53 protein-coding genes (1 of these 53 cut by a window edge) are annotated in these 56,295 nt (G+C 60.6%); 19 read left to right on the top strand and 34 right to left on the bottom strand.

Annotated features, from left to right (window positions below):
- Positions 1-290: the 3' portion of a Cd(II)/Pb(II)-responsive transcriptional regulator gene (gene cadR, locus C4J88_RS25750; RefSeq protein ID WP_124368727.1), read on the top strand. The gene continues 151 nt to the left of window position 1, outside the view; 290 of the gene's 441 nt are visible here — the last part of the coding sequence; its start codon lies off the left edge, out of view; its stop codon occupies positions 288-290.
- A 133-nt stretch (positions 291-423) separates the two neighbouring features.
- On the opposite strand, the gene C4J88_RS25755 is transcribed toward cadR, so the two are convergent.
- Both C4J88_RS25755 and lgt read right to left on the bottom strand, forming a co-directional pair.
- Entirely contained in the window at positions 424-1,257 is an 834-nt protein-coding gene (locus C4J88_RS25755) for a thymidylate synthase (RefSeq protein ID WP_124364845.1), read from the bottom strand.
- A 51-nt stretch (positions 1,258-1,308) separates the two neighbouring features.
- Positions 1,309-2,121, bottom strand: coding sequence for a prolipoprotein diacylglyceryl transferase (lgt, locus tag C4J88_RS25760; RefSeq protein ID WP_122542012.1), 813 nt, complete (start codon positions 2,119-2,121; stop codon positions 1,309-1,311).
- A 218-nt stretch (positions 2,122-2,339) separates the two neighbouring features.
- Here lgt and C4J88_RS25765 point away from each other — a divergent pair, with 218 nt between their 5' ends.
- On the top strand, positions 2,340-3,086 hold the full coding sequence (locus C4J88_RS25765) for an NRDE family protein (RefSeq protein WP_124408447.1): 747 nt from the start codon (positions 2,340-2,342) through the stop codon (positions 3,084-3,086).
- Between the two features lie 90 nt (positions 3,087-3,176).
- Here C4J88_RS25765 and ptsP read toward each other — a convergent pair whose 3' ends face one another.
- Positions 3,177-5,456, bottom strand: a complete 2,280-nt coding sequence (ptsP, locus tag C4J88_RS25770) for a phosphoenolpyruvate--protein phosphotransferase (protein WP_124364847.1) — start codon at positions 5,454-5,456, stop codon at positions 3,177-3,179.
- 22 nt (positions 5,457-5,478) lie between these two features.
- On the bottom strand, positions 5,479-5,958 hold the full coding sequence (locus tag C4J88_RS25775; protein WP_003176750.1) for an RNA pyrophosphohydrolase: 480 nt from the start codon (positions 5,956-5,958) through the stop codon (positions 5,479-5,481).
- Positions 5,959-6,101: 143 nt separating this feature from the next.
- Here C4J88_RS25775 and C4J88_RS25780 point away from each other — a divergent pair, with 143 nt between their 5' ends.
- Positions 6,102-6,758, top strand: coding sequence for an HAD family phosphatase (locus C4J88_RS25780; RefSeq protein ID WP_124408448.1), 657 nt, complete (start codon positions 6,102-6,104; stop codon positions 6,756-6,758).
- Between the two features lie 95 nt (positions 6,759-6,853).
- Here the strand turns inward: C4J88_RS25780 and C4J88_RS25785 are convergent, their stop codons facing one another.
- From C4J88_RS25785 to ilvA, 4 genes are read right to left on the bottom strand one after another with little or no spacing between them, the layout of a single operon-like run.
- Entirely contained in the window at positions 6,854-7,321 is a 468-nt protein-coding gene (locus C4J88_RS25785) for a DUF2269 domain-containing protein (RefSeq protein ID WP_124364849.1), read from the bottom strand.
- Complete coding sequence (locus C4J88_RS25790; RefSeq protein ID WP_124408449.1) at positions 7,318-8,583, bottom strand: SDR family oxidoreductase; 1,266 nt, start codon at positions 8,581-8,583, stop codon at positions 7,318-7,320. Before C4J88_RS25790 ends, C4J88_RS25785 begins: the two co-directional genes overlap by 4 nt.
- Before the next feature lie 10 nt (positions 8,584-8,593).
- Positions 8,594-9,007 (bottom strand): DUF2269 family protein, encoded by a 414-nt coding sequence (locus C4J88_RS25795; RefSeq protein WP_124408450.1) that lies wholly within the window; start codon positions 9,005-9,007, stop codon positions 8,594-8,596.
- Positions 9,008-9,047: 40 nt separating this feature from the next.
- A complete protein-coding gene (gene ilvA, locus C4J88_RS25800) occupies positions 9,048-10,562 on the bottom strand; it encodes a threonine ammonia-lyase, biosynthetic (RefSeq protein ID WP_124364852.1) in 1,515 nt (504 codons plus the stop codon).
- Positions 10,563-10,700: 138 nt separating this feature from the next.
- Between ilvA and rpiA the strand changes: the two genes are divergently transcribed.
- Together rpiA and C4J88_RS25810 are read left to right on the top strand one after the other, a co-directional pair.
- Positions 10,701-11,375: a ribose-5-phosphate isomerase RpiA gene (gene rpiA, locus C4J88_RS25805; protein ID WP_124408451.1), complete on the top strand. Its 675-nt coding sequence runs from the start codon at positions 10,701-10,703 to the stop codon at positions 11,373-11,375.
- Between the two features lie 333 nt (positions 11,376-11,708).
- Positions 11,709-13,655 (top strand): autotransporter domain-containing protein, encoded by a 1,947-nt coding sequence (locus C4J88_RS25810; RefSeq protein ID WP_124408452.1) that lies wholly within the window; start codon positions 11,709-11,711, stop codon positions 13,653-13,655.
- On the opposite strand, the gene C4J88_RS25815 is transcribed toward C4J88_RS25810, so the two are convergent.
- From C4J88_RS25815 to C4J88_RS25830, 4 genes are all read right to left on the bottom strand, one after another.
- On the bottom strand, positions 13,656-14,564 hold the full coding sequence (locus C4J88_RS25815; protein ID WP_124364855.1) for an SdiA-regulated domain-containing protein: 909 nt from the start codon (positions 14,562-14,564) through the stop codon (positions 13,656-13,658).
- Between the two features lie 119 nt (positions 14,565-14,683).
- Positions 14,684-15,610 (bottom strand): SdiA-regulated domain-containing protein, encoded by a 927-nt coding sequence (locus tag C4J88_RS25820; RefSeq protein WP_124408453.1) that lies wholly within the window; start codon positions 15,608-15,610, stop codon positions 14,684-14,686.
- A gap of 178 nt (positions 15,611-15,788) precedes the next feature.
- Positions 15,789-16,454, bottom strand: coding sequence for a fumarylacetoacetate hydrolase family protein (locus C4J88_RS25825; RefSeq protein ID WP_124408454.1), 666 nt, complete (start codon positions 16,452-16,454; stop codon positions 15,789-15,791).
- Between the two features lie 23 nt (positions 16,455-16,477).
- Positions 16,478-17,872 (bottom strand): FAD-binding oxidoreductase, encoded by a 1,395-nt coding sequence (locus tag C4J88_RS25830; protein WP_124372207.1) that lies wholly within the window; start codon positions 17,870-17,872, stop codon positions 16,478-16,480.
- Between the two features lie 205 nt (positions 17,873-18,077).
- Here C4J88_RS25830 and serA point away from each other — a divergent pair, with 205 nt between their 5' ends.
- Positions 18,078-19,307, top strand: coding sequence for a phosphoglycerate dehydrogenase (gene serA, locus C4J88_RS25840; RefSeq protein ID WP_034116292.1), 1,230 nt, complete (start codon positions 18,078-18,080; stop codon positions 19,305-19,307).
- A gap of 67 nt (positions 19,308-19,374) precedes the next feature.
- Here the strand turns inward: serA and C4J88_RS25845 are convergent, their stop codons facing one another.
- Positions 19,375-19,815 (bottom strand): DUF4399 domain-containing protein, encoded by a 441-nt coding sequence (locus tag C4J88_RS25845; RefSeq protein WP_124364859.1) that lies wholly within the window; start codon positions 19,813-19,815, stop codon positions 19,375-19,377.
- A gap of 133 nt (positions 19,816-19,948) precedes the next feature.
- Between C4J88_RS25845 and C4J88_RS25850 the strand changes: the two genes are divergently transcribed.
- The gene (locus C4J88_RS25850) at positions 19,949-20,428 is read left to right on the top strand and encodes a transporter substrate-binding domain-containing protein (RefSeq protein ID WP_124368739.1); all 480 of its coding nucleotides are present in this window, start codon (positions 19,949-19,951) and stop codon (positions 20,426-20,428) included.
- 122 nt (positions 20,429-20,550) lie between these two features.
- Here C4J88_RS25850 and C4J88_RS25855 read toward each other — a convergent pair whose 3' ends face one another.
- The gene (locus C4J88_RS25855) at positions 20,551-21,183 is read right to left on the bottom strand and encodes a 2OG-Fe(II) oxygenase (RefSeq protein ID WP_124408684.1); all 633 of its coding nucleotides are present in this window, start codon (positions 21,181-21,183) and stop codon (positions 20,551-20,553) included.
- Between the two features lie 131 nt (positions 21,184-21,314).
- Here C4J88_RS25855 and C4J88_RS25860 point away from each other — a divergent pair, with 131 nt between their 5' ends.
- Positions 21,315-22,067, top strand: a complete 753-nt coding sequence (locus tag C4J88_RS25860; protein ID WP_124368740.1) for a DUF2059 domain-containing protein — start codon at positions 21,315-21,317, stop codon at positions 22,065-22,067.
- A 107-nt stretch (positions 22,068-22,174) separates the two neighbouring features.
- Here the strand turns inward: C4J88_RS25860 and C4J88_RS25865 are convergent, their stop codons facing one another.
- The gene (locus tag C4J88_RS25865; RefSeq protein ID WP_124408685.1) at positions 22,175-23,116 is read right to left on the bottom strand and encodes an alpha/beta hydrolase; all 942 of its coding nucleotides are present in this window, start codon (positions 23,114-23,116) and stop codon (positions 22,175-22,177) included.
- Positions 23,117-23,215: 99 nt separating this feature from the next.
- On the opposite strand from C4J88_RS25865, the gene C4J88_RS25870 reads away from it, so the two are divergent.
- Together C4J88_RS25870 and C4J88_RS25875 are read left to right on the top strand one after the other, a co-directional pair.
- Positions 23,216-23,791: a DUF6436 domain-containing protein gene (locus C4J88_RS25870; protein WP_124408455.1), complete on the top strand. Its 576-nt coding sequence runs from the start codon at positions 23,216-23,218 to the stop codon at positions 23,789-23,791.
- A 28-nt stretch (positions 23,792-23,819) separates the two neighbouring features.
- Positions 23,820-26,174, top strand: coding sequence for a penicillin acylase family protein (locus C4J88_RS25875; RefSeq protein ID WP_124408456.1), 2,355 nt, complete (start codon positions 23,820-23,822; stop codon positions 26,172-26,174).
- A 1-nt stretch (position 26,175) separates the two neighbouring features.
- On the opposite strand, the gene C4J88_RS25880 is transcribed toward C4J88_RS25875, so the two are convergent.
- Positions 26,176-27,141: a GlxA family transcriptional regulator gene (locus C4J88_RS25880; RefSeq protein WP_124408457.1), complete on the bottom strand. Its 966-nt coding sequence runs from the start codon at positions 27,139-27,141 to the stop codon at positions 26,176-26,178.
- 210 nt (positions 27,142-27,351) lie between these two features.
- Between C4J88_RS25880 and C4J88_RS25890 the strand changes: the two genes are divergently transcribed.
- A complete protein-coding gene (locus C4J88_RS25890) occupies positions 27,352-27,990 on the top strand; it encodes an HD domain-containing protein (RefSeq protein ID WP_124408458.1) in 639 nt (212 codons plus the stop codon).
- Between the two features lie 198 nt (positions 27,991-28,188).
- On the opposite strand, the gene C4J88_RS25895 is transcribed toward C4J88_RS25890, so the two are convergent.
- The 7 genes from C4J88_RS25895 to C4J88_RS25930 all read right to left on the bottom strand — a co-directional run bounded on the left by C4J88_RS25895 (position 28,189) and on the right by C4J88_RS25930 (position 36,577).
- The gene (locus C4J88_RS25895) at positions 28,189-29,073 is read right to left on the bottom strand and encodes an ABC transporter permease subunit (RefSeq protein WP_124364867.1); all 885 of its coding nucleotides are present in this window, start codon (positions 29,071-29,073) and stop codon (positions 28,189-28,191) included.
- A complete protein-coding gene (locus C4J88_RS25900; RefSeq protein WP_057014223.1) occupies positions 29,070-29,990 on the bottom strand; it encodes an ABC transporter permease subunit in 921 nt (306 codons plus the stop codon). Before C4J88_RS25900 ends, C4J88_RS25895 begins: the two co-directional genes overlap by 4 nt.
- Positions 29,987-31,129, bottom strand: coding sequence for an ABC transporter ATP-binding protein (locus tag C4J88_RS25905; RefSeq protein WP_003176776.1), 1,143 nt, complete (start codon positions 31,127-31,129; stop codon positions 29,987-29,989). The genes C4J88_RS25900 and C4J88_RS25905 overlap by 4 nt, the downstream gene beginning before the upstream one ends.
- Before the next feature lie 65 nt (positions 31,130-31,194).
- Positions 31,195-32,289, bottom strand: a complete 1,095-nt coding sequence (locus tag C4J88_RS25910; RefSeq protein ID WP_124408459.1) for a polyamine ABC transporter substrate-binding protein — start codon at positions 32,287-32,289, stop codon at positions 31,195-31,197.
- Between the two features lie 219 nt (positions 32,290-32,508).
- On the bottom strand, positions 32,509-33,603 hold the full coding sequence (locus C4J88_RS25920; RefSeq protein ID WP_124408686.1) for a polyamine ABC transporter substrate-binding protein: 1,095 nt from the start codon (positions 33,601-33,603) through the stop codon (positions 32,509-32,511).
- Positions 33,604-33,795: 192 nt separating this feature from the next.
- On the bottom strand, positions 33,796-35,160 hold the full coding sequence (locus C4J88_RS25925) for an aspartate aminotransferase family protein (protein WP_124368746.1): 1,365 nt from the start codon (positions 35,158-35,160) through the stop codon (positions 33,796-33,798).
- A 58-nt stretch (positions 35,161-35,218) separates the two neighbouring features.
- The gene (locus C4J88_RS25930) at positions 35,219-36,577 is read right to left on the bottom strand and encodes a glutamine synthetase family protein (protein ID WP_124364870.1); all 1,359 of its coding nucleotides are present in this window, start codon (positions 36,575-36,577) and stop codon (positions 35,219-35,221) included.
- Between the two features lie 610 nt (positions 36,578-37,187).
- Here C4J88_RS25930 and C4J88_RS25935 point away from each other — a divergent pair.
- Positions 37,188-38,564, top strand: a complete 1,377-nt coding sequence (locus C4J88_RS25935) for a glutamine synthetase family protein (RefSeq protein ID WP_124364871.1) — start codon at positions 37,188-37,190, stop codon at positions 38,562-38,564.
- A gap of 231 nt (positions 38,565-38,795) precedes the next feature.
- Positions 38,796-39,425 (top strand): TetR/AcrR family transcriptional regulator, encoded by a 630-nt coding sequence (locus C4J88_RS25940; RefSeq protein ID WP_124368747.1) that lies wholly within the window; start codon positions 38,796-38,798, stop codon positions 39,423-39,425.
- A gap of 129 nt (positions 39,426-39,554) precedes the next feature.
- On the opposite strand, the gene C4J88_RS25945 is transcribed toward C4J88_RS25940, so the two are convergent.
- From C4J88_RS25945 to argE, 10 genes are all read right to left on the bottom strand, one after another.
- The gene (locus tag C4J88_RS25945) at positions 39,555-39,770 is read right to left on the bottom strand and encodes a molybdopterin-binding protein (protein WP_003176783.1); all 216 of its coding nucleotides are present in this window, start codon (positions 39,768-39,770) and stop codon (positions 39,555-39,557) included.
- An 18-nt stretch (positions 39,771-39,788) separates the two neighbouring features.
- A complete protein-coding gene (ssuB, locus tag C4J88_RS25950; RefSeq protein ID WP_124368748.1) occupies positions 39,789-40,595 on the bottom strand; it encodes an aliphatic sulfonates ABC transporter ATP-binding protein in 807 nt (268 codons plus the stop codon).
- Complete coding sequence (ssuC, locus tag C4J88_RS25955; RefSeq protein WP_124364874.1) at positions 40,592-41,380, bottom strand: aliphatic sulfonate ABC transporter permease SsuC; 789 nt, start codon at positions 41,378-41,380, stop codon at positions 40,592-40,594. Before ssuC ends, ssuB begins: the two co-directional genes overlap by 4 nt.
- Before the next feature lie 9 nt (positions 41,381-41,389).
- A complete protein-coding gene (ssuD, locus tag C4J88_RS25960) occupies positions 41,390-42,538 on the bottom strand; it encodes an FMNH2-dependent alkanesulfonate monooxygenase (protein WP_124364875.1) in 1,149 nt (382 codons plus the stop codon).
- Between the two features lie 25 nt (positions 42,539-42,563).
- A complete protein-coding gene (locus C4J88_RS25965) occupies positions 42,564-43,532 on the bottom strand; it encodes a sulfonate ABC transporter substrate-binding protein (RefSeq protein ID WP_124364876.1) in 969 nt (322 codons plus the stop codon).
- 93 nt (positions 43,533-43,625) lie between these two features.
- Complete coding sequence (gene ssuE / locus C4J88_RS25970; protein WP_124364877.1) at positions 43,626-44,219, bottom strand: NADPH-dependent FMN reductase; 594 nt, start codon at positions 44,217-44,219, stop codon at positions 43,626-43,628.
- Positions 44,220-44,526: 307 nt separating this feature from the next.
- Entirely contained in the window at positions 44,527-45,165 is a 639-nt protein-coding gene (locus C4J88_RS25975) for a peroxiredoxin (RefSeq protein ID WP_015886425.1), read from the bottom strand.
- Positions 45,166-45,436: 271 nt separating this feature from the next.
- Positions 45,437-46,810, bottom strand: coding sequence for an OprD family porin (locus C4J88_RS25980; protein ID WP_124368749.1), 1,374 nt, complete (start codon positions 46,808-46,810; stop codon positions 45,437-45,439).
- Between the two features lie 642 nt (positions 46,811-47,452).
- Positions 47,453-48,751 carry an amino-acid N-acetyltransferase gene (gene argA / locus C4J88_RS25985; RefSeq protein ID WP_124368750.1) on the bottom strand — a complete coding sequence of 433 codons (1,299 nt, stop codon included), beginning with the start codon at positions 48,749-48,751 and terminating at the stop codon, positions 47,453-47,455.
- Positions 48,752-48,887: 136 nt separating this feature from the next.
- Complete coding sequence (gene argE, locus C4J88_RS25990) at positions 48,888-50,036, bottom strand: acetylornithine deacetylase (RefSeq protein ID WP_124405604.1); 1,149 nt, start codon at positions 50,034-50,036, stop codon at positions 48,888-48,890.
- A gap of 157 nt (positions 50,037-50,193) precedes the next feature.
- On the opposite strand from argE, the gene C4J88_RS25995 reads away from it, so the two are divergent.
- Entirely contained in the window at positions 50,194-51,561 is a 1,368-nt protein-coding gene (locus tag C4J88_RS25995) for an inorganic triphosphatase (RefSeq protein ID WP_124408460.1), read from the top strand.
- Between the two features lie 117 nt (positions 51,562-51,678).
- Here the strand turns inward: C4J88_RS25995 and C4J88_RS26000 are convergent, their stop codons facing one another.
- Positions 51,679-52,149 (bottom strand): Lrp/AsnC family transcriptional regulator, encoded by a 471-nt coding sequence (locus C4J88_RS26000; RefSeq protein ID WP_124364881.1) that lies wholly within the window; start codon positions 52,147-52,149, stop codon positions 51,679-51,681.
- Between the two features lie 127 nt (positions 52,150-52,276).
- Between C4J88_RS26000 and C4J88_RS26005 the strand changes: the two genes are divergently transcribed.
- The 5 genes from C4J88_RS26005 to C4J88_RS26025 all read left to right on the top strand — a co-directional run bounded on the left by C4J88_RS26005 (position 52,277) and on the right by C4J88_RS26025 (position 56,220).
- Positions 52,277-52,615 (top strand): hypothetical protein, encoded by a 339-nt coding sequence (locus C4J88_RS26005; protein ID WP_124408461.1) that lies wholly within the window; start codon positions 52,277-52,279, stop codon positions 52,613-52,615.
- An 81-nt stretch (positions 52,616-52,696) separates the two neighbouring features.
- On the top strand, positions 52,697-54,382 hold the full coding sequence (locus C4J88_RS26010; protein ID WP_124408462.1) for a GspE/PulE family protein: 1,686 nt from the start codon (positions 52,697-52,699) through the stop codon (positions 54,380-54,382).
- A gap of 77 nt (positions 54,383-54,459) precedes the next feature.
- On the top strand, positions 54,460-55,380 hold the full coding sequence (locus C4J88_RS26015; RefSeq protein WP_124364884.1) for an SPFH domain-containing protein: 921 nt from the start codon (positions 54,460-54,462) through the stop codon (positions 55,378-55,380).
- Between the two features lie 10 nt (positions 55,381-55,390).
- Positions 55,391-55,837: an NfeD family protein gene (locus tag C4J88_RS26020; protein ID WP_124408463.1), complete on the top strand. Its 447-nt coding sequence runs from the start codon at positions 55,391-55,393 to the stop codon at positions 55,835-55,837.
- A gap of 68 nt (positions 55,838-55,905) precedes the next feature.
- On the top strand, positions 55,906-56,220 hold the full coding sequence (locus C4J88_RS26025) for a DUF2388 domain-containing protein (RefSeq protein ID WP_124364886.1): 315 nt from the start codon (positions 55,906-55,908) through the stop codon (positions 56,218-56,220).
- The last annotated feature ends 75 nt before the right edge of the window (positions 56,221-56,295 follow it).

Genomic DNA, 56,295 nt, shown 5'->3' on the forward strand with positions numbered 1-56,295 from the left:
GCAACTGCCGCAGCCTCGACATGACCCTGGAAGAAATCCGCAGCCTGCTCAGCCTGCGTGACAGCCCACAGGATCAATGCGAAAGCGTGAATGCGTTGATCGACGAACATATCCACCATGTGAAAGCGCGGATCGATGGGCTGCTGGCGTTGCAGGAGCAATTGCTGGACTTGCGCCAGCGCTGTGGCGGCGGGGCGCAGTGCGGGATCTTGCAGCGTTTGGAGGTCAGCGGCAGCGTGCAGGCCAGCGAGGCCGAGCCGTCGCATGTGGGCAGAAGCCACGGGCACTGAGCCTGGGGAGAAACCCAATCAACCTGTGGGAGGGAGCTTGCTCCCGATGGCGGTCTGTCAGTAATCAATGCTCTGACTGTTACACCGCTATCGGGAGCAAGCCCCCTCCCACAGGTTGGACCGGCGTAGCCTGTTAGATCGCGACGTCAGCCTTGATGCTTGGGTCGGCGTCGTAGCCGACGATTTCAAAGTCTTCGAACTTGTAGTCGTATATCGACGCAGGTTTACGCTTGATCACCAGTTCCGGCAGCTTCTTCGGCGTGCGCGCGAGCTGGGTCTGGATCTGCTCCATGTGGTTGCTGTACGCGTGGGTGTCGCCGGTGGTGACGATGATCTCGTGGGGGATCAGGTCGCACTGCTGGGCCAGCATGTGGGTCAACAACGCCAGGGCGGCAGTGTTATAGGGCAGGCCGAGGAATACATCGGAGCTGCGGATGTATAACTGCATCGACAGATGGCCGTCGTGCACGAACGCCTGGTACAGCAGGTGGCACGGTGGCAAGGCCTGCTTGCCATTGCGCGCGTTTTCCTGAGGGCTCTTGGTTTCGTCCGGCAGGTATTCGACGTTCCAGCCGTGGAACAGGATGCGGCGGCTGTTGGGGTTGGTCTTCAACGTCTCGACCATGTAGTCGATCTGGTTGATCTTGCCGCCGTCCTTGGTGGGCCAGGCGGTCCACTGTTCGCCGTACACCGGGCCCAGGTCGCCGTCTTCGGTGGCCCATTCATCCCAGATGCGCACGCCGTTTTCGTTGAGCCACTTGATGTTGGTGTTGCCGCTCAACATCCAGATCAGTTCGTTGGCGATACTTTTGAAATGCAGCTTCTTGGTGGTCAGCAGCGGGAAGCCGTCGGCCAGGTTATGCCGATACTGACGGGCGAACACGGCCTTGGTGCCGGTGCCGGTACGATCGCCCTTGGTCAGGCCATTGGTCACGACGTCGTGCAGGAGTTCGAGGTATTGCTTCATGTGGGTACCCGTATCGTTGAAGCCGAGGCGCACACGCCTCGGCGTTCGAATTTAAAGCGCGGTGCTCTTGATGCCTTGTGGGCGGTTGTAAGCCCACCACAGCAGGCCGAGGCCGACCAGGATCATCGGAATGCTGAGCACCTGCCCCATGGTCAACCAGCCCCACGCCAGGTAGCCCAACTGCGCATCCGGTACGCGCACGAACTCGACGATGAAGCGGAAGATCCCGTAGAACAGCGCGAACATCCCCGACACGGCCATGGTTGGGCGTGGCTTGCGCGAGAAGATGTACAGGATGAGGAACAATGCCACACCTTCCAGGGCGAACTGGTACAGCTGCGACGGATGGCGCGGCAGTTGCGCCGGGTCGCTGAACGGCGGGAACACCATGGCCCACGGCACATCGGTCGGCTTGCCCCACAGCTCGGCGTTGATGAAGTTACCGATACGCCCAGCGCCCAGGCCAATCGGCACCAGCGGCGCGACGAAGTCCATCAGCTGGAAAAACGACTTGCCGTTGCGCCGGCCAAACCACCAGGCGGCGATCATCACGCCGATAAACCCGCCGTGGAACGCCATGCCGCCCTTCCACACCTCAAAGATCAGCGTCGGATTGGCGATGTAGGCCGACAGATCGTAGAACAACACATACCCGAGTCGCCCACCGACAATGACCCCCATCGACAACCAGAACACCATGTCGGAGAGTTTCTCCTTGGTCCAGGTCGGGTCGAAACGGTTCAGGCGCCGGGACGCCAGCAGCCAGGCACCGCCGATGCCGATCAGGTACATCAACCCATACCAATGGATTTTCAGCGGACCGATGGCCAGGGCCACCGGGTCGATCTGCGGGTAAGGCAGCATTGCGACTCCTCGTTAAAACATATAGTCATGACGCACCGGACCATGCCGATGCGCGATTAAGCCTGCGTTACAGCTGCGAGATCAAATTAAGAAGTTCACATACACACCAAACAGCCCGGCATGTTAACGGATGGAAGGTGCGCGGCCCAACTTCGTTACGATGGAACGCCTGCGGTTCTGTGAGTAGAGTGAAGAAAAAACACACAAGGGATCGCCCGATGTGCCTGATTGTTTTTGCCTGGCGGCCGGGCCATGCCCAGCCGCTGATCGTCGCGGCCAACCGTGATGAATTCTACGCCCGGCCCAGCCTGCCGCTGGCTCAATGGCCGGATGCACCACAGGTCTACGCCGGCCGCGATCAGGAAGCGGGCGGCACTTGGCTGGGGGTGAACGCCGACGGGCGTTTTGCCGCGCTCACCAATATCCGCGACCCGCACCAGCCGCCGTCACGCAAGTCCCGGGGTGAGCTGGTGGCGCGCTTTCTCAGTGGTTCGCTGCCGATTGACGAGTATTTGGCGGATGTTAACGGACGTTCGATTGAATACGCCGGGTTTAATCTATTAGTGGGCACGCGGGATGAGCTTTGGCACTACAACGCCAACGAGACCGAGCCGACGCGGTTGAAGGCGGGCGTGTACGGTTTATCCAATGCCGGTTTGGATACGCCCTGGCCGAAGCTGCTCAAGGCCAAGGCGGCACTCGCTGAAATCCTCGACGATCCGCAGCCGGACGCGTTGCTGAGGATCTTGAGTGACCCGCAGACCGCACCGTTTGCTGAACTGCCGGATACCGGTGTGGGCCTGGCGACGGAGAGTCTGTTGTCGAGTGTGTTTATCGCCAGCCCCAGCTACGGGACGCGGGCGAGCACGGCGTTGATCGTGAATGCCGACGGCACGCGGCGGATGGTGGAGCGCAGTTTCGGGCCGCAGGGTGGCAGACTGGGCGAGGTAGACATCAACCTGTAGGAGCGAGCTTGCTCGCGAAAAACCTGAGAACGCCGCGGGAATTCAGGCTCCCCGCGTTATCGTTGACGTTCTTCGCGAGCAAGCTCGCTCCTACAGGGTTTTTGCAGAAGCCGGGTTGATCATCCGCGTCAGCCCCAGGTTCTTCAGCGCCAATTGCAGCGAGCTGTGGATAACTTGCGGGTTGTCGATGGTCATCAACTCGGCGAGCAAATCCTTGGCCATGCTCAATTCAACCTGGCGCAGCATCCACTTCACTTTGGGCAAGTTGGTGGCGTTCATCGACAGGCTGTCAAAGCCCATCGCCATCAACAGCACCGCCGCTGCCGGGTCGCCCGCCATTTCACCGCAGATACTCACCGGTTTGCCTTCGGCATGGGCGTCGCGCACCACATGCTGCAGCGCTTGCAGCACGGCCGGGTGCAGGTAGTCGTACAGGTCGGCTACCCGCGGGTTGTTGCGGTCCACGGCGAGCAGGTATTGGGTCAGGTCGTTGGAGCCTACCGACAGGAAGTCCACCTGCCGTGCCAGCTCCTTGGCCTGGTACACCGCCGCCGGGATTTCGATCATCACGCCAATCGGCGGCATCGGCACGTCGGCGCCTTCGTCGCGCACTTCGCCCCACGCACGGTGGATCAGGTGCAGGGCTTCTTCCAGCTCGTGGGTGCCGGAGATCATCGGCAGCAGGATGCGCAGGTTATTCAGGCCTTCGCTGGCCTTGAGCATGGCGCGGGTCTGCACCAGGAAAATCTCAGGGTGGTCGAGAGTGACGCGAATCCCGCGCCAGCCGAGGAAGGGGTTGTCTTCCTTGATCGGGAAATACGACAGTGACTTGTCGCCGCCGATATCCAGGCTGCGCATGGTCACCGGCAACGGGTGGAAGGCCTGCAGTTGCTCGCGATAAATCGCCAGCTGCTCCTTCTCACTCGGAAAACGCTGGTTGATCATGAACGGCACTTCGGTGCGGTACAGCCCCACCCCTTCAGCGCCGCGCTGTTGCGCCCGGGCCACATCGGCCAGCAGGCCGGTGTTCACCAGCAGCGGCACGCGATGGCCGTCGAGGGTCACGCACGGCAACTCGCGCAACGAGTCGAGGCCCAGCGCCAGTTGTTTCTCTTCCTCGACCACTTCGGCGTATTGCTTGCGCAGCAGTTCGCTGGGGTTGGTAAAGACTTCGCCGCGATGGCCATCGACGATCATGTCGATGCCATCCACCTTGGAATACGGCAGGTCCACCAGGCCCATCACCGTCGGAATGCCCATGGCGCGAGCCAGGATCGCAACGTGGGAGTTACCCGAGCCCAATACCGAGACCAGGCCGACCAATTTGCCCTCAGGCACTTCGCCGAGCATGGTGGCGGTCAGCTCTTCGCTGATCAGAATGGTGTTGTCGGGGTAGACCAGATTGGTGGTGCGGTCTTCCTGCAGGTAGGCCAGCAGACGGCGACCGAGGTCGCGCACATCCGAGGCACGCTCGCGCAGGTAGGCGTCGTCCATCAATTCGAAACGGTTGACGTGATCGGTGACCACCTGGCGCAGCGCGCCCTGGGCCCACTGGCCGGTCTTGATCACGGTCTTGACTTCATTACCCAGGGACGCGTCGTCGAGCATCATCTGGTACACGTCGAACAGCGCACGCTCTTCCGGGCGCAACTGGGTGGCCAGCTTGGTCGACAGGTTGCGCATGTCGGCGCGCACGCCTTCCAGGGCGGTCTTGAACAGTTTGATTTCAGCGTCGATGTCGTGAACGGTCTTGTCCGGTACCACATCGAGGTCGGCCGGTGGCAGCATGACCACCGCCGTACCGACGGCGGCGCCCGGCGAACCCGGCACGCCGACGAACTTGGCCTCCTGGATGCCCTTGCCCTGGCGACCCAGGCCGCGAATCGAGCCCGTAGCTTCGGCGTGGGCGATAACCCCGGCCAGCTGCGCGCTCATGGTCACCAGGAAGGCTTCTTCACCTTCGTCGAACTGGCGGCGTTCTTTCTGTTGGATGACCAGCACGCCCACGACGCGGCGGTGGTGAATGATCGGCGCGCCGAGGAATGAGGCGTAGCGCTCTTCGCCGGTTTCGGCAAAATAGCGATAACGCGGGTGATCGGCCGCGTTTTCAAGGTTCAGGGGTTCTTCACGCGTCCCCACCAGGCCCACCAGACCTTCATTGGGCGCCATGCTGACTTTGCCGATGGAGCGCTTGTTCAAGCCCTCGGTGGCCATCAGCACAAAACGGTTGGTCTCGGGGTCCAGCAGGTAAACCGAGCAGACCTGGCTGCCCATGGCTTCCTTGACGCGCAACACAATAATCCCCAACGCCGCCTTGAGATCCTTGGCGGAGTTAACTTCCTGGACGATCTTGCGCAGCGTATTGAGCATGGCTCGGGGTCGAACTCCGTCGTCAGTCGCGCGCTAAAAGGCGCGGGGCAAGCTCTTTGAGAGCGCGACGATAAACCTCGCGCTTGAATGTCACCACCTGGCCCAGCGGATACCAATAACTGACCCAGCGCCAGCCATCGAACTCCGGTTTACCGGTCAAATCCATCCGCACCCGCTGCTCATTGGAGATCAGGCGCAGGAGAAACCATTTCTGCTTCTGGCCGATACACAGCGGTTGGCTGTGGGTACGCACCAGGCGTTGCGGCAAACGATAGCGCAACCAGCCCCGGGTGCAGGCCAGAATCTGCACATCTTCGCGCTCAAGGCCGACTTCTTCGTTCAACTCACGGTACAAGGCGTCTTCAGGGGTTTCGTCGGGGTTGATCCCACCTTGAGGAAACTGCCAGGCATCTTGGTTGATTCGGCGAGCCCATAGCACCTGTCCGGCATCATTCGTAAGAATAATCCCGACATTAGGACGGAAACCATCGGGGTCGATCACGGCAACAACCTCGCAAACGCATGTCGCCGCATTGTTCCACAAAGGTTCATCCAGCGGCAACGAGGCTTCTTACCTTATGTGCACTCTTGTGAAAAGACCGTATTCTGGACGCCTTTTTACAGACTTTTCAGCGAGTAACCGCAATGCGCCTAGCTTTATTCGACTTGGACAACACGCTCCTGGGCGGTGACAGCGATCACGCCTGGGGTGATTACCTGTGTGAACGCAGGATTCTCGACCCGGTAGCTTACAAGGCGCGTAACGACGCGTTCTATCAGGACTACCTGGCCGGCAAGCTGGACAACGCCGCTTACCTGAACTTCTGCCTGGAAATCCTCGGCCGCACCGAGATGGCTCAGTTGGACGAATGGCACAACGACTACATGCGCGACTGCATCGAGCCGATCATGCTGCCCAAGGCCATGGAACTGCTGGCCAGGCACCGCGCCGCTGGCGACATGCTGGTGATCATCACCGCCACCAACCGTTTCGTCACTGCGCCGATTGCCGCACGGCTGGGGGTTGAAACCCTGATCGCCACCGAGTGCGAGATGGAAAATGGCCGCTACACCGGGCGCAGCACCGATGTGCCGTGCTTTCGTGAAGGCAAGGTGACGCGCTTGAACCGTTGGCTGGAAGAGACCGGGTATAGCCTGGAAGACAGCTACTTCTATAGCGACTCGATGAATGATTTGCCGCTGCTGGAGCAGGTGACTCATCCGGTGGCGGTGGATCCTGATCCGAATTTGCGGGCCGAGGCTGAGAAGCGTGGCTGGCCGGTGATCACCCTGCGCAGCTGATACAGCTATCGGGGGCAAGCCCCCTCCCACACTTGGAATGCATTTCAAATGTGGGAGGGGGCTTGCTCCCGATGCAGGCGACACGGGCCCAAGCCTTACATAGGCTTGGCCACCATCAGGTAGAAAATCGCCATGAACGCCAGGAATGCAGGCCAACCCAGGCCAAACCACCAGCGCATATAGGTTGCGGCCTTGAGTGGCATCGTCGTACCTTCGCGCAACGCCTGTTCCGCCATCTGGTGCACACGAATCTGCAACCACACCACTGGCAGCCAGCAGATCCCCGCCAACACATACAAACCGAACGTCCACTGCAACCAACTCTGCTGCAACGACCAACCCGCCAGATGCATCAAGCCGATCCCACTCAATGGCTGGAACACTGCCGTGGTCGCGGTAAACGCCCAGTCGGCAAAGACCAGGTGCTTGAATGTTACGGCGATCACTTCCACTTTGCCGCTGCGCCAGGCGCGCAACGCGTAGTAGGCCGAGCCCGCGCCCAGCCCGAACAGGATGGTGGACGAAAGGATATGCAGGGTTTTGAGCAGCAGGTAAGCACTCATCGGCGACACTCATTCACAGTAGGTTCAGTCCAAAAAAGCCATAACGTAGCCACCATCAGCACCAGGTTCTTGGCGACGGCGGCGTAGGGGTCGAACCAGTAGTGGGGCAAAACGAAGCTGATGACTACGGTGTATCCGGCCATCAACAACAGTTGCAATAGCAGGGTGTGGCGCCGCCAGCGCCTGATCAGCAGCCCGATGCCCAACAGACCATCGCACAGCGACCCGCCGATCACCGCCAGCATCGCCCAAACACCGTGCACGCCTGCCTGCGCCATGATGCGCAAGCCCCACTCGTACCCCGGCCCCAGGCACACCGCTGCGGTGCCCAGCCAGATCAGCACCAGCACCGCCAGCATCAAGGGACGGACCGTAAGCTGGCTGCTCACGGCCGCTGTCGGCCAGCCCTGCAAACGCGACGACAGCGGTGCCGCCGAATAACCGCAGACCGAAGCCAGCACCTCGGGGTCGGCCACGTTGTCCTGTTGTGCCAGAGTAATGCTTTGTCTGTTCAGCGCACGCCAACCCAGGCAGTCGCCCACCCGACCGCTCAACCCTAGCAGCGGCGCCTGGACGTATCGGCCCGGCGCCCAGCCTTGTACGGCGCGCAAGTGATCAATGACCTGGCTCAGCCGCATCGGTTCAGGCCCTACCAATGGCAACACCATCGCTTCAACTGGCCACCGACGCAGCAATGCCAGTACGGCCCCGACGACGTCAGCGATATGCACCGGTTGCAGATGGGCCTTGAGGTCCAGCAACGGGATCAGCGGCCACGGCGAAAGCGCGGCGAGCCAGGCACTGCTGGCGCCGCCCTCACCCACCACCAATGAGGGTCGCAATATCACCGCTTCAATCCCGAGGCCAAGCAGATAGTCGTCAGCCGCGCCTTTGCTGGCGAGAAACGGCACATCGGACTGCGCTGAAGCGCCCAGGGCGGAAACCTGCAGCACTCGCACGCCGCGCTGCGCCGCCAGATCGAACAACGCGCAAGTGCCCCGGTCCTGCACCCGGCTCAGCTCGGCCGCATCCACGCTCAGCAGACCGGCTGCATTGATCAGTAAATCAACGGATTCGGGAAAGTCGAAACCTTCGGGGTCGACGGCCAGCAGGTTCAGATCCAGCGGGCGCCACTCCACGCCCGGCCAATTCTGGCTTCGAGGCTCGCGACAAGTAGCGACCACTTGATGCCCCGCCTGCTGCAGAGCCAGCAACAGGTGGCGCCCGACAAACCCGGTGGCGCCTACCAGAAGAATGTTCATGAAGCTCCTTTCAAACCGGCTTGGCCCCCATGAGCCCGGCAATCGCCACAAACCCCACCAGGCTGACCACCGCCAGCACCAAGGTAAAATTCAGGCTACCGCCCTCGCCTTTACGCAGCCGATTGAGCCGTGCCACCAGCCAGAACCAGGCCAGTGCCGCCACGGTATACAGAATGCTGGAACCCAGGATCCAGGTTTGCCCCAGCGGCCAGCCGACCAAGTGCACCATCCACCAGCCGGTGAGCGGCATGCTCACCAAACAAATGCCCATCAGCAGCCAGACGAACGCCCACGGGCGTTGCACGATCATCGCCGGGCCGGCGCTGCGCTTGCGCCAGGCCAGCCCTGCCAGGCCCAGGCCGCTGAGCAGCAGCAACACGGTGGCGGCGATGTGAATAACCTTGAGGGTGGTCAGCGTTTCCATAGTCTCGATTCCTTGAAGGCCGCTCAGTCAGCGTAGTCGCTCAACCGAGGAACAACTGGTAGGCCGGGTTTTCGCTTTCATCCCAATACGGGTAGCCGATCTCGGCCAGGGCGGCCGGGACCAGGTGGCGCTCGTCCGCCGGTACTTGCAGGCCGGCGACCACCCGGCCGTCAGCCGCGCCGTGGTTGCGGTAGTGGAACATCGAGATATTCCAGCGCCCGCCCAGTTTGTTAAGAAAGTTGAACAACGCCCCCGGCCGCTCCGGAAATTCAAAACGAAACACCAGCTCGTCACTGACCTTGGCCGCATGCCCGCCGACCATATGGCGGATGTGCAATTTGGCCAATTCGTTTTCGGTGAGGTCCAGCACCGGGAAACCCTGGTCGGTAAGGCTGGCGATCAATGCGCTGCGCGGGTCGTTTTCCGGGTGGGTCTGCACGCCGACGAAGATGTGCGCCTCGCTGCCGGTGTGATAGCGGTAGTTGAATTCGGTGATCTGGCGCTTGCCCACCGCCTCGCAGAATGCCTTGAAGCTGCCCGGCTTCTCGGGAATGGTCACGGCGATGATGGCTTCGCGGCCTTCACCCAGCTCGGCCCGTTCGGCCACATGGCGCAGGCGGTCGAAGTTGACGTTGGCGCCGGAGTCGATGGCGACGAAAGTTTGGCCGCTGACGCCACGGGTCTCGACATACTTCTTGATCCCGGCCACGCCCAATGCGCCTGCCGGCTCGGTGATCGAGCGCGTGTCGTCGTAGATATCCTTGATTGCCGCACAGATTTCATCGGTGCTGACGGTGATCACTTCATCCACATAGTCTTTGCAGATGTCGAAGGTGTGCTGGCCAATCTGCGCCACCGCCACGCCATCGGCGAAGAGGCCGACGGTCGGCAGCACAACGCGCTCACCCGCCGCCATCGCCGCTTGCAGGCAGTTGGAGTCGTCCGGCTCGACGCCGATGATCTTGATGTCCGGGCGCAGGTATTTCACATACGCCGCAATCCCGGCGATCAGCCCGCCGCCGCCCACCGGCACGAAGATCGCGTCCAATGGCCCTGGGTGCTGGCGCAGGATCTCCATCGCCACGGTGCCCTGCCCGGCAATGGTGTGCGGATCATCATAGGGGTGAATGTAGACGTAGCCTTTTTCATCGACCAGCTTCAGCGAATAGGCCAGGGCTTCCGGGAAAGAATCACCGTGCAGCACCACCTTGCCGCCACGCGAGCGCACGCCTTCGACCTTGATTTCCGGGGTGGTCTTGGGCATCACGATCGTGGCCTTGACCCCCAGCACCTTGGCCGCCAGGGCCAGGCCCTGGGCATGGTTGCCCGCCGAGGCGGTGACCACGCCGCGTGCGCGCTCCTCTGCGCTGAGCTGGCACAGCTTGTTGTAGGCGCCGCGAATCTTGAACGAGAACACCGGCTGCAAGTCTTCGCGCTTGAGCCAAATCTGGTTGCCCAGCCGCTCGGAAAGCTGGCGGGCAGTCTGCAGGGGTGTTTCTACGGCAACGTCGTAAACGCGCGAGGTGAGGATCTTTTTGACGTAGTGTTCAAGCATCGGCAGGCATCTACTTCAGGGGTTGGGCAGGGCCAGGGAGTCTAACCCGGCTTTTGGCCGGGAGACCACACGAATCCCAAGGTTTGTTGGGGTATACTCGCCGCCCTCGATCACTCCCCCGCCCGTTCCGGAGCCCGCATGACCCAGGATCAACTCAAACAGGCAGTGGCCCAGGCCGCTGTCGATTTAATCCTTCCCAAACTCGACGACAAGAGCATCGTCGGTGTCGGCACCGGCTCCACCGCCAACTGCTTTATCGATGCGCTGGCCCAGCATAAAGGTGCGTTCGATGGCGCAGTGGCCAGCTCCGAAGCGACCGCCGCGCGCCTCAAAGGCCATGGCATTCCGGTGTACGAACTCAACACCGTGAGCGACCTGGAGTTCTACATCGACGGCGCGGACGAAAGCGACGAGCACCTGAACCTGATCAAAGGCGGCGGCGCAGCCCTGACCCGCGAGAAGATCGTCGCGGCCGTGGCCAAGACCTTCATCTGCATTGCCGACGCCAGCAAGCTGGTGCCGGTGCTCGGTGCATTCCCGCTGCCGGTGGAAGTCATCCCGATGGCCCGCAGCCACGTAGCCCGCGAGCTGGTGAAACTGGGCGGCGACCCGGTGTACCGCGAAGGCGTGTTGACCGATAACGGCAACATCATCCTCGATGTGTTCAACATGCAGATCACTAATCCGGTGGAACTGGAGACGCAGATCAACGCCATCGTTGGCGTGGTCACCAATGGCCTGTTCGCTGCGCGCCCGGCGGATGTGCTGCTGTTGGGTACCCCGGAAGGCGTGAAAACCCTCAAAGCTAAATAACACCGCAGTTCAAATGTGGGAGGGGGCTTGCTCCCGATGGCAGTGTGTCAGTCAGAATATCTGGTACTGATACACCGCTATCGGGAGCAAGCCCCCTCCCACATTTGATAGCGATCCGGTCTGGATTTCTGTAACACAAACGCTACTTTTCGCAGCACTCCTCTCCAAAACCGTGCGCTCTGTCACGCCCCGTCTGGTATCCAATCCGTTACAAATTACAAACAAGCGACCCACGCGTTTAACAATGCGCCAATTCGCCGCCGCCCATGGAATGAGGCGCGCATTGTGCAAAGCGTCTGCGCTTGAACCTCTCATCACCTCAAGGAAGACCCTGTGATAAAGCCCCTAGCCTTCGCTCTCAGCGTCGCCGGCACCCTGCTGTCGACGCACCTTCAGGCCTATGATTATGGCCAGCACGCCACCACCACCCTGGAAAAACTGATCAACGACTACCCCGGGCGTTATCGCGGCACGGCCAATTTCGCCGGGGCGGCCGATTGGATGCAGAGCCAGATGGGCACGGGCTACAGCATCAGTCGCCAGGACTTCACCTGGAACAACGGCAGCCGCGCCTCGCAAAACGTGGTGGCCTACGCCGCCGGCACTAAACCGCAGTACGTGGTGATCGGCGCGCACTTCGATACCTACTTCGGTCGCCCTACCCTGCAAGGCCTGGACGACAACGGCTCCGGCGCCAGCGTGCTCACCGAGGTGGCGAAGAACCTGGGCGGGCTGCAACTGGAAAATGGCTTGCAGGTGGTGGGCTTCGGCGCGGAAGAAGAAGGCTTGCGAGGGTCCAAGGCCTTCGTTGAGTCCCTGAGCGCAAGCCAACGCGCCAACATGCTCGCGATGATCAACCTCGACAGCCTGATCACCGGCGACATGATGTATGCCCACGCCGGCCAGAACAGCGCGGCCAACCCCAGCCTGGCGGCGTTGCGCGAACACACCTTCCAGATCGCCAGGGAACTGAATATCCCCCTGCTCACCAACCCCGGCCTGGACCCGCAATACCCCAAGGGCACCGGCTGCTGCAGCGATGGCGAACCGTTCGAACCGCTGAATATCCCGATCCTGTATGTCGAGGCGACCAATTGGGAGCTGGGCGACCTGGATGGCTACACCCAGACCGACAATCCGAAAATCCCCGGCGGCTCGACCTGGCACGACCCGAACGAAGACAATAAAGCCGTGCTCACCGATGCCTTCGGCCAGGCGCGCATCGATCAGCGCCTGCGCGATTATTCGCGCCTGCTCAGCCGCCTGGTGCTGGAACTGACCAATGCCGACTTGATGGCCTCGACCGCCTCGGGCGGCGCCGTCGCACGCAATATGCAGGACAACCTGCAGCGTCAACATCAGGCCGCCGTGCGCTTGCACGAGCGCCGCTGGCTGACCTTGCAGTCGGCCAGTCGCGAAGTGGGCAGCTTCGATGGCGAGATCGGTGTGGACGGCCAATACAACCCGGACAGCGGTTTCGACCGCGCGCCCAACCCAGAGGCCCGGCAGTTGGGCGTGCATGCGCTGGGCGACTACCAGCTGAGCTCAGCCTTGAACATCGGCGCCAGCCTGAGCTACCGCAACGGCCGCGACACGCTGGAGCACCGCGGCAAACTCGATAGCGACACCTGGCAGGCCGCCGTCTACGCCCTGCTTAACGACGGCGGGCCGAGCTGGCTGGCCGGTGACCTGAGCGCCGGCCATACGCGCTTCGATTCCAAACGCAACCTGCTGATCCAGGCCAGCGGCGGGCCGGTGCTGCTCAACCAGCACCTGACCGGCAAGACCGACGCGCTGTCCCTCGGCGCACGGGTGCTGGGCGGCTATGACTTCGATTTCGGTGCCCTCCAGAGCGGACCCTTTGCCGGGCTCGATTACAGCCACTACCGCATCGATCAGTTCCACGAGAAGCAGAACCTGCGCACCGCGCTGGACTACGAAGAGCAGTCGTTCGATTCCCTGGAAGCCAGCCTGGGCTGGCGCGTGCGCGGTGCTGTCGCTCTGCCTTACGGCTTGAGCCTGATGCCTTACGGCAACATCGCGTGGGTCAAGGAATTGGCCGATGGGCGTCTCGACGACCTGCAACTGACCGCCCGCGCCGATGGCCAGGCCCGCACCGCGAAACTGGGGTCAGTCGATAAACGTTTTGGCCGTGCGCAGATCGGCAGCCAATTGGCGATCACCCCGCAATTGGGGGTGTACGCCGAAGTGAACAGTCGACTCGGCCATGCCGAGGGCAGCCAGACCGGCTACTCGCTGGGTGTGCAGTGGATGTTCTGATCAGGGCTTCTTGAACACATAGAACAGGTTTGGCTCACTGACGAGGTACAGCGTGCCCTCGTCATCCATGGCGATCCCTTCGGCCTGCGGCACGCGCTTTTTCAGGCCATGGCGCCCGTTGAGCAGTGACAGACTGCTTAACGGGCGACCATCGATATCCAGTTCCAGCACCAGGAACGACTCATCGGAAAGCGCCAGTAAATGGCCGCTGCGCTCGTCGTATTGCAGGCTCGACAGGTCGCGCACAAACAACCCGGCATCACGCTTGGGATTGTTGATCACATGCACCGAGTAGGTTTTTTCCGCTTTGAAATGGGGAAAGCCGTGGACCTCATAGATCACCATCGGGTCGCGTTCCTTGGCGACAAACAGGCGCTTGCCCACCGAGTCATAGGCCAGGCCTTCGAAACCCTTGTTGCTGCCAATGTGCACGCCAAGGGTCATCTGCTCCGCATCGGCGGCATCGAGAAATTGCGTGTCATCGTCCACATGCACTTTGATCAGGCGCTGCTGGCGCTCGTCACTGATCACGTAAATATTGTCGCTGATGAACTCCACTGCCTCGGCATCGCCAAACCCGACCAGGGGAATACGCCGCAGGATCTTGCCTTGCAGGGACAGCTCGACCAACTCGGCGTTTTTATTGGTGACGGTAAACAGGCTTTTGCGCACCGGGTCGTAGGTGAGGGCCGACACATCGTCGTCGAGCCCTTCGATCACCTGGCCTTCCAGGGAGACGCGGTAATCGGCCAGGCCGATGCCGCGTTCATCCGCTGGCTGGTGCCACACCTGCCAGTTGAACCAGGCACGCTCGAACAGACGGAATTGCTGCGCAACGATCGCGGCAGCGACCAGCGCAATCAACAGCAGGATTAAAAGAGCAGGTTTGGGGCGGGCAAATCGACGCATCGTGGCGGGCTCAGAGAAAACTGGCGAATAGATATCAAGGTCGCCTGAATTTAAACTTAAACGCAACGGGCTGTCTGGTGAATGCCGCTTTTTAGGACGTGTCCGACGTAAGACGTAGGTTATTTCTGTTTTTCAAACCGATAGAACAGGTTTGGCTCGCTGACGATATACAGCGTACCGCTCTCGTCCATGGTTACGCCTTCGGCACGCGGGATGGTGTCCTTGAGGCCGTTGAAACCGCCCAGCAGGGTCATGAAGCTGACTTGCTCGCCGGTTTCATCCAGCTCCAGCAGCAGGTGGGAGTCGGCGGACAGCACCAGCAAGTGCCCGGTACGCGGGTCGACGGCCAGGGCGGACAGGTTGCGCACATCCAGCTCAGTACTCGCCCGTTTCTGCTTGTCGCCTGTCAGGCTCTGGCTGCCGTCGCTCTTCCAGGTAAACAGTGCCGGTGGGCGCTCTTCGCCCAGCACCAACTGCTGGTTGCGCGGGTCCCAGGTGATTGCTTCAAAGGCTTTGTTCTGGTCCTTGGACGGGCCCAGGTCATAACTGGGGAAATCGGCCTTGTTCAACGCCGTGGTGCCGGCGTCAACCTTGACGATGGTCAGGCTGTGCTCGCGCTCATCGACCACGGCCATCAAGCCATTCTCCATCACCGTCAGGCCTTCCGGATTGTTCCAGCCGTTGAGGGGCATCTTGCGCAGTACGTCGCCTTGCAGGCTCAGCTCCACCAGGAACGGGTTCTTACCCATCACGGAGAACAGGGTTTTGGTGCTTGGGTTGTAGGACAGGTCCGAGGCCTCGTCCTTCTCCATACCGGGCAGCAACTTGGCGTCGATGACCGCGTGATAGTCCGGCAGCCACACGCTTTCCCGGCGTTCGGCCGGGCTTTCAAAACCTTCCAGCACCCACAACACACCGCGATCATCCCAGTGCATGGCCCAGGCGATGCCATACAGGATCGCGCCGGCCAGAAACACCCAGGAATACCAGCGCATGGTCAAGCGAGAGCGAAGCGTAGGTTTGGAGGTGGGCAGAGGCACGGCCATTGAGGGCTTTTTCCGGAAGTCAGCTGTAGGGAATAGAGCAAGAAGCTGGATTATGCGGATGGCGTGTGAAAAAAATGCAAAACCCATGTGGGAGGGGGCTTGCTCCCGATTACGGTGTGTCAGTGCCAAATGTACTGACTGACACACCGCTATCGGGGGCAAGCCCCCTCACATTTTTTCAGCGCACGACGCTCTCGAAGCGGTTGACGCCCGACAGCTCCAGCACCAGCTTGTCGCCGACATTCAGCGGCCCTACGCCAGCCGGGGTGCCAGTCAGGATTACATCACCCGCCTGCAGGGAGAAGCAGCCGGCCATGTGCTGGATCATCGGCACGATCGGGTTGAGCATCTGCGCGCTGTTGCCGTTCTGGCGGACTTCGCCGTTGATGGTCAGGCGAATGCCGATATCGGTCACGTCCGCGAACGTGCTGCCGACCACAAAAGGCGCAATCACCGCCGCGCCGTCGAACGACTTGGCGATTTCCCACGGCAGGCCCTTGGCTTTGAGCTCGGCCTGTTTGTCGCGCAGGGTCAGGTCCAGGGCCGGGGCGAAGCCGGAGATGGCGTCCAGCACTTCTTCGCGGCTTGGCGCGTTCGACAACGGCTTGCCGATCAACACGGCGATTTCCGCTTCGTAATGCACCGAACCGCGCTCGGTAGGAATAGTGAAACCGCCTTCCAGCGGCACCACGCAACTGCCCGGCTTGATGAACAGCAACGGCTCGGTCGGCACCGGGTTGTCCAGTTCCTTGGCATGTTCGGCGTAGTTACGTCCGATACACACCACTTTGCCTACCGGAAAGTGGATGTTGGTGCCGTCGATATACTTGTGCTGGTAGCTCATGGAGCGACTCCTTAAAAAGCGTCCTAAACAGCGAAGATCTTGCCTGGGTTCATGATCCCGTTCGGGTCGAACACCGCTTTCACGGCCTTCATGTATTCGATTTCAACCGGTGAGCGGCTGTAAGTCAGGTAATCGCGCTTGGTCATGCCCACGCCGTGTTCGGCGGAGATCGAGCCGTTGTATTTGGCGACGGTCTCGAACACCCATTTGTTCACGGTGGCGCACTTGGCGAAGAATTCGTCCTTGCTCAGGGTTTCTGGCTTGAGGATGTTCAGGTGCAAGTTACCGTCGCCAATATGGCCGAACCAGACGATTTCGAAATCCGGGTAGTGCTCGCCGACGATAGCGTCAATTTCTTTCAAGAAGGCCGGCACTTTGGAAACGGTGACCGAAATATCGTTTTTGTACGGCGTCCAGTGGGAAATCGTCTCGGAAATGTATTCGCGCAGCTTCCACAGATTATGCAGCTGGGTCTCGCTCTGGCTCATCACGCCGTCCAGCACCCAGCCTTGCTCGACGCAATGCTCGAAGGTTTCCAGGGCGTGATTGGCGACTTCCTCGGTGGTGGCTTCGAATTCCAGCAGCGCGTAGAACGGGCAATCGGTTTCGAACGGCGCTGGCACGTCGCCACGCCCGAGGACTTTGGCCAGGGCCTTGTCGGAGAAAAATTCGAAAGCGGTCAGGTCCAGCTTGCTCTGGAAGGCGTGCAGCACCGGCATGATCGAGTCGAAGTCGGTGGTGCCGAGCACCATGGCGGTCAGGTTTTTCGGCGCACGGTCCAGGCGCATGGTGGCTTCCACCACAAAACCCAGGGTCCCTTCGGCGCCGATGAACAGCTGGCGCATGTCGTAGCCGGTGGCGTTCTTGATCAAGTCACGGTTCAGTTCCAGCACATCGCCTTTGCCGGTGACGACTTTCATCCCTGCCACCCAGTTACGGGTCATGCCGTAGCGAATCACCTTGATCCCGCCGGCATTGGTGCCAATATTGCCGCCAATCTGACTGGAGCCGGACGATGCGAAATCCACCGGGTAGTACAAGCCATTTTCTTCGGCGACGTTCTGCAATTGCTTGGTGACCACGCCCGGCTGGCACACCGCAGTGCGGTCGGTAAGGTTCACGTCGAGAATCTGGTTCATATAGTCGAATGACACCACCACTTCGCCATTGGCCGCCACCGCAGCCGCCGACAGGCCAGTGCGCCCACCGGATGGCACCAGCGCCACCTTGTGGGTATTGGCCCAACGGACGATGGCCTGCACCTGCTCGGTGGTCTTGGGAAAGACGATGGCGCACGGCGCGGGCGCGAAATGCTTGGTCCAATCCTTGCCGTAAGCCTCCAGGGAGTCGGCGTCGGTCAGCACTTTGCCGGGCTCAACCAGGGTCTTCAGCTCATCAATCAGGGCAGGATGGGTCATCGACAGAACTCTCGAACAATTCATGGTCATCCTGAGAACGCTTCACGTCGCAGGAATAGGTGTTTAGCGGGGCGCGTATGCTAGCATACCGCCCCCGCAGGACAGAGCCCAAGGGCGTTTCTGCGGTGACGGCTTTCCTGCCGTCCGGGTCAGCTTAAGCGATCCGATTCCCTGCCATTTTTCTCCGGGATACAGGTTTACGCAGATGAGCAAGACTTCTCTCGATAAGAGCAAGATCAAGTTCCTTCTTCTGGAAGGCGTCCACCCATCGGCTGTCGACGTTCTGAAAGCCGCCGGGTACACCAGCATTGAGTACATCACCAGTTCTCTGCCGGAAGCCCAGCTCAAGGAAAAGATCGCCGACGCGCACTTTATCGGCATTCGCTCCCGCACTCAGTTGACCGAAGAAATCTTCGACCACGCCAAGAAACTCGTGGCGGTCGGCTGCTTCTGCATCGGCACCAACCAGGTCGACCTCAACGCAGCGCGCGAACGCGGCATCGCGGTGTTCAACGCACCGTACTCCAACACCCGTTCCGTGGCGGAGCTGGTGCTGGCCGAGGCCATCCTGCTGCTGCGCGGTATCCCCGAGAAGAATGCGTCCTGCCACCGTGGCGGCTGGATCAAGAGCGCAGCCAACTCCTTCGAAATCCGCGGCAAAAAGCTGGGTATCGTCGGTTACGGTTCGATCGGCACTCAACTGTCGGTATTGGCAGAAGGCTTGGGGATGCAGGTGTTCTTCTATGACACCCTGACCAAACTGCCATTGGGCAACGCCACCCAGGTGTCGAGCCTGACCGAGCTGCTGGGCATGTCCGACATCGTCACCCTGCACGTTCCGGAAACTGCCGAGACCCAATGGATGATCGGCGAGAAGGAAATCCGCGCCATCAAGAAAGGCGGGATCCTGATCAACGCCGCGCGCGGCACAGTGGTCGAGCTGGACGCCCTGGCCGAGGCGATCAAGGACAAGCACCTGATCGGCGCCGCTATCGACGTGTTCCCGGTAGAGCCACGCTCCAACGACGACATTTTCGAAAGCCCGTTGCGCGGCCTGGACAACGTGATCCTGACCCCGCACATCGGCGGCTCCACCGCTGAAGCCCAAGCCAACATCGGCCTGGAAGTCTCGGAAAAACTGGTCAAGTACAGCGACAACGGTACCTCGGTATCGTCCGTGAACTTCCCGGAAGTGGCCCTGCCGGCTCACCCTGGCAAGCACCGCCTGCTGCACATCCACCAGAACATTCCGGGTGTGATGATGGAGATCAACAAGGTCTTTGCGGAAAACGGCATCAACATCTCCGGTCAGTTCCTGCAGACCAACGAGAAGGTCGGCTACGTGGTGATCGACGTTGACGCCGAGTACTCGGACCTGGCGCAAGAGAAGCTGCAGCACATCAACGGCACTATTCGCAGCCGTGTGTTGTTCTGACGCTTTAAATGCGGCATAAAAAATGGGAGACCCGCAGGGGTCTCCCATTTTTTTGCCTGAATAACGCTTACTTGACGTTAACCGTGATGACTTTCGAGGCGACCGTCGGGTTGAACTGCATGTGCAGTTTGTCGCCGGCCACCAGTTGCAAGGTGTGCTTGCCGGGTGTCAGGGTCAATTCGGTTTCGGTCTGAGCCTTGCCGTAATGGATCACGGTGTCGGTGGCCGGAATCGGCAGTTTCGCATCAGGCAATTCTTTCTGGTCGATCAGCAAGTGGTGGTGGCCGGTGCCTGCGGTCTGGTCGGTAGCCGGCGCCAGTTTCAGGCCTTCCATGCCGAACTTCACGGTGAAAGTCTTATCGACGGTGGCGCCGTCTTTGGGCGAGACGATGAATACTTTCGCGCCTTCAGGCGGCGCGCTGCGCGGGATGCCGTCGGCGGCAGTGGCCAACATCGAAGCACCCAGCATCAAAGAGGCCAGGGTTGCACGGGACAAAAGGGCTTTCATTCGCTTCTCCAGTTTTTCGTGAAATCTGTAGGGTTATGACAACTTCGCGACAAATTGCTGTCCAAGGCACTCGACACCATAGCAAAGCGATGCTGAACGGCGTCTCGCCCGTACGAATTCTTTAGGAGTGACCATGCGCTTTTCGCCTGGCCTGTTACTGCTGCTTCCCCTTCTGAGCGCCCCGGCTCACGCCGAGCTGATCGATGATGTCAACGATCGCGGTGAGCTGCGCATCGCCCTTGAAGCCAACACCCCGCCTTACAATTTCAAGGAGGGCGAGAAGCTCACCGGCTTTGAGGTCGAGCTGGGTGAACTGCTGGCAAAGGAGATGGACGTGCGTTCCTCGTTTATCACCACCGATGATGCCGACCTGCTGCCTGGCGTGGCGACCGGCAAATATGACGTGGCGCTTAACCATATCGCTATGACTGCCGAGCTTGAGGATCAGTTCGATTTCAGCGCGGCGTATCACCAGACGCCGGAGCTGGTGATCCCGTTCCAGAAGGGCAATCCGGCGTTCAAGAGCAGCCTGGACAATGCGTTGAAGCGGGTGAAGGATGATGGTCGGTTAAAGGCGCTGGAAGAGAAGTGGCTCGACGGGAATACGCGATAACCCATGTGGGAGGGGGCTTGCTCCCGATGGCGGAGTGTCAGCCAGAGATCAACTGACTGACCCACCGCTATCGGGAGCAAGCCCCCTCCCACATTTTGTTCCAGGCAAGACTTGACGCCGGCTTAAAACGGCTCGTTACCGCGCCGACGGAACCAGCCGGTCAGGGACAGGCGTTCACGCGTGGCAGGCAGGACCTCGTGGGGCACTTCGCCGGAGAGGAACACCACCAGGCTGCCGCCGGTAGGCGCCACGTCGTGTTCGATGCCACCCTTGAGGTACATGCGCAACTGCCCGCCGTGTTCGGGCAGCCAGGCGTCGTTCAAATAGATCACGGCCGAGACCATGCGCCGGTCATCGTCGCGAAAACGATCCACATGCTTGAGGTAGAACGCCCCGGGTGGGTACATCGCGAAGTGGCTTTCGAAGTCTTCCAGGCCAAGGAACAGGCCACGGTTCATGGCCAGGCGCAGGCCGTCCATTATCGCCATGTAGGTATCGCAGACGGCGGCATCGCCCTCTTCCAGCCACTGGATGTGGTCGCCGCGAATCCCCTCGCGAATTTCCTGGGCGGGCCCGCGCCCCACCGCCGCTGGCGCCAGCTCACCTTCAGCCGCACGTTTACGGCACTCAGCCGCCAGCTCCAGGGTCAGAGCCTGGGGCAGGAAGGCATTCTGCTGCGACCAGCCTTGTTCGGCCAGGTCGTCGACAATGCGTTGCAGCAGGGGATGATCAAGGGGCATTTGCATGGCGCGCATAGTATCCATACGCCTGTAAATCCGACAGCGCCGTCGAGCGCTCGAATACACTTTAGTCAGGTGACTGATAGGACTTCTCGACAAATCCTACGCCCGACACGGACAATAGTGGCCGACTGACAGGAGTCCTTATGCGTCGTTTGTTTCTTTCCTTGCTGATGTTCTGCGTTTTGCCCGCCTGGGCAGACGGCCATGACCAGTTGTACAAGGTTGCCGGCTGGGCCGAACAACGTGCGCATTTCAATGATGCCCTCAGTGCCGCCCAACAGCGCTACCGCAACAGCCTGCCGCCGGCGGTGTACCAAGCGCTGGTGGACAACAGCAACAAACGCTTCGCGGCCCAGGCCATGGACCAGCGCGCCGAGGCCCAGTTGCGCAAGCACCTGGCGGACCCGAAACCGGCCCTGAGTTTTTTCCAGTCGCCCCTGGGCCGCAAGATTGTCGCCGCCGAACTGCTCGCCACACGTCGCGACCAATTGGCGAAAAACGCCCAGGGCCTGCCGAAAATCCAAGCCGACGCTACCCGCAGCCTGATCATCGGCCACCTGGCCCAGGCCTTGCCCGCGCGTGAAGCGGGCGCCGAAGTCAGCCTGGCGATTGCCGGCGTGGCGGCGGACAGCTTGAGCCAGATGATCCCCGGCCTGTTGGGCGGTGGTCAGGCTCAGGGCATGTTGAATGGGCAGCGTGAGCGGCTGATGCAGCAGATCGACAAGGATCTGAATAACACGCTGTTGTATGTCTATCGGGATTTGTCTGACCCGGAGCTGGAAGAATTCGCTACGTTTGCCGAATCGCCGGAAGGCAAGGCGTATTACCAGGCGGCGCTGGCGGCCATCCGCGCAGGCCTTGCGGTCGGCCAAAGCACCTCCAGTCTTACGCAGTAGAAAAAAATGTGGGAGGGGGCTTGCTCCCGATTGCGGTGTGTCAGTCAACTTATGTGTAGCTGACCCACCGCAATCGGGGGCAAGCCCCCTCCCACATTTGGAATGCGTTACTTCAGTTGGTCTGTCAGATACCGGAAATATTCTTCGCGAATCTCCGGAATTTCGTTCGCCAGGTGATGCCGCCCACGCTTGAGCATCAACACCTCGGGCTGGTCAAACTTACTGCGCAGCACCTGCAAGTTATGTTGCCAATCCACCGTCATATCCTCTTCACCCTGCACGATCACCGGCCGCCGTGGGCTGCGCGGTGCGGCTTCGATGCGTTTGATCCAGCGCGCCAGGGCGCCTACCCAGGCGGTCGGCAGTTGGCGCGGCTGCAACGGGTCGGCTTCGAGAAAGGGCTTGAAGGCCGGGTCGTTGGAGTTATCGCTGAACCGTCGCGCGATGCCTTTGACGAACGGGCGCAGCAGGTAATAGCTGGCTTGCGACCAGCCCCATGCACGCGGACGTACCAGCGGCGACAGCAGAAAGGTCTTGCCTTGGGCCGGGCTTTCGGCGCCGTGGTTGAGCAGGTGATCCACCACGATGGCGCCGCCGGTGCTTTGCCCGAACAGGTGCCAGGGTTGCGGCAATTGCAGCGCCTGGGCCTCGGCGAACAACGCCTGGACCACGTCCTGGTACACCGCAAACTCATCGATACTGGCACGCACGCCGCTGGACAAGCCATGGCCCGGCAGGTCGCAGGCGATCACTACGAAGCCTTGGTCCAACGCCCAGTCCACTACGTGGCGGTACAGCCCCATATGGTCGTAAAAGCCGTGGAACATAAACATTGTCGCCACCGGCGCAGGCGGCCACCATACCTGCGCCACCACCTCGAACCCGCCCACCTCCAAGCGCCCCAGACGGCTCACGGCCGGCACCTTGCGTGCGCCCAGGTCGAGTCCATAGAAACGTTGATAGACCCGCGCCTCGGCTGACAAAGGCTGCGCATCCACCAGGGGCCGCAAGCTTTCGCGCAGATGATCAGGGTCAAAGTTAACGGGCATAAAGGCTTCCAGACTGACGGTGAAGATGAATATCGAGCTGCGATATTCATCTGTCAGGACAAGCATGGCAAGCTACGCGACCCGCGAGGATACCTCTGAATGCGACAGCCCTACCGCACTGCCTTGTTCGCCAGCCTGGTGCTGATTATCTGCGCCGCCGTGCTGTGGGCCGCGTATGACTGGTTCCAGGGCCGTTACCTGCGCGCCTTCAGCGAACACACGGCGGTGTTCTCCGGCGATACGCTGCAACTGCCCGCCGCACTGCGCGGGCCTGGGCCGATTCGCCTGGTGCACTTCTGGGACCCGGCCTGCCCGTGCAATGTCGGTAACCAGCAACACCTGAGTGAGCTGATCGAGCAATACGCGCCCCAAGGTGTCGAGTTCTATGCCTTGCAAAAGGCCGGCAGCCACGGCGCCCTGCCGGACACCCTGCGCCAGATGAAAACCCTCGACGCCCTGCCCGGCGCCGATCAGGTGCCGGCCAGCCCGGCCGTGGGCATCTGGGACCGTACAGGCAAGCTGGCGTATTTCGGGCCGTACAGCGAAGGGCTGACGTGCAATTCCGGCAACAGTTTTATCGAGCCGATCCTCAAGGCCCTCAAAGCCGGGCGCGAAGTGAATGCCACGCACACCCTGGCGGTGGGCTGCTATTGTTCGTGGCCTAAGGAACCGTAGTCGGTCCATTCAGGGTTAAGGAAAGTCGATGAAGCGTGTCTTGCAGGCTCTCGTGGTGCTGGTTGTGCTGGTCGCCCTCGGCGCCGGCTGGTACGTCTACAGCAAGCAACCCACCCGCCAGGGCACGGTCACGCTGGCGCACTTGCAAGGCTCGGTCACGGTGCGCTACGACGACCGTGGCGTGCCGCATATCCGCGCCGGCAACGAGGCCGACCTGTACCGCGCCCTGGGCTATGTGCATGCCCAGGACCGGCTGTTCCAGATGGAAATCATGCGCCGCCTGGCCCGTGGCGAGCTGGCCGAGGTGCTCGGGCCCAAGCTGCTGGAGACCGATAAGCTGTTTCGCAGCCTGCGGATTCGCGAGCGCGCCTCAAGCTACGTCGAGCACATGAACACCGACTCGGCCGCCTGGAAGGCCCTGCAAGCCTACCTGGACGGGATCAACCAATATCAGGCCAGCCACGCCAGCCCGATGGAGTTCGACGTGCTGGGCATCCCCAGGCGCCCGTTCACCGCCGAGGACTCCATCAGTGTCGCCGGGTATATGGCCTACAGCTTTGCTGCGGCCTTTCGTACCGAACCGGTGCTGACTTACGTACGCGACCAACTGGGCAGTGACTACCTCAAGGTCTTCGACCTCGATTGGCAAGCCAAAGGCGCCCTTAACCTGGCGGCCGGCGACTGGAAGACTCTTGGCGCCCTCGCCAGCCTGAGCGAGCAGGCCCTGGCTGAAAACGGTTTGCCGCAATTTGAAGGCAGCAATGCCTGGGCCATCAGCGGCAGTCGTACCCAGAGCGGTAAGCCATTGCTGGCGGGCGACCCCCATATCCGCTTCTCGGTGCCGTCGGTGTGGTACGAGGCGCAGCTGTCGGCGCCCGGCTTTGAGTTGTATGGCTACCACAACGCGCTGGTGCCGGTGGCCTTCCTCGGGCACAACCTGGACTTCGGCTGGAGCCTGACCATGTTCCAGAACGACGACCTCGACCTGATCGCCGAAAAGGTCAACCCGGCCAACCCTAACCAGGTCTGGTATCACGGCCAGTGGGTCGACATGAGCAGCAGCGAACAGCAGATCCAGGTCAAGGGCCAGGCCCCGGTCACGCTGACCCTGCGCCGCTCGCCCCACGGCCCGATCGTCAATGACGTGCTCGGTGAAAACGCCAGCACCACGCCGATCGCCATGTGGTGGGCGTTCCTCGACAGCGAAAACCCGATCCTCGAGGGTTTCTACCAGCTCAACCGTGCCGACTCCCTGGCCAAGGCACGGGCGGCGGCGGCCAACGTCTCGGCGCCTGGGCTGAATATCGTGTGGGCCAATGCCAAGGGCGATATTGGCTGGTGGGCGGCGGCGCAATTGCCGATACGCCCGGCCGGCGTCAACCCGGCGTTCATCCTCGACGGCAGTACCGCCCAGGCCGACAAGCTGGGCTTCTACCCCTTCAGCGCCAACCCCCAGGAAGAAAACCCGGCGCGCGGCTATGTGGTCTCCGCCAATGCCCAGCCGGCGTCACCCACCGGCATGGAGATCCCTGGTTATTACAACCTGGCCGACCGTGGCCAGCAGTTGAATGCGCAGTTGAGCGACAACAGCGTGAAGTGGGACGTCAACAACAGCCAGGCCCTGCAACTGGGCACCACCACTGCCTTTGGGCCGCGCCTGCTGGCGCCGCTGTTGCCGGTGCTGCGTGAGGTGGTCACAGACCCGGCGCAGGTAAAGCTGGTGGAGCAACTGGCAAGCTGGAAAGGCGACTACCCGCTGGATTCCACCAGCGCCACCCTGTTCAACCAATTGCTGTTCAATCTCGCTGACGCCACCTTCCACCCGAAATTGGGCGACGCTATGTTCAAGACCCTGCTCGGCACCCGCGTGATCGACGCCGCCCTGCCACGCCTGGCCGCCACGCCGGATTCGCCCTGGTGGAACGGCACGCGAGCTGGCACCGTCAAGCTGGCCTGGGACAACAGCCTGGCGCACCTGAAAGCCAGCTTCGGCGATGACCCGTCCCAGTGGCAGTGGGGCAAGGCGCACACCCTGACCCACGGCCACCCGCTGGGCATGCAGAAGCCGCTGGACAGGCTATTCAACGTGGGCCCCTTCGCGGCACCGGGCAGTCACGAAGTGCCGAACAACCAGACCGCCATGATCGGCCCGGCGCCCTGGCCGGTGACCTACGGCCCCTCGACCCGCCGCCTGATCGACTTCGCCGACGCGGCCCATGCCTTGACCATCAACCCGGTGGGGCAAAGCGGTGTGCCCTTTGATGCTCACTACAGCGATCAGGCGCAAACCTATATCGAAGGCGGCTACGAGCAGGCGCATTTCAATGAAGAGGAAATCACGGCCAATACCCGTGGCACCCTCAAGCTGCTACCGGCCAGATAAGCTAGACGGGCGCTGCAAAATTGAGCCTGAACTGTTGCGGCGTCACGCCCAGGCGACGGTTGAACACACTGCGCATGTGCTGCGCATCGCGAAAACCGCATTGGTAGGCCACCGTCTTGAGCGGTGCGTGCGTGCTTTCGAGCATGACCCGCGCCGCATCCACCCGCGCCCTCTCGACAAATTCCGCCGGCGTAATCCGTGCTTCACGGGCGAACACCCGGGAGAAATTGCGCGCACTCATATTCGCCGCCTTGGCCAGGTCGGCAATGCCCAGGTCCCCGGTCAGGTTCGCCAGCACATACAACTGCACCAACGCCACCGCCGAGGTGGTTTCGGCATGGGGCGTGAGGAACGGGCTGAACTGTGACTGGCCGCCCGAGCGCTGGGTGAACACCACCAAACGCTTGGCCACGCTCAATGCGACTTCCGGGCCATGGTCCTGGGCCAGCAGGTACAGCGACAGGTCGATCCCCGCCGTGACCCCGGCCGAGGTGTAGAGGTTGCCGTCCTGCACATACAGGCGGTCGGCTTCGACGTGGGCCGAGGGGCACAACCGGGCCAGGTCGGCGGCGTCTCCCCAATGGGTGGTAACGGTTTTACCGTCCAGCAGACCCGCGCGGGCCAGCATGAAGGCACCATTGCAGATCGAACCAAAGCGTCGCGCCCGCGCGGCGGCGGCGCGCAGCCAGTCATCGAACGCCGCGCCAAAATCCTCGAACGGCAACTGCGGGCCACCGGCGACCAGCAACAGGTCATAAGCCTGCAGGGCCTCGCTGTAATGCCGGTGGGCCTGCAATGACAACCCGTTGGAACAGGCCATGCTGCCGTGTGCAAAGCCGATCACGTCCAGCTGATAGTGGTCTTCAGACGCGAGGAAGCGGTTGGCCTCGCAGAACACATCCATAGGCCCGGTCACGTCCAGTGACTGGACGCCAGGGAAGATCAGGATGGCGACGGTTTTGCCCATGCTCACAGACACCTTTTCTTAGCTGAATAAAACACAGAACCCTGTGGGAGGGGGCTTGCCCCCTCCCACATTTGGATTGTCGCAGGCCTTACCCTAGCCGATTTTGCCTTGGCACGATGTGTCGACACATTGGCCGGGATCGCTCCCTCGTCGCCATAGCCCTCGCACGCAAGCACGACCAGACTGGATGCTTCCCAGAGGAGAACCCCCATGAGCACCACCATCGCCGGTATCACGATCCCCGACAGCGCCCTGGCCAGGGCCACCACGGAATACATCCGCGACATCGAGTCCGACCTGCTCTACCACCACTCCCGCCGGGTATTCCTGTTCGGCGCATTGAGCGGTGAGCGCAAGCAGTTGGCGTACAACCCGGAGTTGCTGTACGTCGGCGCAATGTTCCACGACCTCGGCCTGGTGGAAGGCCATCGCAGCGCCGACGAACGCTTCGAAGTGGACGGCGCCAACGCGGCGGCCGCTTTCCTCAAGCCTTATGGGCTCAGTGATGACGATATCGAACAGGTATGGCTGTCCATTGCCCTGCACACCACGCCGGGCGTGCCGCAGCATCTGCGCCCGACCGTAGCGCTGGTGACGGCAGGGGTGGAGATGGACGTGTTGGGCCTGGACTACGCCGCGTTCAGCAACGTGCAGCGCGAAGCCGTGGTGCATGCGCATCCACGCGGTGAGGGATTCAAGGAATGCATCATCTGCGCGTTCGCCGATGGCTTGCGTCATCGCCCGCAGACCACGTTTGGCAACGTGAAGACCGACGTGCTGGTGGATCAGGAGCCGGGGTTCAAGCCGATGAATTTTGTCGAGGTGATTCGTACTTCACCCTGGACTTGATCGTTCCCACGCTCTGCGTGGGAATGCAGGCCAGGACGCTCCGCGTCAGCTTCTAAAAGCGTGACGCAGAGCGTCACAGGAGGCGCTCCCACGCGGAGCGTGGGAACGATCATGGCGGTGTATCAGTATCAGGTGTGCTGACTGACACACTGCTATCGGGGGCAAGCCCCCTCCCACATTTGGACCCAGTTCCGGCAGTTAGACCGGTGCGGGCGCCCGGCGCGCGTCCGGCTGTTTCCAGCCATCCGCCGCCGCTTCTTCAATCGCTTGCTGGATGGCTTTCTTGCGATGCTCCTCGGCCCGACGGCTGAAGAACCACACCAGGAAGGTCACCAGCGACACCGCCAGCAGAATCAGGCTGGCCACCGCGTTGATCTCAGGTTTAACCCCAAGGCGCACGGCCGAGAACACTTCCATCGGCAAGGTGGTCGAACCCGGGCCCGAGACGAAGCTGGCCAGTACCAGGTCATCCAGCGACAGCGCGAACGACATCATGCCGCCCGCCGCCAGCGATGGCGCGATCATCGGGATGGTGATCAGGAAGAACACCTTCCACGGCCGCGCGCCCAGGTCCATCGCCGCTTCTTCGATCGACAGGTCCAGTTCACGCAAACGTGCCGACACCACCACCGCTACATACGCCGCGCAGAAGGTGGTGTGGGCGATCCAGATGGTGACGATGCCACGCTCCTGGGGCCAGCCGATCATCTGCGCCATGGCCACGAACAGCAGCAACAGCGACAGGCCGGTGATCACTTCCGGCATCACCAACGGCGCCGTGACCAGGCCGCCGAACAGCGTACGGCCCTTGAACTGGCTGATGCGTGTCAGCACGAACGCCGCCAGTGTACCCAGCGCTACCGCCGCCACCGCCGTGTAGCAGGCGATTTCCAGGGAGCGCGCCACCGAGCCCATCAACTGGGTGTTGTCCAGCAGGCCCACGTACCACTTGATCGACCAACCGCCCCACACCGTCACCAGCTTGGATTCGTTGAACGAGTAGATCACCAGGATCAGCATCGGCAGGTAGATGAACAACAACCCCACGACCAGCATGAAGCTGGAGAAACGAAAGCGCTTCATATCTTGCCCTCCAGCTCTTTGGCCTGGCTGCGGTTGAACAGAATGATCGGCACGATCAGGATCGCCAGCATCACCACGGCCAATGCAGAGGCCACCGGCCAGTCACGGTTGTTGAAGAATTCTTGCCACAGCACTTTACCGATCATCAGGGTTTCCGGGCCGCCGAGCAGTTCAGGAATCACGAACTCACCCACCACCGGGATAAACACCAGCATGCAGCCGGCGATGATGCCGTTCTTGGACAGCGGCACGGTGATTTTCCAGAAGCTGTTGAAGGTGCTCGAACCCAGGTCCGATGCCGCTTCCAGCAGGCTCTGGTCGTGTTTGACCAGGTTGGCGTACAGCGGCAGGATCATGAATGGCAGGTACGAATAGACCACGCCGATATACACCGCGATATTGGTGTTGAGGATCTGCAGCGGTTCGTTGATCAGCCCCATGGACATCAGGAAGCCGTTGAGCAAACCGTTGTTGCTGAGGATGCCCATCCACGCATAGACGCGGATCAGAATCGCGGTCCAGGTCGGCATCATGATCAACAGCACCAGCACCGTTTGCATTTCCTTGCGTGCGGTGGCGATGGCGTAGGCCATCGGGTAGCCGATCAGCAGGCACAGCAGCGTGCTGAAAAAGGCCATCTTCAGCGAGCCCAGGTACGCGGCGATGTAGAGTTCATCACCCGCCAGCAAGCTGTAGTTGGCCAGGTTCAGCACCACTTGCAGCTTTTGCTCAACGTAGGTGTAGATCTCGGTGTAGGGCGGGATCGCCACATCGGCTTCGGCAAAGCTGATTTTCAGCACGATGAAAAACGGCAGAGCGAAAAACAGGAACAGCCAGAGGAAGGGAATCCCGATGACCACCTGCTTGCCACTGGGCACGATGCGATCCAAGCGCCGCTTGAATTTCTTCATGTTCATGAGCGAAGTACCACGCCGCTGTCGTCTTCCCACCAGACGTACACCTGGTCGCCCCAGGTTGGGCGCTGGCCACGGCGTTCGGCGTTGGCGACGAAGGACTGCACCAGCTTGCCGCTCGGCAGCTCCACATAGAACACCGAGTGGCCGCCCAGGTAGGCGATGTCGTGGACTTTGCCGCTGGACCAGTTGTGCTCGCAGGTCGGCATTTCTGTTGTGACCAGCAGTTTTTCCGGGCGGATGGCGTAAGTCACCGACTTGTCTTCCACTGCGGTGGCGATGCCGTAGCCCACGTAGATATCGCGGTCCAGGTCCGGGCACTTGAGTACGGCGTGGCCTTCGGCGTCGTCCACCACTTGGGTGTCGAAGATATTGACGTTGCCGATGAACTCGCACACCAGGCGGCTGGTGGGCGTTTCGTAGATGTCGATCGGGCTGCCGATCTGGGCGATCCAGCCCAGGTGCATGATGGCGATGCGCTCGGCCATGGTCATGGCCTCTTCCTGGTCGTGGGTCACCATCACACAGGTCACGCCGACGCGCTCGATAATCTCGACCAGCTCAAGCTGCATCTGAGAGCGCAGCTTCTTGTCGAGGGCGCCCATCGGCTCATCGAGCAGCAGCAGTTTCGGGCGCTTGGCCAGGGAACGGGCCAGGGCCACACGCTGGCGTTGGCCGCCGGACAACTGGTGCGGCTTGCGCTTGGCGTACTGGCTCATCTGCACCAGCTTGAGCATCTCGGCCACGCGAGCGTCGACTTCAGCCTTGGGAATCTTGTCCTGTTGCAGGCCGAAGGCGATGTTCTGTGCCACGGTCATGTGCGGGAACAAGGCGTAGGACTGGAACATCATGTTGATCGGCCGCTCGTAGGGCGGCATGTCGGTGATGTCCACACCGTCGAGGTAGATGCGGCCTTCAGTCGGGCGCTCGAAGCCTGCGAGCATGCGCAGCAAGGTGGACTTGCCCGAACCCGAACCGCCGAGCAAGGCGAAGATCTCGCCTTTCTTGATTTCCAGGGACACATCGTCCACCGCAATCGTCTCGTCGAACTTCTTCGTGACCCGGTCGATTTTGACCAACACCTTTTTCGGTGTCTGGTCGCCCTCGAGGGCTTTCTTATAGGCGCCGGAGGCAACTGCCATTTACGAAACTCCCAAAAAAAGAGTACAGCTCGCCCGGTGCAGGCGAACCTTGAATAGTTTGAGCCTTACTTGCCCGTTTTGACCTTGGTCCAGCTACGGGTCATTAAACGCTGCACGTTCGGGGGTAGCTCGAAGTTGACGAATGTCCGGTCGAGAACCGCCTGCGGTGGGTAAACCGCTGCGTCGGTGCGTATCGATTGCTCCATCAGTTTGTCCGCCCCGGGGTTAGGGTTGGCATAACCGACGTAATCACTGACCTGAGCGATCACTTCAGGTTGCAGCAAATAGTTGATGAAGGCGTGAGCCTCTTTGACATTGGCGGCGTCCTTGGGGATCGCCAGCACGTCAAACCACAGGTTGCCGCCCTCCTTGGGAATCGCGTAGGCGATGTTCACGCCTTTGCCCGCCTCGCTTGCGCGGGCCTTGGCCTGGAACACATCACCGGAGAAACCGGCCGCCACGCAAATATTGCCGTTGGCCAGGTCCGAGATGTATTTGGAGGAATGGAAGTAGGTCACGTAGGGGCGTACTTTGAGCAGTTTTTCCTCGGCCTTCTTGTAGTCGGCCGGGTTGGTGCTGTTCGGGTCCAGGCCCATGTAGTTGAGCACGGCCGGCAGCATTTCATCCGCCGAATCCATGAATGAAACACCGCAGGTGGCGAGCTTCTTCATGTTTTCCGGTTCGAACAGCATGGCCCAGGAGTCGATCTTGTCGACGCCCAGCACCTCCTTCACTTTGTCGACGTTGTAACCGATGCCGTTGGTGCCCCACAGGTATGGCACGGCGTAGCCATTGCCCGGATCATTTTTCTCAAGACGCTTGAGCAATGCCGGGTCAAGGTTGGCGTAATTGGTCAGCAGGGACTTATCCAGCTTCTGGAACGCCCCGGCCTTGATCTGCTTGCCCAAAAAGTGGTTGGACGGCACCACCACGTCGTAGCCGGTACGCCCGGCGAGCAGCTTGCCTTCCAGGGTTTCGTTGGAATCGAACACGTCATAGACGGGCTTGATGCCGGTGGCCTTTTCGAAGTTGGCCAATGTGTCGGGGCCGATGTAGTCCGACCAGTTATAAACATGCACGGTCGGTGCGGCCTGCACGCTGACAGCCAGCGTGATACCTGCACCCACCAGCAAGGCTTTGCGAAATAAAGAAATTGGCAAGTGGAGGTCCTCTTAAATAGTTGGCCCTAGAGTTGTTGCCCGGCAACAAAACCGGCGCGCAACTTACCCTCGATAACCCGATCCGGCAAAACTTTCTTTCATCTAACTGTAGGAGCGAGCTTGCTCGCGAAGGTCGTCAACGATCATGCGGGGCATCAGGCACCCCGCAGCGCTCTTGAATTTTTCGCGAGCAAGCTCGCTCCTACAGGTTTTCTGCCTTTATTTACCGGATTTGATCTTGGTCCAGCTGCGCGTCATCTCGCGCTGGGTCGCAGCCGGCAAGTCGGCAATCGCGTAGAGCTTGGCCTGCACTTCTGCCGACGGGTAGATGCCCGGGTCGCTGGTGATGTCTTTGTCGACCAGCGCGGTGGCCTTCTCGTTGCCGTTCGGGAAGCGCACGCTGTTGGTGATCGACGCCATGACTTCCGGCTTGAGCAGGTAGTTCATGAATGCGTACGCGGCCTCGACGTTTTCAGCATCTTTCGGGATGGCGACCATGTCGAAGAAGCTGCCGGCGCCTTCTTTCGGAATGTCGTAGGCCACTTTGACTTTGCCACCGGCTTCAGCCGCACGGGACTTGGCCTGCTGGATGTCACCCGAATAACCTACGGCCACGCAGATGTTGCCGTTGGCCAAGTCCGAGATGTACTTGGACGAGTGGAAGTAGCCAATCGAAGGGCGGATTTTCAGGAACAGGTCTTCGGCTTGCTTGAGGTCGGCCTTCTTCTGGCTGTCGGTCGGCAGGCCCAGGTAATGCAGGGCGATCGGCAGCATTTCGGTCGGCGAGTCGAGGAAGCTCACGCCGCAGCTTTTCAGCTTGGCGATGTTTTCCGGCTTCATCAGCACATCCCACGACTCGATCTTGTCCACGCCCAGCGCAGCCTTGACCTTCTCCGGGTTGTAGCCGATACCAATCGAGCCCCACATGTACGGGAAGGCGTGCTTGTTGTCCGGGTCGCTGACCGACACGGCCTTAAGCAGGGATTTGTTCAGGTTGCTGTAGTTGGGCAGCTTGGACGTGTCCAGCTCCTGGTAGACACCGGCCTTGATCTGCTTGGCGAGGAAGTTGTTCGACGGTACAACGATGTCGTAGCCGGACTTGCCTGCCAGCAACTTGGCTTCCAGGGTCTCGTTGCTGTCGAACACGTCGTACACCACCTTGATGCCGGACTCTTTTTCAAAGTTGGCGACGGTGTCCGGTGCAATGTAGTCGGACCAGTTGTAGACGTGCAGCACTTTATTGTCCGCCTGGGCCGCGCTCGCCATTGCGCCCATCAGGGACAAGGCGAGGAGGGTCTTGCCAGCGTTCTTCAAACCTAATGCCTTCATTGGGTGATGCTCCGATTTTTCTTTTTGGGGCCGCAAGTTGTAGGTGTTTCGGGCCCAGCCAAAGGGCAACAAAACAGGACGACAGTCTGGCAAGTTCGGGGGCCCGCTTTCAACAGGCCCCCACATTTATCTACACAGTCGCAGCACCCGAAAGCCGCTGCGCACTGAGCCTAGCACTTAGCCCTGCAATGCCGCCAAAGTCAGGTCCAGGCACTGGCGGGCCTTGGTCACCAGTTCGTCGATTTCGGCCTGGCTGATCACCAGCGGCGGCGAAATGATCATGGTGTCGCCCACGGCGCGCATGATCAGGCCATTTTCGAAGCAGAACGTGCGGCAGATCATGCCCGCACCCTTCCCTTCGTAACGCTTGCGCGTGGCCTTGTCCTGCACCAGCTCAATTGCACCGAGCATGCCCACGCCGCGCACTTCACCCACCAGTGGATGGTCCGCCAGCTCCCTCAGACGTTTCTGCAAATACGGTGCCGTTTCGTCGTGTACACGGTTAACGATTTTTTCATCGCGCAGGATGCGGATGTTTTCCAGGGCCACCGCCGCCGCCACCGGATGCCCGGAGTAGGTGAAACCGTGGTTGAAATCGCCGCCTTCGTTGAGCACGGCCACCACATCGTCGTGCACGATCAGGCCGCCCATGGGCACGTAGCCCGAGGTCAGGCCTTTGGCGATGGTCATCATGTGGGGCTTGAGGTCGTAGAAATCGCTGCCGAACCACTCGCCGGTACGGCCGAAACCGCAGATCACTTCGTCGGCGACAAACAGGATGTCGTACTTGGCGAGGATTTCCTTGATGCGCGGCCAGTAGCTGTCGGGCGGCACGATCACGCCACCGGCGCCCTGGATCGGCTCGGCAATAAAGGCACCGACCGTGTCCACGCCCAGCTCCAGGATCTTTTCTTCCAACTGGTTGGCGGCCCAGATCCCGAATTCTTCAGGGCTCATGTCGCCGCCTTCGCCAAACCAGTACGGTTGGGCGATGTGGGTGATGCCCGGAATCGGCAAGTCACCCTGTTCATGCATGTAGGTCATGCCGCCCAGGCTGGCGCCGGCCACGGTGGAGCCGTGGTAGCCATTCTTGCGGCTGATGATGGTTTTCTTGTTGGGCTGGCCTTTGATCGCCCAGTAGTGGCGGACCATGCGCAACATGGTGTCGTTGCCTTCGGAGCCGGAACCGGTGAAGAACACGTGGTTCATGCCCGCGGGTGCGACGTCGGAAATGACTTTGGCCAGCTCGAGTACCGGCGGATGAGCGGTCTGGAAGAACAGGTTGTAGTACGGCAGCTCTTTCATCTGCCGGGCGGCGGCGTCTGCCAGTTCATCGCGACCGTAGCCGATCGCCACGCACCACAGGCCGGCCATGCCGTCGAGGATCTTGTTGCCTTCGCTGTCCCACAGGTAAACGCCGTGGGCTTTGGTGATGATCCTTGGGCCTTTCTCTTTCAATTGCTTGAAGTCGCTGAACGGCGCCAGGTGGTGATCATTGCTCAAGGCTTGCCATTCACGGGTTTGCGGGTTGTTGCTGGACATACCGATCTCCTAGACATTTCAGGTGGGGGCGCGCTGTTCCAGCAGCGCGCCCGGCGCATCAGACGGCAAAGAGCAGGAATTCCCGCTCCCACGAACTGATCACGCGCTTGAAGTTTTCATGCTCGGCCCGCTTGACCGCGACGTAGCCCGTGATGAACTTCTGACCCAGGTATTTCTCGATGGTCTTGCTGTTTTCCATGCGTTCCAGCGCGTCTTCGATGGTCAACGGCAGGCGCAGGTTGCGTCGCTCGTAGCCACGCCCCACCACGGGTGCGCTCGGGTTATGGCCTTCGACCATGCCGATGTAGCCACACAGCAAGCTGGCGGCAATCGCCAGGTACGGGTTGGCATCGGCGCCCGGCAAACGGTTTTCCACGCGGCGGTTCTGCGGGCCGGCATCCGGTACGCGCAGGCCCACGGTGCGGTTTTCTTCGCCCCACTCCACGTTCACCGGCGCCGAGGTGTCGGGCAGGAAGCGGCGGAACGAGTTCACGTTGGGCGCGAATAAAGGCAGCAATTCGGGGATGAATTTCTGCAGGCCGCCGATGTGATTGAGGAACAGTTGGCTCATGGTCCCGTCTTCATTGGAGAAGACGTTCTTGCCGGTGGCGATCTCGATAATGCTCTGGTGCAAGTGCATCGCGCTGCCGGGCTCGCCGGTCATCGGCTTGGCCATGAAGGTGGCGGCCACGTTGTGCTTGAGCGCCGCTTCACGCATGGTGCGCTTGAACACCAGGATCTGGTCGGCCAGGGACAGCGCATCGCCGTGACGGAAGTTGATTTCCATCTGCGCGGTGCCGTCTTCGTGGATCAGCGTGTCGAGGTCCAGTTCCTGCAGCTCGCACCAGTCGTAGACGTCTTCGAACAGTGGGTCGAATTCGTTGGCGGCTTCTATAGAGAAGGACTGGCGGCCCGTCTCCGGGCGACCGGAGCGGCCGATGGGCGGTTGCAGCGGGAAGTCCGGGTCTTCGCAGCGCTTGGTCAGGTAGAACTCCATCTCCGGCGCCACGATGGGCTGCCAGCCGCGATCAGCGTAGAGCTTGAGGACCTTCTTGAGCACGTTGCGCGGCGACAGCTCGATCGGGTTGCCTTGCTTGTCGTAGGTGTCGTGGATCACCTGGGCGGTCGGCTCGATGGCCCAGGGCACCAGGAACACCGCGTTCTGGTCGGGGCGGCAGATCATGTCGATGTCGGCCGGGTCGAGCAATTCGTAATAGATGTCGTCTTCGACATAGTCGCCGGTCACGGTCTGCAGCAGAACGCTCTCGGGCAGGCGCATGCCTTTTTCGGCGATGAACTTGTTGGTCGGCGAGATCTTGCCCCGGGTGATGCCGGTGAGGTCGCCAATCATGCATTCGACTTCTGTGATCTTGTGGTCTTTCAACCAATCGGTGAGCTGGTCGAGGTTGTTACTCATAAATGCCTCTGGGCTGGGTTTCCTGGCATCCATTAAAAGGCCAGGCGTTGGTTGACGCAGCATCCGCGTCGTTTTGTTCACTCAGGGTAGGAGCTTACCTGCCATTTGCTGCAGCGTTGCATTCCTCACGCCAAACTTGTGCAGAATCATGAGCAGCACTCTGCATTGGCGCTGCCGGGCGGCACCGTTGAGACAAACGAAGGGAAAAAGAGAGGGTTGGCCCAAGCGTCAAGAATATTGGCCGGTGCGCAGGGATACACGCTGCAGGAATAAACGGAACACACAGCCTGGCTGAAGCAGGCCAAGACGCCAGTTGGCGGCAGGCGAGACATGAAGCACCCCGGTATTATTGCTGTTATGGGTTTGAATCGAGCTTAGCCTTGTTCATTTTTTTACACAACACCCCCGTAAAAAATACAACACGGCCCGCTCAAGCCTGCAGGTCCCAAGACCCTCAAACCCAAAAAACCGCCCCAAAAAGCCCCAAAAAAGGCGCCCTGGCGCTTTTTCAGGGCAAAAAAGGCCTCGCTTGACTTCGGCATGCCGTTCGGGTTGACTGAAACCAGAAAAGATCAATGATTGATATTTTTAACAACAAAGGTGTTGCATCATGTCGGTACCCCCGCGTGCCGTTCAGCTTAACGAAGCGAACGCGTTCCTTAAGGATCATCCTGAGGTTCTGTACGTAGACCTTCTAATTGCGGATATGAATGGTGTGGTGCGCGGTAAGCGCATCGAACGCACCAGCCTCCACAAGGTTTACGAGAAGGGCATTAACCTGCCTGCCTCTTTATTTGCCCTGGATATCAACGGCTCTACGGTGGAAAGCACCGGCCTGGGCCTGGACATCGGTGATGCTGACCGAATCTGTTATCCAATCCCCGACACCCTGTGCAATGAGCCCTGGCAAAAGCGCCCCACCGCGCAACTGCTGATGACCATGCACGAACTGGAAGGTGAACCCTTCTTCGCCGATCCGCGCGAAGTGCTGCGCCAAGTGGTGAGCAAGTTCGACGACATGGGCCTGACCATCTGCGCCGCCTTCGAGCTTGAGTTCTACCTGATCGACCAGGAGAACGTGAACGGCCGGCCACAACCGCCTCGCTCGCCGATTTCCGGCAAACGCCCGCACTCGACACAGGTCTACCTGATCGACGACCTCGACGAATACGTCGACTGCCTCCAGGACATTCTGGAAGGTGCCAAAGAGCAAGGCATCCCGGCCGACGCCATCGTCAAGGAAAGTGCCCCGGCGCAGTTCGAAGTGAACCTGCACCACGTCGCCGACCCGATCAAGGCCTGCGACTACGCGGTACTGCTCAAGCGCCTGATCAAGAACATCGCCTACGACCATGAGATGGACACCACCTTCATGGCCAAGCCTTACCCAGGCCAGGCAGGCAACGGTTTGCACGTACACATCTCCATTCTGGACAAAGACGGCAAGAACATCTTTGCCAGCGAGGATCCCGAGCAGAACGCCGCATTGCGTCACGCGATCGGCGGTGTGCTCGAGACCCTGCCCGCCCAAATGGCGTTCCTGTGCCCCAACGTCAACTCCTACCGTCGTTTCGGCGCACAGTTCTACGTGCCGAACTCGCCGTGCTGGGGCCTGGACAACCGAACCGTGGCGATTCGCGTACCGACCGGCACTGCCGACTCCGTGCGTATCGAGCACCGCGTGGCGGGCGCCGACGCCAACCCTTACCTGCTGATGGCTTCGGTCCTGGCGGGTGTGCACCACGGTCTGACCAACAAGATCGAACCGGGCGCTCCCGTGGAAGGCAACAGCTACGAGCAGAACGAACAAAGCCTGCCGAACAACCTGCGCGATGCCCTGCGCGAGTTGGATGACAGCGAGGTGATGGCCAAGTACATCGATCCTAAATACATCGATATCTTCGTCGCCTGTAAGGAAAGTGAGCTGGAAGAGTTCGAACACTCCATCTCCGACCTTGAGTACAACTGGTATCTGCATACCGTTTAAACAGCGGCTGCAGAAAAAGAGCGCCGCAGAGCTTATGGCCTGCGGCGTTTTTTATGGGTTTCTTCTGAGGGACCGCGTTGGCAGCATCGGGAGCAAGCCCCCTCCCACATTTGATTGCATTCCAAAGTTGGAACTCGGTCAAGTGTGGGAGGGGGCTTGCTCCCGATAGCGACTGGGCAGACAACACACCTTCCTGCTCATACAATGCCCGCTGCCCTGTAGGAGACTTCCATGCCCCCCCGCCCCGCCGCCCCTCGCAAACCCCGCGCCCGCAGCCAGGCCCGGATCGACGCGATCCTGGACGCCGCCCGCGCCTTGCTGGCGGCCGAAGGCGTGGCCGGCTTGTCGATCTACAGCGTGGCCGAACGCGCGCAGATCCCGCCCTCGTCGGTGTACCACTTTTTCGCCAGCGTGCCGGCGTTACTGGAGGCGTTGACGACGGATGTGCATGCAGCCTTCCGCGCGGCCATCCAGGCGCCCATCGAACATGACTCGCTCCAGACCTGGCGCGACCTGTCCTGCATCGTCGAACAGCGCATGCTCACCGTCTACAGCAATGATGCCGCAGCCCGTCAGTTGATTCTGGCCCAGCATGGCTTGACCGAAGTCACCCAGGCGGATCGTCAGCATGACCTGGAATTGGGGGATCTGATGCTCGACGTGTTCAATCGCCATTTCGAAGTGCCGACGTTACCCAGCGATGTGGATGTGTTCGCCCTGGCATTGGAGCTCAGCGACCGCGTGTATGCGCGTTCGGTGCACCAGCATGGGCAGATCACGCCGCGCATGGCGGAGGAAGGGATGCGGGTGTTTGATGCGTATGTGGGGCTTTATTTGCCGGCGTATTTGCCCAAGCGGTGATTCTTCTAATGATCGTTCCCACGCTCTGCGTGGGAATGCATCCCATGACGCTCTGCGTCACTTTTATGCAGCGGGACGCGGAGCGTCCCAGGCGGCATTCCCACGCAGAGCGTGGGAACGATCAAGCAATTACAGTTTGGCGATCGACACCTCGGTCGACTTCACAAAGGCAATCACTTCACTGCCAATCACCAACTCCAGCTCCTTGACCGAACGGGTGGTGATCACTGAGGTGACGATGCCGGACGCCGTCTGCACGTCGATTTCCGACAACACATCGCCCACCACGATTTCCTTGATGGTGCCTTTGAACTGGTTACGCACGTTGATGGCTTTGATAGTCATGATTTTTTCCTCTGCGAGTTATTGAGCCCAACGCAATTGCGTCGGCAGCGGTGAAACAGGTTCGGGTTCCGGCGGTGAGCCGGGCAGCGACAGCACGCGGTTGAGCACTTCGGCTTCCAGCGCAGCCAGGCGATGTGAACCTCGGGCGCGGGGACGAGGCAGGTCCACCATCAGGTCCAGGCCGATTTCGCCGTCTTCGATCAGGATGACCCGGTCGGCAATCGCCACGGCTTCACTGACGTCATGGGTGACCAGCAGCACGGTAAAGCCGTGTTTGCGCCACAGGTTTTCGATCAGTTGCTGCATCTCGATACGTGTCAGGGCATCCAGCGCGCCCAGCGGTTCGTCAAGCAGCAACAGGCGCGGCTGGTGAATCAGGGCCCGCGCCAACGCGACGCGCTGCTTCTGGCCACCGGACAAGGCCGCCGGCCACTCCTCGGCGCGCTCGGCCAGGCCTACCGCCTCCAGCGCTTGCAACGCCTTGGGGCGCCAGTTGCCCGTAAGGCCCAGGCCGACGTTGTCGATGATCTTTTTCCACGGCAGCAAGCGCGCTTCCTGGAACATCAGCCGCGTGTCTTCGATTGCCTCATGCAGCGGCGCAGAACCTGCCAGAAGCTCGCCGCCACTGGCTTTGTCCAGCCCCGCCAGCAGACGCAGCAAGGTACTTTTGCCACAGCCGCTGCGGCCGACCACCGCCACGAATTGGCCGGCCGGGATATGCAGGTCGATGTCCTTGAGCACTTCGCGAGCGCCAAAGGATTTGCGCAATTTGCGCACCGCCAGGGGGATGCCCTTGAGCAGGCGCGGGGGTTGTTGAGCCGTCATGCCGCACCTCCCTTATTCACTTGATACGCCGGGTGCCAGCGCAGCCACACCCGTTCCAGGCCTCGCGCCGCCAGGTCGGCCAGCTTGCCGAGGATCGCGTACATGACAATGGCCAGCACCACCACGTCGGTCTGCAGGAACTCGCGGGCGTTCATCGCCAGGTAACCGATGCCCGAACTGGCCGAGATGGTTTCCGCCACGATCAGCGTCAACCACATAAAGCCCAGGGCAAAGCGCACGCCCACCAGGATCGACGGCAACGCGCCCGGCAGGATCACTTGCCAGAACAGGCTGAAGCCGGACAAGCCGTAGCTGCGCGACATTTCCACCAGCGCCGGATCGACGTTGCGGATGCCGTGGTAAGTGTTCAGGTAGATCGGGAACAACGTGCCCAGGGCCACCAGGAAAATCTTCGCGGTCTCGTCAATCCCGAACCACAGGATCACCAAGGGAATCAGCGCCAGGTGCGGCACGTTGCGGATCATCTGCACCGAGCTGTCCAGCAGACGCTCGCCCCACTTCGACAGGCCGGTGATAAAGCCCAGGGCCAGGCCGATGCTGCCACCGATCACAAAGCCCAGGCCCGCGCGCCAGCCGCTGATCGCCAGGTGCGTCCAGATTTCGCCGCTGCGGACCAGGTTGATGCCAGCCTCGATGACCGCACTGGGCGCCGGCAGAATGCGCGTGGACAGCCAACCTGCCGTCACCGACAACTGCCACACCGCTAGCAATAGAATCGGCAGCACCCAGGGCGCTACGCGATGGCTGAATTTTTCCAGGTTCATGGCACCCCCTCAGCTCTGCGACGCAGCTTTGGGAAGGATGTCGTTGGCCACCATCTCGCCGAACGGGCTGACGTAGCCGGCGCTTTTCGGCAGTTCGGGACGTTCGATATCCAGGTGCGGGAACAGCAGTTCTGCGACCCGATACGACTCTTCCAGGTGGGGATAACCGGAGAAGATAAAGGTGTCGATGCCCAGGTCTGCATATTCCTTGACCCGTGCCGCAACCGTTGGGCCATCGCCCACCAGCGCAGTGCCCGCACCGCCGCGCACCAGGCCGACCCCGGCCCACAGGTTGGGGCTGACTTCCAGGTTGTCGCGACTGCCGCCATGCAAGGCCGCCATGCGCTGCTGGCCCACCGAGTCGAAGCGCGCCAGGGACGCTTGGGCGCGGGCGATGGTTTCGTCGTCCAGGTGAGAGATCAGTTTATCGGCGGCTTTCCACGCCTCCTCGTTGGTTTCACGCACGATCACATGCAAGCGAATACCAAAGCGCAGAGTGCGCCCAAGCTTGGCGGCCTTGGCCCGTACTTGTTCGATTTTTTCCGCCACCGCTGCCGGGGGTTCGCCCCAGGTCAGTACCATTTCCACCTGTTCGGCTGCCAGGTCCTGGGCCGCTTCGGACGAACCGCCGAAATACAGCGGCGGGCGTGGCTGCTGGATTGGCGGGTAGAGCAACTTGGCGCCTTTGACGCTGATGTGCTCGCCGTCGTAATCCACGGTCTCGCCTTCCAGCACGCGACGCCAGATGCGCGTGAATTCCACCGACGCCTGGTAGCGCTCTTCGTGACTGAGGAACAAGCCGTCGCCGGCCAGTTCTTCCGGGTCACCGCCGGTCACCAGATTGAACAGCGCACGGCCACCGGACAGGCGGTCCAGGGTCGCCGCCTGGCGCGCGGCCACCGTCGGGGAAATGATCCCGGGGCGCAGCGCAACCAGAAATTTCAAACGCTGGGTCACCGGAATCAGCGAGGCAGCCACCAGCCACGAGTCTTCGCAGGAGCGCCCGGTGGGGATCAACACCCCACCGAAGCCCAGGCGGTCAGCGGCCTGGGCCACTTGTTGCAGGTAACCGTGATCGACGGCGCGAGCGCCTTCGGCGGTGCCAAGGTAATGACCGTCGCCGTGGGTAGGCAGGAACCAGAAAATATTGAGGCTCATGGAGTTGTCTCCTGAAGAAGTCGGATTACGGCGCTTTGGCAACCGAGGCGGGTGGGGTCCAGATCACGTCCTTGATGCTCAAGGGCTTGGGAATCAATTTGAGCTGGTAGAAGCTGTCGGCGATTTTCTGCTGGGCCGCGACCACTTCGGGCGTCAGGAACAGCGCGCCGTAGCCCTGGCGTTTCACCGAGGTCAGGGTGATATCAGCGGGCAGGCCGAGCAGCGGCGCGACCTGGTCCGTCACTTCCTGCGGGTTGGCCTTGGACCATTCGCCCACGGCGCGCACTTCTTCCACCAGCGCCTTGATCACTTCGGGGTGCTGTTCGGCGTAGGGTTTGGTCGCCAGGTAAAACTGGTGGTTGTCGGCAATGCCGGTGCCGTCGCGCAGGGTGCGCGCTTGCAGCTGTTTCTCGGCGGCGGCCTGGTACGGGTCCCAGATCACCCAGGCGTCCACACTGCCGCGTTCGAAGGCCGCGCGGGCATCGGCGGGCGGCAGGAACACGGTTTTCACGTCGGTGTAGGCAAGGCCGGCGTCTTCCAGTGCACGAACCAGCAGGTAGTGCACGTTGGAGCCTTTGTTCAGCACGATCTTCTTGCCCTTGAGCTCGGCCACCGTTTTGATCGTCGAATCCTTGGGCACCAGGATCGCTTCACTGGTCGGCGCGGGCGGCTCGTAGGCCACGTAAAGCAGGTCCGCACCGGCGGCCTGGGCGAACACGGGTGGGGTTTCGCCGGTGACGCCAAAGTCGATGGAGCCGACGTTCAGGCCCTCGAGTAATTGCGGGCCACCGGGGAATTCGGTCCATTGCACCTGCACGCCCTGGGCAGCCAGGCGTTTTTCCAGGGTGCCCTTGGCCTTGAGCAGCACCAGCGTGCCGTATTTCTGGTAACCGATGCGCAGGGTTTCTGCGGCGTGGGCTTGAACGATGGCGCCGAAGGACACAGCCGCAGCAAACAGTGCGACCAGACCGCGACGCAAAATGACAGTGCGCATGGCGCTCTCCAAATGTGCGATTAGGGTATTGGCGGCACCTGCTTGGCCGTTGGCGGCTGAGTAAGGTGAGTGTTTCCAGATGTCGGGTAAGGCTTAAATGCTCCAGCGAGCACTCAACAAGCGTTCATTCAGTACATGTGGGTCGAGCGGTTTCGGGCGGCGGGCCATGGCGCTGTAAAACTGCTCCAGGGCTTCGTGCAAGCGCTGTTCGAGCACGGGCACCAATTGCGCCTGGGCACTGCCCTCGCCGTAGGCGATCTGGCTGTCTTCGGCAAAGATCCCATGGAGCAATTCCTGCGCTTTGAGCGCCGACAGCACGGGCTTGAGGGCGTAATCCACCGCCAGCATGTGCGCGATGCTGCCACCGGTGGCCATCGGCAAGACCACCTTGTGGGCCAGAGCGCGCTCGGGCAGCAGGTCGAGTACGGTCTTCAAGGCACCGGAGAACGAGGCCTTGTACACAGGCGTGGCGATCACCAAACCATCGGCATTCGCCACTTGCTGCAACAGGTCGATGACCTTGGGGCTGTCGAACCGTGCATGCAGCAGGTCTTCGGCCGGAAAGTCGCGGATCTGGTAACTCACCACTTCCACGCCCTGGTCCTGCAACCATTGACGGGTTTTCTCCAGCAAGACCCCGGAGCGGGAACGCTGACTGGGACTGCCTCCAAGTGTTACGACCAGCATGCAAGTATTCCTTGAGCAAGTGTCGGCGGTTCGCTGTGTGGCGATGGCGCCAAGATGGGACAGACCTTAGCAGTAGATTTATATATCTTTAAATCTTATTTATTCATTTGTTTATTCCATAAAAACATATGAGATAAACAGATCGCCAGGCGAAAAAAAAGGCCGTCGAAACGGCCTGAAAAACCCCTGCTATGTGAACGGTGAAAATGTGGGAGGGGGCTTGCTCCCGATAGCGGTCTTTCAGTAACAAGTGCATTGACTGACCCACCGCAATCGGGAGCAAGCCCCCTCCCACATGGGTCCTGTGTCAACGATTGGGTTGTGGGGTAAGCCGCAGGTACGGCTTCACGGCCCTATAGCCCTTGGGAAAGCGTTTCTTGATCTCTTCCTCATCCTTGAGCGACGGCACGATCACCACCTCATCACCGTCCTGCCAATTGGCGGGAGTGGCGACCTTATGGTTGTCGGTCAGCTGCAGCGAGTCGATCACCCGCAGGATTTCGTGGAAGTTACGACCGGTGCTGGCCGGGTAGGTAATGGTCAGGCGGATTTTCTTGTTCGGGTCGATCACGAACAGGGAGCGCACGGTGAGGGTGTCACTGGCGTTGGGGTGGATCAGGTCGTAGAGGTCCGAGACCTTGCGGTCGGCATCGGCCAGGATCGGGAAATTGACGACGGTGTTCTGGGTTTCGTTGATGTCTTCGATCCACTTGTGGTGCGAGTCCACCGGGTCAACCGACAAGGCGATGGCCTTGACGCCTCGCTGAGCGAATTCATCCTTGAGTTTGGCGGTGAAGCCCAGTTCGGTGGTGCACACCGGGGTAAAGTCCGCCGGGTGAGAGAACAGCACACCCCAGCTATCGCCCAGCCATTCGTGGAAACGAATCTTGCCGGCGCTGGAATCCTGTTCGAAGTCGGGGGCGATGTCGCCCAGTCTTAGGCTCATGGTGGGGCTCCTGATGAGTGCTTATGGAGCCCACTGTGCAGGGTTTGGGAAGATTTTAAAAAGAATAAATATCGATTTATCTAGACGATAAAAGAATATAAAAATCTGTTCATTGGACTTGGGAGCGGACGAGGATCAACATCGTTTCAAGGTTCGAGAAGGCCTTGAGACGCTGTACCAAGAGGGATTTCAGGAAGGGCTTGCGGGGGTTGAGCCCGACTTGAAAGCAACACACCTTGCCCGGCATTGCGCCGGGCAAGGCTTTAAGCAGTTACTTGAACGCGTAGGTGTAGCTGACGATTACACGGTTTTCGTCCTGATCGCGCGCTGCAGCAACATCGTTGCGCCACATAGCGTTTTTCCAGGCAACGCCGACGTTCTTGAACACGCCTTCTGGAACAACGTACGCAACCGTAATGTCACGTTCCCACTCGGACTGGCCGGTGAACTCGGCACGGCTACCGTTGACGGTATCGATGTCGGTGCCTTTGAGGTACACGACACCGGCGGTCAAGCCAGGCACGCCAACCTTGGCGAAGTCGTAGGAGTAGCGAGCTTGCCAGGTACGTTCGCCAGCACGGGCGAACTTGGCGATTTGCATGTCAGTGGTCAGGTAAGCCGACGAGCCGTCACCCTGGTTCAACCAAGGGAAGTCGCTGCTGCCGTTGCTGACCTGGTAACCACCACCGAAGGTATGACCGGCAACGGTGTACAGGAACAGGCCGCTGTACAGGTTGTTATCGACCTTGCCACGACCGGAGTTCACGCCGCTGTAGTTGCCCGAGGAGAAGTAAGCCGACTCGTGGCCGTTCTTGCCGTCATCCGAGCTGTTGAAATAACGCAGGTCAGACTTCAGTACGCCAGGACCGATGGCCCAGTTATGGGTCAGGCCCAGGAAGTGCTGCTTGTAGAAGTCTTCCAGATTGCCGTAGTAGTACTGGGCAGTCAGGTCCTTGGTGATCTTGTAGTCACCACCGGCGTAGTAGAATTTGTTGCTGTCGCGCCAGTTTGCACCACGGGAGTTGGCACCGGCGATCGACAGGTTGTCGACGTTGCTGGAGTTACGGCCCTTGGCTTTTTCGATCTGGCCGGCAACCAGCGTCAGGTCTTTGTAGACATCGTTACTGGTGATCTGGCCACCCTGGAAGGTCTGCGGCAGCAGACGACCGTCGTTGGTCACGATGACCGGCAGTTTTGGCTGCAGCGTACCGAGCTTCAGTTCAGTCTGGGAGATCTTGGCTTTGGCGGTCAGGCCCAGGCTCGAGTAGTTATCAACGGCTTCGCCATTGGACTTGCTCGGGAACACGGTGCCACCGTAGGAGCTCGCCGTGGCGCCGTTGGTGCCGCCGCCGGAATCCAGGCGAACACCCAGCAGGCCGATAGCGTCGAGACCGAAGCCTACGGTGCCTTGGGTGTAACCGGAGATGAAGCGCAGGTCGAAGCCCTGGCCCCATTCTTCCTGCTTGTTTTGCACACCGGCACGCTTGTTGGCTGCAGTGCCAGCGGCCGAGTCGCGGTTGTCGGTGTTGATGTAGAAGTTACGCAGACCCAGCGTTACTTTACTGTCTTCGATGAAACCGGCAGCGCCTGCTTGCTGGGCGATGGCGCCCAACGCTACAGCCACAGCCAAGGTGGACTTCTTCATGTACCGCTCCTCTCATTTCTAATTTTTGTATTTCTTTGGTCTCGGGTCTGACGCCCTTGATCCACAGATGCGCGATTAGCGCCAGATAGTGACCACCAAGTCAATCCTAACCTTGCGTGCCTACTACCTTCGTCTAACCGCAGTTGATTTGGTCCCTGCAGGGTAATGAGTTTTTCATACACCCAAAAAGAATTGTTTCATTCTTTTTCATACGATTCAGGAATAAGCGCATTCACGCACCGGGCTGGTCAGGCTAGACCGACCATCCCATAAGCTAATTCCTAAAGGGTATTTATCAGCGCTTTTTTAGATCGCTTAGTGTTGACGTTCTGCTGCATACGTCACCCACGATCAAAAAGGCGACGCCATCATGGCCAAAGGCACATCCTCCCGTCAATTTGTTACAGTTTTTGTATCGGGATTACTTTCTTTTGGTTTCAACGCGACGGCCTTTTTATCGTATCGGCACGAATGAAAGGTTCTGAAGCCTTGGTAAAGTTTTTGAAGGCGCAGGGCTCAAATGTGGGAGGGGGCTTGCTCCCGATTGCGGTCTGTCAGCGACTTATCAGTTAACTGACCCACTGCTATCGGGGGCAAGCCCCCTCCCACATTTGGATACGTGTGTGTTTTGGTGGATTAGGTTTACAGGGCCTTCTCGAAAATTTTCGAGTTGCGCTGATAGTTGTACAGCGACGCTCGCGCCGACGGCAGGCGGTCCACGCTGCTTGGCACAAAGCCGCGCTCACGGAACCAGTGGGCGGTGCGGGTGGTGAGGACAAACAAGGTCTTCAGGCCCTGGGCCCGGGCACGGGTCTCGATGCGCTCGAGCAATACATCGCCGCGTGCGCCATGGCGGTATTCCGGGTTCACCGCCAGGCATGCCAGCTCACCCGCATCCGAATCGGCGATCTGATACAACGCCGCGCAGGCGATGATCATGCCTTCACGCTCGACCACGCTGAACTGCTCGATCTCGCGCTCGAGCACTTCCCGGGAACGACGCACCAGGATGCCCTGCTCTTCCAGCGGGCTGATCAGGTCGAGCAAACCGCCGACGTCTTCAATCGCCGCTTCGCGCACCAGTTCGAATTGCTCCTGGGCAACCAGCGTACCGCCGCCGTCGCGGGTGAACAGTTCGGTAAGCAAGGCGCCGTCTTCGACGTAGCTGACAATATGGCTGCGCCCTACCCCGCCACGGCAGGCTTCGGCGGCGGCATCGAGCAGCTCGGCCTGATAGTTGCTGCCCAGGCGCTGCAGATGCGCCGGCACTTGCTGCGGACGCAACTCACGCACCAGTCGGCCGTTTTCATCGATCAGGCCCAGGTCGGCACCAAACAGCAGCAATTTGTCGGCGCCCAGGTCGATGGCGGCACGGGTGGCAACGTCTTCGCAGGCCAGGTTGAAAATCTCACCGGTGGGCGAATAACCCAACGGCGACAGCAGTACGATGGAGCGCTCGTCCAGCAGCCGGTTGATGCCCTTGCGGTCGACCCGGCGCACTTCGCCAGTGTGGTGATAGTCCACGCCTTCGAGCACACCAATTGGCCGCGCGGTCACCAGGTTGCCGCTGGCCACCCGCAGGCGCGAGCCCTGCATGGGCGATGACGCCATGTCCATGGACAGGCGCGCTTCAATGGCAATACGCAACTGCCCCACCGCGTCGATCACGCACTCGAGCGTCGCCGCATCGGTAATGCGCAAACCTTCGTGATAAGCCGGGGTAAGGCCGCGCGCTTCAAGGCGGGCTTCAATTTGCGGACGCGAGCCGTGCACCAGCACCAGTCGCACACCCAGGCTGTGCAACAGCACCAGGTCGTGGACGATATTGCCGAAGTTCGGATGTTCCACCCCATCGCCAGGCAGCATGACCACAAAGGTGCAGTCGCGGTGGGCATTGATGTAGGGCGAAGCGTGACGAAGCCAATTAACGTAGTCGGGCATAACACCTGGGCCTGTAATAAAAAGCAGCCAAAAAAGGATCAATCGTGAAAGCGCACAGCGGGCTGATGGTTATCGTCGGAACAGGCTTGGCGACACGCTCACTCTCCTTTCTATGTACGAACAGGCAGGGGTTAATTTATGCGGGTTTCAGGCAGTAATGTTCGATCAGTTCCCGCAATAGACGCACTGTAGGCGTCAAGCGTGACATTTCGAGGTATTCACCCGGCTGGTGCGCACAGGCGATATCGCCAGGGCCGAGCACCAGGGTTTCGCAACCAAGGCGCTGAAGATAAGGCGCTTCGGTGCCGAACGCCACTGCTTCGGCACGGTGGCCGGTCAAACGTTCCGCCACCCTCACCAACTCGGCGTCTTCCGGCTGCTCGAAGGGCGGTACTTCCGGGAACAGCGGCGCGTAATCGATCTTGACCTTATGCCGCTCGGCCAGGGGCTCGAGTTTTTGCCGGATGGCGGCGCGCAGCACCGCAGGGTCCATGCCCGGCAGGGGGCGCAGGTCGAACTCCAGGGAGCATTGGCCACAGATGCGGTTGGGGTTGTCGCCGCCATGGATGCAGCCGAAGTTCAGGGTCGGCTGCGGCACGCTGAACTGTGGGTTGCGGTATTCGCGCTGCCAGGCAAGGCGCAGGCCGCGCAGCTCGCCGATGGCGTCGTGCATGGCTTCAAGGGCGCTGTGACCAAGGCTTGGGTCCGACGAATGGCCGCTGCGCCCTAAGATGTCGATGCGTTCCATCATCACGCCTTTGTGCAGGCGGATCGGCTTGAGGCCGGTCGGTTCGCCGATCACCGCCGCCCGGCCCAGCGGCCGCCCCGCCTCGGCCAGTGCGCGGGCACCGGACATGGAGCTTTCTTCATCGCAGGTGGCGAGGATCAGCAGCGGTTGCTTGAACGGCTGGTCCAGCAGCGGCAGCACCGCTTCAATCGCCAGCGCAAAAAAACCCTTCATGTCGCAACTGCCCAATCCTACCCAGCGGCCGTCGACTTCCGTCAGCTTGAGCGGGTCGGTTTCCCACAGTGCCGCGTCGTAGGGCACCGTGTCGCTATGACCAGCCAGCACCAGGCCACCGGGGCCGCTGCCGAAACTTGCCAACAGGTTGAACTTGCCGGGGCTGACCTGCTGGATGTCGATGGAGAAGCCCAGGTCGCCCAGCCAGGTGGCGAGCAGGTCGATCACCGGGCGGTTGCTCTGGTCGAGGGACGCCTGCGTGCAACTGACCGACGGCGCGGCAATCAATGCGGCGAACTGCTCTTTCATGGACGGTAACGGCATGCGCGGTCTCCAACTTCCCGGATGAACCCCACTATAGAGCCATCTGCACGACACAATAAACCGTTGCGGCACGTTGCCGGGCTCAGTCCTGTACACTGCACGACCTTGGCAGCCACACTTTTCCCCGGCTGCGCTCCCGATCCTGGATTTTCCGGCCATGCAGAAAGAAACCGAAATCAAGCTCCGTGTCAGCCGCGAAACACTCGCCGCGCTGCGTGAGCACCCGCTACTGAAAAAACGCAACAAAAGTGGCTGGGAACGCCGTGAGTTGATGAACCAGTACTTCGACACCCCCGAGCGCGACCTGGCCCAGGCCAAGGTGGCCCTGCGCTTGCGCAAGGACGGTGACGACATCATCCAGACCCTCAAGACCCGTGGTCAGAGCGTCGCCGGTTTGTCGGAACGTAACGAATACAACTGGGACCTGCCCAAAGCCAAGCTCGATGTGAAGAAGCTCGACGGCGAATGCTGGCCCGAGCAACTGGCCGAGCTGGACAAAAAGACCCTCAAGCCGATCTTCACCACCGACTTCGTGCGCGAGCGCGCTGAAATCGCCTGGGGTCGCGGCAAGGCCAAGGTAGTGATCGAAGCCGCCCTGGACCTGGGCCACGTGGTGGTCGGCAAGCAGAAGGAAGAAATCTGCGAGCTGGAACTGGAACTGCGCGAAGGCGAACCGGCCGCCCTGCTGGAACTGGCCGCCGAACTGGCCGCGACCCTGGCGCTGATGCCTTGTGACATTAGCAAGGCCGAACGTGGCTATCGCCTGTACGACGCCAGCAGCTATTCCTTGAGCCTGCCGGCACCGCAGATCCACGCTGAAATGCCGTTGGACGATGCCTTCGCAGCAATCATGTGGCACTTGCTGGGCAGCAGCCAGCGCCTGGCCGAGCAATATCGCTTCAATGGCCACTGGCGCTTGCTGCAGGACTGGGTCGAGACCCTCGGTGAATTGCGCGCGCTGATCGGCAGCCTCGGCCAGGCCGCACCGCGTCAATCCACCAGCGAATTGCGCGGTGTCTTGGATGCGTTGCTGGAAGACTGGCGCCCGCTGGTCCAGGCCGGTGACGACGATGAAGACATCCGCAAAGCCGCGCCGGAGCAGTTCGTTGAAGAGCTGCAGGACGTGCGCTGGGGCCTGTTCTCCCTGAACACCTCGCGCTGGCTGCTGGCCCGCACCTGGACCGCCGAGCGTAACGTGCGCGGCAACCGCCAGGGCGCTGCGCAAATCACCAACTGGCTACCGCGTCTGCTGGCCGACGACGCCGTTGCCCTGCAACTGCCGCGCTACCAGCAACAGCCGGAAGACCTGGCCGAGCAACTGCCGCGTATCGAACGCATCCAGGCCTGGCTGCACCATGCACGTCAGGTGGTGGATGTTCCGGAACTGGACCGTTTGTACGGCGAGCTGAACAAGCTGGCGCACCTGGCTAACCAGCCGATCACCGATGAGTCGCTGGACGCGCGGATGCACCAGGCGATTGCGGTTTATCAGAATCGTGCCTGGAAGATGCTTCTGCGTCTGTGATATCGCCATCGGGGGCAAGTCGAATCGTCGCACCGCCCCTCCCACTATTGACCGAGTTCCTACTTTGGAATGCAGTCACATGTGGGAGGGGGCTTGCCCCCGATGAGGCCGGACCTGCTAGCGCAATACTGGCAGGCTGGTGGTGGACTTGATCTCAGATAAAGCCACAATCGAATTAACCTCCTGAATCCCCGGCACCATCGACAACTTGTCGAAGAAAAACCGCTCGTACGCCTCGATGTCCGACGCAACAATACGCAACAGAAAATCCACCGCGCCCATCAGCACATAACACTCCAGCACTTCCGGAAAGCCACGAATCGCCTCGGTAAACTCGGTGAAGTTGGACCGACCGTGGGCGTTGAGTTTGACCTCGGCGAAAATCTGCGTGTTGAGGCCGATTTTCTTGCGGTCCAGCAAGGTGACCTGGCCGCGGATCACGCCATCCTCCTTGAGCCGCTGAATACGCCGCCAGCATGGTGACTGCGAGAGGCCGACCTGCTCGGCGATCTGTGCGCTGGAGAGCGAAGCGTCCTCTTGGAGCAGGGCCAGAATACGACGGTCATAAGCGTCCAGTTCGCTTTGCATAGAAATACCTTATAAGTTGACTAGGTTGAATTGATTGATTCGATTATCTGCCAATATGTCCGATTTGAGATAAGAAATCTCAGCCGCTGCGTGTAAAAATTTCTTCAGTCGAATTTGGAGAATCAGCATGCACGCCGTCGAAACCGCTCACTCTGTTACCCGCGCCGATGCATGGGCCGTCGATAGCCTTCACTGCGAGGCGCATTATCGGATCGTCGCGGAGGCGGAGCCGGACGTGCTGTGTCGGGTGTTGAATTACTTCGCGCTGCAATTTCTCACGCCCAATCAGGTGAGCGTGAACAGGCAAGACGACCTGCTGCGCATCGACATCATGATGGGCGGCCTGAGCTGGCACCGAGCCCAGGTGATCGGTGAAAAGATTCGAAACCTGATCAGCGTGTGTTCCCTGGAACTGCGCCCGGCCGACTGCGCGCGGCTTCAAGCCGTGGCCGCAACGTCGCGGTAAAAGCCTGCAATACACGTACACGCAAAATTTTCAGAAGCTGGCTAGCCTGGGATTACACCCGACGCCCACCAGGAAACCCTCATGTCCACCGCCCTGCCAGACCGCCCCCTGGAACTGCATCAACTGCTGCCTGCATTGCTCGAGCAGGAGCTGATCACGGCAGAGATGGCGCAACGGTTGTTGTCCGCGCCCACCAGCGCCCAGCATCCCCTGGAGCGTATCGCCGCCGAAGGGCCGTGCCTGGAAACGTTAACCCAATGGCTGGCCCGGCAGGTCGAGCAACCTTATCTGCGCATCGACCCGCTGAAGATCGACGTCGCGACGGTGGTGCCGTTGATGTCCCATGCCTTTGCGCAGCGCCACGCCATCCTCGCAGTCGCCGTAGATGCGCGCAGCGTTACCGTCGCCAGCGCTCAACCTCATGTCAGTGGCTGGGAGGCCGGGCTTTCCCAAGTACTCAAACGCACGATCAAGCGCGTGGTGGCCAATCCCCAGGCGATCCAGCGTTGTATCAGCGAGTTCTATCGGTTGGCCAAATCGGTCAGTGGGGCTGATCAAAAAATGGCAGCGCCCGGCAATGCCGATCTGCTCAGCCTCGGCGCCAGCGATAAGGAGCCGCACGCCGATGACGCGCATATCGTCAATATCGTCGACTGGCTGCTGCAGTACGCCTTTGGTCAGCGGGCGAGCGATATTCATATAGAGCCCTGCCGCGAACAGGGTCGAGTGCGCTTTCGCATCGATGGCCTGTTGCATGACGTCTACCAATTTCCGCCGCAGGTCACCACCGCTGTCGTCAGCCGCCTGAAAAGCCTTGGCCGTATGAACGTGGCAGAGAAGCGCAAACCCCAGGATGGGCGCATCAAGATGAAAACCCCGGCGGGGGCTGAAGTGGAACTGCGCCTTTCAACCTTGCCCACCGCTTTTGGCGAGAAGCTGGTCATGCGCATTTTTGATCCCCAGGTGCTGCTCAAGGATTTCGACCAGTTGGGCTTGTCTGCCGAAGATCAACAGCGCTGGCAGGCCATGACCCGACAGGCCCACGGCATCATCCTGGTCACCGGCCCGACCGGCTCGGGCAAGACCAGCACGCTTTACGCCACCCTCAAGCAACTGGCGAGCCGGGAGGTCAACCTGTGCACGGTGGAGGACCCCATCGAGATGGTCGAACCGGCGTTCAATCAGATGCAGGTCCAGCACAACATCGACCTGACCTTCGCCAGCGGTATCCGCGCGCTACTGCGCCAGGACCCGGACATCATCATGATCGGCGAGATTCGCGACCAGGAAACCGCCGAAATGGCGATCCAGGCTGCGCTGACTGGGCACCTGGTGCTGTCGACCCTGCATACCAACGATGCGCCGAGCGCGATCAGCCGCTTGCAGGAACTGGGGATCGCTCATTATTTGATCAAGGCAACGCTGATAGGCGTCATGGCGCAACGCTTGGTGCGTGTGCTGTGCTCCCATTGCAAACGCGCCGTGGCCGACGCCTACGAAGCCGCCGGCTGCGGGGAATGCCGCGACAGTGGTTATCGGGGCAGAGCCGGGCTCTATGAAGTCATGACGGTGGACGAAACCCTCAAGGCGCTGATCACCCCCGGCGCGGACGTGCAGGCCTTGCGCCATGCGGCTCTCGGGCAAGGCATGCACAGCCTGCGCATGGCCGGCCTGCAAAAGGTGAAGGCCGGGCTGACGACGATGGTGGAAGTCCTGAGGGTGACCCCTGGGGATTCAGAAACAAATCCTTTGTTTGTTGGGCATTGAAACCGTCCTTATCCGTGACGAGACCGTTACACTCGACCGAACGTCATGTCACCGACATCATCAGATAGGGAATCGCTATGCAGATCGGCACCGTACTGCTTCTTTTCGTGGGGTTGGCCATTGCCATCCTGTTCATGGGTTTCAAAGTGGTGCCCCAGGGCTACCAGTGGACAGTCGAACGTTTCGGCCGCTATACCAACACCCTCAAGCCTGGCCTCAACATCATCATCCCGGTCATGGACCGCATCGGCCGCAAGATCAACGTGATGGAAAGCGTGCTGGATATTCCTCCCCAGGAAGTGATTACCGCCGACAACGCCACCGTACAGATCGACGCCGTGTGCTTCTTCCAAGTGGTGAACACGGCCCAGGCCGCGTACGAGGTGAACAACCTCGAGCATGCCATCCGCAATTTGCTGCAAACCAATATCCGTACGGTGCTTGGCTCCATGGAACTGGATGCGATGCTGAGCCAGCGCGACGGTATCAATGAAAAACTGCTGCGCACCGTCGACGAAGCCACGGCACCGTGGGGCATCAAGATCACCCGTATCGAAATCAAGGACATCAGCCCGCCTGCCGACCTGATGGCGGCCATGTCCGGGCAGATGAAAGCCGAGCGGATCAAGCGTGCGCAGATCCTCGAAGCCGAAGGCCTGCGAGCCTCGGCGATCCTCACCGCCGAGGGCAAGAAGCAAGCGCAGATCCTCGAGGCCGAGGGTAGCCGCCAGGCCGCCTTCCTTGAGTCCGAAGCGCGTGAGCGTCAGGCCGAGGCTGAAGCCCGGGCGACCCAGGTGGTATCGGAAGCGATCGCATCCGGTAACGTGCAGGCGGTGAACTACTTCGTCGCGCAGAAATATATCGATGCCCTGGGCAAGCTGGCATCGGCCAACAACAGCAAGGTGATCCTGATGCCGCTGGAAGCCAGCCAGGTGATCGGTGCCGTGGGCGGTATCGGCGAGATCGTCAAAGCGGCTTTCGACAACAAGAAAGGCTGAGGTCTCCATCATGTGGGATTTCCTGCAGCACCTTTCGTTCTGGGACTGGCTGGCGCTGGGCACCGTGTTGTTGATTCTCGAGGTGTTCGGCGCGGGAGGCTACCTGTTGTGGATGGGTATCGCCGCAGCCGCCGTGGGAGTGATCAAGTTTATCGTCCCGCCCCTGGGACTTGAGTGGCAACTGCTGCTGTTCGCCCTGTTGTCAATATTGACGGCCGTGTACTGGTGGAAACGCCAACGCAGCGGCGCCAAGGCCAGCGATCAACCCGGCTTGAATGAGCGCGGTTCAGAGTTGATCGGACGCACCTTCGTGGTGCATCAGGCGATCGTGGATGGCAGGGGCAAGGTTAACGTCGGCGATGGCGTATGGATGGTCACCGGTGCCGATGCGCCCGTAGGCGCTCAAGTGCGCGTGGTTGGCCAGGATGGGGTGGTTTTAAAGGTTGAAACTGTTTAGTCAGTGATGGAACTGGATCAGGTTAACTACAATCAAAATGTACAGATAACCCACCGGAGTCACCCATCATGCGTCTTAAATATGCTGTCGCAACCCTCGCTGTGCTCTCCCTCCCTGTCGGCTCAGCCATGGCCGATAGCTTCTGGCGTAATGTCATCTCGTCGGGCGCAACCACCGGCTCGACTTACCTGACCTTCAAGGACCACAAGCTGGTAGTCGCCGCCCAGGACGACGCCGGCAGCTTCGTCGCCAGCAACGGCGGCATTCGCGGCCCGTACCTGGAAGCGGCCATGCAGAAGGTCCGTGCTGATAACCCTGGCCTGCAAGCCACGGATATGGAACTGGCCAACGCCATCCTCGCGAAGAACGCTGTAACCGAGTAATACCTGCACGTTAAAAAATGCCGCTTTTTCAAGCGGCATTTTTTTGCCTGGAGCGTGACGAATCATTCACGGGCG

The organism is Pseudomonas sp. R4-39-08, from assembly GCF_003852275.1.
Lineage (GTDB): Bacteria > Pseudomonadota > Gammaproteobacteria > Pseudomonadales > Pseudomonadaceae > Aquipseudomonas.

Excerpts from the sequence above, each read along its gene's own strand:
- C4J88_RS25880 (WP_124408457.1), bottom strand. The coding sequence starts at position 27,141 with ATGGGCAAAACCGTCGCCATCCTGATCTTCCCTGGCGTCCAGTCACTG.
- rpiA (WP_124408451.1), top strand. The coding sequence starts at position 10,701 with ATGACCCAGGATCAACTCAAACAGGCAGTGGCCCAGGCCGCTGTCGAT.
- C4J88_RS25945 (WP_003176783.1), bottom strand. The coding sequence starts at position 39,770 with ATGACTATCAAAGCCATCAACGTGCGTAACCAGTTCAAAGGCACCATC.
- C4J88_RS25890 (WP_124408458.1), top strand. The coding sequence starts at position 27,352 with ATGAGCACCACCATCGCCGGTATCACGATCCCCGACAGCGCCCTGGCC.
- serA (WP_034116292.1), top strand. The coding sequence starts at position 18,078 with ATGAGCAAGACTTCTCTCGATAAGAGCAAGATCAAGTTCCTTCTTCTG.
- ssuB (WP_124368748.1), bottom strand. The coding sequence starts at position 40,595 with ATGACGGCTCAACAACCCCCGCGCCTGCTCAAGGGCATCCCCCTGGCG.
- C4J88_RS25860 (WP_124368740.1), top strand. The coding sequence starts at position 21,315 with ATGCGTCGTTTGTTTCTTTCCTTGCTGATGTTCTGCGTTTTGCCCGCC.
- C4J88_RS25765 (WP_124408447.1), top strand. The coding sequence starts at position 2,340 with ATGTGCCTGATTGTTTTTGCCTGGCGGCCGGGCCATGCCCAGCCGCTG.
- argE (WP_124405604.1), bottom strand. The coding sequence starts at position 50,036 with ATGCCGTTACCGTCCATGAAAGAGCAGTTCGCCGCATTGATTGCCGCG.
- C4J88_RS25850 (WP_124368739.1), top strand. The coding sequence starts at position 19,949 with ATGCGCTTTTCGCCTGGCCTGTTACTGCTGCTTCCCCTTCTGAGCGCC.
- C4J88_RS25940 (WP_124368747.1), top strand. The coding sequence starts at position 38,796 with ATGCCCCCCCGCCCCGCCGCCCCTCGCAAACCCCGCGCCCGCAGCCAG.
- C4J88_RS26015 (WP_124364884.1), top strand. The coding sequence starts at position 54,460 with ATGCAGATCGGCACCGTACTGCTTCTTTTCGTGGGGTTGGCCATTGCC.
- C4J88_RS25830 (WP_124372207.1), bottom strand. The coding sequence starts at position 17,872 with ATGACCCATCCTGCCCTGATTGATGAGCTGAAGACCCTGGTTGAGCCC.
- C4J88_RS25785 (WP_124364849.1), bottom strand. The coding sequence starts at position 7,321 with ATGAGTGCTTACCTGCTGCTCAAAACCCTGCATATCCTTTCGTCCACC.
- C4J88_RS25975 (WP_015886425.1), bottom strand. The coding sequence starts at position 45,165 with ATGAGCCTAAGACTGGGCGACATCGCCCCCGACTTCGAACAGGATTCC.
- lgt (WP_122542012.1), bottom strand. The coding sequence starts at position 2,121 with ATGCTGCCTTACCCGCAGATCGACCCGGTGGCCCTGGCCATCGGTCCG.
- C4J88_RS26005 (WP_124408461.1), top strand. The coding sequence starts at position 52,277 with ATGCACGCCGTCGAAACCGCTCACTCTGTTACCCGCGCCGATGCATGG.
- C4J88_RS25980 (WP_124368749.1), bottom strand. The coding sequence starts at position 46,810 with ATGAAGAAGTCCACCTTGGCTGTGGCTGTAGCGTTGGGCGCCATCGCC.
- C4J88_RS25790 (WP_124408449.1), bottom strand. The coding sequence starts at position 8,583 with ATGAACATTCTTCTGGTAGGCGCCACCGGGTTTGTCGGGCGCCACCTG.
- C4J88_RS25925 (WP_124368746.1), bottom strand. The coding sequence starts at position 35,160 with ATGTCCAGCAACAACCCGCAAACCCGTGAATGGCAAGCCTTGAGCAAT.
- C4J88_RS26020 (WP_124408463.1), top strand. The coding sequence starts at position 55,391 with ATGTGGGATTTCCTGCAGCACCTTTCGTTCTGGGACTGGCTGGCGCTG.
- C4J88_RS25930 (WP_124364870.1), bottom strand. The coding sequence starts at position 36,577 with ATGAGTAACAACCTCGACCAGCTCACCGATTGGTTGAAAGACCACAAG.
- C4J88_RS25825 (WP_124408454.1), bottom strand. The coding sequence starts at position 16,454 with ATGAGCTACCAGCACAAGTATATCGACGGCACCAACATCCACTTTCCG.
- C4J88_RS25875 (WP_124408456.1), top strand. The coding sequence starts at position 23,820 with ATGAAGCGTGTCTTGCAGGCTCTCGTGGTGCTGGTTGTGCTGGTCGCC.
- ptsP (WP_124364847.1), bottom strand. The coding sequence starts at position 5,456 with ATGCTCAATACGCTGCGCAAGATCGTCCAGGAAGTTAACTCCGCCAAG.
- ssuC (WP_124364874.1), bottom strand. The coding sequence starts at position 41,380 with ATGAACCTGGAAAAATTCAGCCATCGCGTAGCGCCCTGGGTGCTGCCG.
- C4J88_RS25865 (WP_124408685.1), bottom strand. The coding sequence starts at position 23,116 with ATGCCCGTTAACTTTGACCCTGATCATCTGCGCGAAAGCTTGCGGCCC.
- C4J88_RS25935 (WP_124364871.1), top strand. The coding sequence starts at position 37,188 with ATGTCGGTACCCCCGCGTGCCGTTCAGCTTAACGAAGCGAACGCGTTC.
- ilvA (WP_124364852.1), bottom strand. The coding sequence starts at position 10,562 with ATGCTTGAACACTACGTCAAAAAGATCCTCACCTCGCGCGTTTACGAC.
- C4J88_RS25905 (WP_003176776.1), bottom strand. The coding sequence starts at position 31,129 with ATGGCAGTTGCCTCCGGCGCCTATAAGAAAGCCCTCGAGGGCGACCAG.
- C4J88_RS25900 (WP_057014223.1), bottom strand. The coding sequence starts at position 29,990 with ATGAACATGAAGAAATTCAAGCGGCGCTTGGATCGCATCGTGCCCAGT.
- C4J88_RS25820 (WP_124408453.1), bottom strand. The coding sequence starts at position 15,610 with ATGGCCGTGCCTCTGCCCACCTCCAAACCTACGCTTCGCTCTCGCTTG.
- C4J88_RS26000 (WP_124364881.1), bottom strand. The coding sequence starts at position 52,149 with ATGCAAAGCGAACTGGACGCTTATGACCGTCGTATTCTGGCCCTGCTC.
- C4J88_RS25780 (WP_124408448.1), top strand. The coding sequence starts at position 6,102 with ATGCGCCTAGCTTTATTCGACTTGGACAACACGCTCCTGGGCGGTGAC.
- C4J88_RS25855 (WP_124408684.1), bottom strand. The coding sequence starts at position 21,183 with ATGCGCGCCATGCAAATGCCCCTTGATCATCCCCTGCTGCAACGCATT.
- ssuE (WP_124364877.1), bottom strand. The coding sequence starts at position 44,219 with ATGCTGGTCGTAACACTTGGAGGCAGTCCCAGTCAGCGTTCCCGCTCC.
- C4J88_RS25965 (WP_124364876.1), bottom strand. The coding sequence starts at position 43,532 with ATGCGCACTGTCATTTTGCGTCGCGGTCTGGTCGCACTGTTTGCTGCG.
- C4J88_RS25815 (WP_124364855.1), bottom strand. The coding sequence starts at position 14,564 with ATGCGTCGATTTGCCCGCCCCAAACCTGCTCTTTTAATCCTGCTGTTG.
- ssuD (WP_124364875.1), bottom strand. The coding sequence starts at position 42,538 with ATGAGCCTCAATATTTTCTGGTTCCTGCCTACCCACGGCGACGGTCAT.
- C4J88_RS25845 (WP_124364859.1), bottom strand. The coding sequence starts at position 19,815 with ATGAAAGCCCTTTTGTCCCGTGCAACCCTGGCCTCTTTGATGCTGGGT.
- C4J88_RS26010 (WP_124408462.1), top strand. The coding sequence starts at position 52,697 with ATGTCCACCGCCCTGCCAGACCGCCCCCTGGAACTGCATCAACTGCTG.
- C4J88_RS26025 (WP_124364886.1), top strand. The coding sequence starts at position 55,906 with ATGCGTCTTAAATATGCTGTCGCAACCCTCGCTGTGCTCTCCCTCCCT.
- C4J88_RS25895 (WP_124364867.1), bottom strand. The coding sequence starts at position 29,073 with ATGAAGCGCTTTCGTTTCTCCAGCTTCATGCTGGTCGTGGGGTTGTTG.
- C4J88_RS25755 (WP_124364845.1), bottom strand. The coding sequence starts at position 1,257 with ATGAAGCAATACCTCGAACTCCTGCACGACGTCGTGACCAATGGCCTG.
- C4J88_RS25795 (WP_124408450.1), bottom strand. The coding sequence starts at position 9,007 with ATGGAAACGCTGACCACCCTCAAGGTTATTCACATCGCCGCCACCGTG.
- C4J88_RS25870 (WP_124408455.1), top strand. The coding sequence starts at position 23,216 with ATGCGACAGCCCTACCGCACTGCCTTGTTCGCCAGCCTGGTGCTGATT.
- C4J88_RS25995 (WP_124408460.1), top strand. The coding sequence starts at position 50,194 with ATGCAGAAAGAAACCGAAATCAAGCTCCGTGTCAGCCGCGAAACACTC.
- argA (WP_124368750.1), bottom strand. The coding sequence starts at position 48,751 with ATGCCCGACTACGTTAATTGGCTTCGTCACGCTTCGCCCTACATCAAT.